The following is a 57671-nucleotide window of genomic DNA, read 5'->3' as shown; positions in this document are numbered from 1 at the left end:
CTTTTCTGGTCAGGTATATCAGCGTCCGCTTCGCTTGAGCACCGTCAGAATGGTTTGTCCGATTATCGACAAGTCCAAAAACAGGGACATTCGCCGCACGTACAATGCGTCAAGGCGAATGCGCCTGCTGTAGTCGATGTCATTCCGTCCCGACACTTGCCATAAACCGGTAACACCGGGTTTCACCGAAAAGACCTTTGTCGCTCGCCTACCGTACAGGCTGATTTCGTCACTGACGATCGGACGGGGGCCGACAACAGACATGTCTCCCCGGAGCACGTTCCAAAACTGCGGAAGCTCGTCCACGCTCGATTTCCGCAGGAAGTGCCCGCGGCTGGTGATACGTGGGTCGTTGTCCAATTTGAAATCTCGCTCCCACTGGGCGCGCGCAGCCTCATCGGTGTCCAGCAATGTCTGCAAACGTGCTTCGGCATCAGGAACCATTGTCCTGATTTTCCAGCATTTGAAAGGCTTGCCGTTTGCGCCTATCCGGGTGTGCCCGAAGAAGGCCGGCCCACCCTCGATCTTGTTGAGTACAGCGAAGACCATAATGATCGGCGCAACCAGCACGAGGGCGAGGGACGCAAAAATAACGTCGAACAGGCGCTTGCCAAATCTGCGATAAACACCGACGGCACCTTGGTCCGCCCGCGATGGCGTGCCGTCCAGGTGTGAGGGTCCGCTACGGTCGGCAATGACCAAATCTGTATCAACCATGGTTAATGTTTCCAATGTGTGTGACTAAATGCGTTGCGAGGCTCGACGTGCAAGGCACGCCACACCCGTTTGGACGGTCCCAGAACTTCAGTGGCGAAGCAAGCAAAATTTCTGCAGCTGCGAAGGCGGCTCCACAGCTTGGCTGGAAAGCTGCAACTGATCGTTTCGAAGGCCGCAGGACGGGTCTCATGCGCGTCTCATGCGCGTTAGCGCGGCGTAGGCCGGTCCGTCCCGCGTTTATGGCTGTTGAGAACCGGCCGAACGTGACTGGGTCCGCTAAGCCCCCGTGAGAGTCTTGGACAAATCTCATGACCACCGAGTCAAAATTTCAACCATGGATGCCCTCAAATTAATCTGTTGATAAAAGACTTACCGCAACAGCATGATTCGTTGAAGTCATTGTATGTCTCGATCTGCAAAACACAGCAGCGCCGTTCCATGGCGCCACAGTGGACAGGCTCTGTCAGTAATACGCCAGAACCTCGTCCGGCCGACCGCTCGCGTCATGCGATGGCTTGATCGACGATGGTAAGATGCGTCGGCAAGCACCTCGCGCGCAATGGCCCGAAGACAACTACCAGCTGGAACCCAAGGGGCATCGGGTGGAAAATTCGTTACGCCAAGTAGATCGACTGCCTGTCCACCGTCCAATACTGCCGACCCCGAGACACCCCCGCTCGTGCAACAAGGTCGTCTATGCTGTCGACTTGTAAACGCGCGGGGTCGTAAGGCTATTCACACAAACTCATTCAAGACATTCATGTCTGGACGATGAGATACCACCCAGGCTTGGAAAAGCGGAGTCGCGGCTATTCAGGCGTTGGAGTGCTGATTGCAGCACGACCGGTTGGCAGACCTGGTACCCACCAGTATATCTGCCTTCTCGCTCCAAGCCATTCTTAGGCCGTTGGCGGTTCTGTCAGGCGGCCGCGACGAAAGCCCATAAAGCGCCTTCAGGGGCGATCACGGACGTAATCGCCCCTACGGTAAGTAGGCGAGTGACCTTAGGCCGGGCTGGCGGGCGGGAGCGGCACAGTATCGACATCATCCGCTCCGCCGGCCTCGACGACGTCGGCGACCTGCAGCACGGCCTGACCCTGGTCCTCGTCGCGAGCGGCCGCGGCGACGTCACGCAAAGCGGCAGCAGCGACCGAAGCCGAAGCCGGTGAGTTCCGGGCCGCCTGAACAACAGAGGCCGACAAACGGGCGAGTGCCGCTCCATATTCAGCGTCGGACAGCTCGGAGGCTTGAAGCTCCGCGATCGCCTGTTGGACCAGCAGCTGGCAATCGGCGCTTTGGACTTCACATGCGGCAGTGATAGCCGCAGTCGAAACCTGGGCGTGCGCAGGCGCGCTGATCGACATGAACGGAATGGCGCCCAGAACCAGCGCTCTCGTGGCAGTTGTAATCATGGCTGTTACACCCTCTCAATCGAGTACAAATGATATTGCGTTTTGCACCCGGCCCACTGCGAGGCCGACCGGAGCGCTTACCACGGCTTTCATATCAGGACCTCCAAGCCTGTCAATACACCTTGGCGCCGCCTGAAACGACTTGCACAAGCGGGGCGCGCCATCTAACGAAAGGCGAGATAACGGGATGTTGGGGGTCATGCCGCGGTTTATTATATCTGTTTTGGGGCTGATCCTGGCTTTGGCGGCCGGGCATGCGGCCGTGCAGGAGTACCGGTTCTTCCGTGTTGATACTCTTCCCACTGCACAACAAATTCAGCGCGCTGCTCAACCCGGTGGCAGACTTGCTCAAACAGTAAGCATCCGTTCGATCGTCGCGCAGATGTCCTTTTGCGTCTCAGCACCGCAGTCTTTGATATTTGACTTATATCCGACGGATGCCCGACGCCGGTTTTCTCAAGCATGCCAGGCGCGTGCTGAACATATTCTGGACCGCAATCCGACCCTTTCCATCGCCCATCTGGCGCGCGCCGTCTCCAACCATCAAATTGACGACCTGCAGGCGGCGATGCGCGACCTGAGACGCGCGCGAGCGAGCGCCCCGAATGAGGGCTGGATCGCACGCGAGCGTGTACAGCTTGCCCTGACCCTTGCAAAGGTCGGTGCCCCCGAGGCGCGCGACATTGCAAGAGCCGATATCCTGATGATGATGAGCGAGCGGCCCCTACGTCGGAGTTTGGCAGGTATTTACAGCCAAGCCGAAGATCAGCAAGACTTTATCGTGTCTGTTATTGATGATGCACCGAATGCCGACCAACGCGCCTTTCTCAGAGCGGTGAGGCGCAGACGATGACCGATCACAGCCGACCCGATTTCAGCACGATTCCTCCCCCGATGGCGCCCCGGACCGAGACAACGCCAGCCGCCAGCGGGTTCGAATTCAGCGAGATCCGGATAGATCACAAGGTCGAACGATCCCCCAGTCCGGAGGCTGCGAGAAAACTCAACACCCGCCTTGGGGCCTGTCTTGCAGTCATTGTTGTGCTCGCACCGATCCCCGTGGGTTCGAACCGTCCGATCTTCTGGATGATCTGGGCAGCGATCCTCGGGTTGCTGGCGGCGGGTTATTTCCTGAGCATGGCAGTGGCCGACCCCCATCGACCTTTGCAGATCAAGAAGTTCAAGCTGATCATTTCACTTGGCATTCTGCTGCCGTTTGCGGGCCTGTTGCAGCTGCTTCCGGTGACCGGCCCGCCGATCGCCACTCTGCCCGACGAGATCGGGCCTTTAGGGCTTACGCTTTCAGTCGATGCGACGCGGCTCGGCGTCCTGCGGCTGTCGTCCTACGCGATACTGTTTTTCTTGACGCTTGAAATCGCGACAAACGCCTCTCGGGTTAAGGCCCTGGCATGGGCGATTTTTATAGGGGTTGTCGCGCACGCGCTTTGGGGCCTGTTCGCCCTCACCGTGTTAGGCGACATCGCGCTTTGGGGGCCGAAGGTTGCCTACGATGGCGTCGCCACAGGATCCTTCATAAATCGAAATTCCTTCGCAACCTTCCTGGGCATGGGTATCAGCCTTGGTATCGCGCTCGTCATGAGCCGTGGCCGCACGCGCCGTGTAACTAGGAAAGCGGCCACCGTGTTCAGTGAAGACGGGCTCATTACGCTCGCCGGGTGGATCGGGGTCCTCGTCATCGCGGTTGCCATCGCGACGACTCAGTCGCGCATGGGGCTCGCCGCCAGCGCGGCCGGCGGTCTGGTGGTCTATACCGTTATGTATACCAAGCTTCACGGTCGGTTAGGTGTCGCCCTCTTGCGCAGCGGACTCTTGGCGGTCGGCCTCACGGGCGCCATACTTGTCTTGTCTGGCGCGGGAACGGTTGAACGCAGCCTGTTCCTGATCAGCAACTCCGAAAACCGTATCGATATTTATGCCCAGGTGATCGGGATGATCGCGGAACGGCCGTTGCTCGGATACGGCCTCGACACCTTCCGCATCGCGTACGAACTTTTTCACGAGCCGCCTGTATCCACTGCCCTTATCTGGGAAAACGCCCACAGCACTTACCTGACGCTCTGGGTCGAGGCGGGCCTTGTCGCCGGCACCCTTCCAATGCTTGCCGTGGTCCTGACGGTGATCCGGCTGTTCGGTATCATACGCCGCCGAAAGTCAGGCTTTGCGGTTCCCGTCGCGGCACTCGGAGCCATCACCGTTGGGGCGCTTCATTCGCTGGCCGATTTCAGCCTTGAAATCGAAGCTAATGCGCTCTTGCTGATCTTTGTTGCCGGGTTGGGCCTTGGTCAGCTCCGACGCCGGCAGAGCGACACGTGAAGTCCGTTCTCAAGGTATTCGGCCGTGGTCAAAAGCGCCGGCCCAACCGGGGTAGCACGGGGCCGGATCGGCCGCGCATCCTGTCATTGCCCGGAATGCCGGCTGCAATCTACGCTGTCGGAGATGTGCATGGCTGCCTCGACCTCTATCGGGACCTCGAAGAGAGAATATTTAGTGACGGCGGGGAGTTCCCCGGGAAAAAGCTGATCGTCCTGCTCGGGGATATTGTTGACCGCGGCCCTTCGACAGCCGCAATGATCGACCATCTTCTGGCGCCACCACCGGACGGTTTCGACCGTTTGGTCCTGCGCGGCAACCACGAGGACATGTTTACACACTTCCTGCGGGATCCCGCAGGCAACATGACTTGGCTGGATTTCGGTGGCCTGGAAACCCTGCGATCTTATGGAATTGCGACCGACCACGATACATTGCGCCGGTCTTCGACAGACCACGTTCGTTCTATTGTCGATGCGCATGTCCCTCAAACGCACATGACATTCCTGAACGAACTGGCCTACGGGCTCTGGGTCGGGGATGTATTCCTGTGTCACGCAGGCATCGACCCCGAAAAACCGTTGACAGCGCAAACTCCGGAAGACCTGATTTGGGGCAATCCCGAACGCATCGATACCGTCTCTCAGAACACGCTGATCGTGCATGGGCATGTTGCCCTGGACGAACCGCTGCTCAGCCCGCGCCGGATAAATGTCGATACTGGTGCCTATGCCACCGGTCGGTTGACAGCCGTGCGACTTGGCGACTGTAACCAACCTCAGTTATTAACGGCAGCAGTGCATTGACGGACGTGCTGGACACCTTCAGGACACCGGGCTATCCAGTGAAAAATCGTAATCGGATTTCAGGGGCAGGCTTTTAAATGGATACAAGCGATCAGGGCGCAATCGACCTCCGAGACATACTGTCTCTTCTGCGCCGCAAGCTGCGCCTTATCCTCTTCACCATCGGCATCGGGCTAGGCATAGCCGCGATTTACATCACCGCTGTCGAACCGCGTTACACTGCCTCCACGCTTATCCTAGTGGACCCGTCAAACAGGAACCTGCTGGATTCGCCTGACGACACCGGGCAGAATTCCCGAAGGGCCGACGCTTTCATCGAAAGCGAGGTTGAAATTCTTCGGTCGAATGCGACTGCGCTTGCCGTGATCGAAGCCTCGAACCTGCTTTCCGATCCGGAGTTCGGACCGAGTTTGAGCACGAAAGACAAGATCCTGCAGGCCATCGGGATCGGCGCCGGGGAAGAGCGTAGTGGTCAGGCGCTTGTGAATGCTACGCTCGGTCGCCTCAAGGAAGCCACAAGTGTTCGCCGACAGGGTCTTACCTACCTGATTGAGGTTTCGGTCACGTCAGAATCCGCCGAGCGTGCTGCTGAGCTGGCGAATACGATGGCCGAGGTCTATATTGAAGAGCAGGTAGACTCCAAGGTCACCGCCTCGCTGGATGCGCGGGACGTACTCAAGGCGCAACTTGACCGAGCGCAGGCCAGCCTCGCGCAATCTGAATCCGAGCTTGCCACCTACATCGAGAACAACCTTGACAGGTTGGCCCGCGAAAGTGGATCCGACGAGATCGAGGATCTTCGCAATCAGCTTTTGCAGGCTCAGTCGAACCGAGAGAACCTCGAGGAAACATTGGTAGCCGGCCGATCCGCGCTGGAGGGGGAAGACTGGAACACACTCACCGAGTCCCTGGAATCCGAGGCGCTCGCCGCCCTCGAGTCGGAACGCCAGCAACTGGCGCGCAGGCTTGGCCAAACCGAGGCCGGAACCCAGGAAGCCATAGATCTGCGTGCCGAACTTGAAGAGCTCGAGGACAACCTCGAGCAAGAGGGACTGGCGGAAATACAGCAGTTGCGGCAAGACGTCTCTACAACCCGGCAGATCACGGAAGAAACGCGCGACAGCATTCGACGACAGCTGCTTTCCTCGGACTTGTCGGCTGAAACCCTGTCCGAGATCTATGCGCTGCAACAGGAGGCATCCATTGCGCGGGATCAATACGACACCCTGCTGGCACGGATGCGCGGGCTTGAAACCCAATCCCTCGTGGAGGTGGCAAACAGCCGGGTGGTTTCGCAGGCGCTTCCACCGAACGGGCCCTCCTTTCCGCAGACGAGCCTCATCATCGCCATGGCTTTGATCGGATCTGCCGGTCTCGGTGTCGGCTTGGCCTTTCTGAATGAATACTATGTTGGCGGTATCACGTCGGAGCATCAACTGGCGTCGCTGATCCCTGCAACGGTCGCTGCCGTCATTCCCGGCGTCACTGCAGTATCGAAACAAGTGTCGGTCGCGGACATGACCCTCGATCGGCCAATGTCCGGCTTCGCGGAGAGTTTCCGTCGGTTGCGGGCGAGTCTCGACAAGCGCCTGCCGGAACGCGAGGACGGTAATGTCATCATGGTGACATCGGCCGCACCGAGCGAGGGCAAGTCAACGATCGCATTGTCGCTTGCACGAACTTATGCCGCATCTGGCAAGCGCGTCCTCTTGATCGATGCGGACATGCGAAAACCCACGTTGCACAAGTATCTGGGGGCCGAGCCCCAGACCGGGCTTCTCAATTACCTGATTGGTGATGAAGATGCACAGACGGTCGAAGGTTTCTATGTCGGCGATCGTATCAGCCGCCTTGGGGTCATCCTTGGCAGTCGCCGCAGCGATGTACCGACAGACCAGATCCTTCAATCCGAGCGGTTCACCAGCCTGGTATCCACCACTAAAGACTCCTTTGATATCGTTTTGATCGACACGCCACCGCTGCTGCCTGTCGTCGATGCGCGCTACGTTGCACCGCTCGTGGACTGTACAGTCATGTGTGTCCGCTTCGATGAAACCAGTCAAACGGATCTCAGACGCGCCTTTGTCCAGCTGGAAGAGGCATTGCCGGAGAACCAACCGGTCCTTTCCGTGCTGAACTTTCACCAGTCTGTCGACCGCGGTTACCGATACGGCGGCTACTATGGATACGCTTCTGACAGCTGACCGCCTCGACCGAATTCGGCGGGCAACCCTTCGGATCCATAACATGGTCAACGTGCTTCGACCGGCCAGGACAAGGTTTGGAACCCGTATCCTGGAGACGGATGCTCATATTCGCGGAGATCGCCGATGACCGCAAAAGTCTTCATAACGGGAACGAGCGGGTTCGTCGGGTTTCACTTGGCGCGGCTTCTGCTCGAAGAGGGCGCCACGGTCCATGGCTACGACGCGATGACCGAGTATTACGACATCCGGTTGAAGCAAGCGCGCCAAGACATTCTCGAAACATACGAGCGCTTTTCGTCGTGCTGCGCCAGACTGGAAGATGCATCCGCGCTTGATGCGGCAATCAAGACATGCGCGCCCGATGTGATCGTCCACCTGGCCGCACAGGCCGGCGTAAGATACTCCATCGAAGCGCCGCGATCATACCTGGATTCCAACATCCTCGGCACATTCAATCTACTCGAAACCGTACGACACCGGCCGGTTGGGCACCTCTTGCTTGCCTCCACGTCGTCTGCCTACGGGGCCAACCAAGACATGCCCTACACGGAGACCGACAAGGCGGACACACAGATGTCCTTCTACGCGGCGACCAAGAAGGCAACCGAAGCGATCGGGCATTCCTATGCCCATCTCTATGGCATTCCGACGACCATGTTCCGGTTCTTCACGGTTTACGGCCCTTGGGGCCGGCCGGACATGGCGCTGTTCAAGTTCACGCGGGCCATACTGAACGACGAATCGATCGAGGTTTACAATCACGGCCGGATGCGACGCGATTTTACCTATGTCGGCGATTTGGTGCGCGCCGTCCGGCTCTTGATCGACACCCCGCCGGATCGCCTGACAGGCAAGGTAACAGCGGAGGACTCCCTTTCACCGGTTGCACCCTTTCGTATCGTAAATATAGGAAATTCCGAGCCGGTCGACCTCATGGATTTCATAAGGGCCATAGAGACCGCGACCGACTCGAAGGCGCGCAAGACCTATCTGGACATGCAACCCGGCGATGTTCCTGCGACCTGGGCGGACAGCACGCTCTTGCACGCATTGACCGGGTATCGTCCGCAAACACCCGTTACGGAAGGTGTCGCGGAATTCGTGGCCTGGTATCGGCAATACCATGGCCTGTGACAGCTGAAACCTTGGCCAACGAGCCGTGCTTCAAGGACAGGGTTTTCATACGCGGGCAGGTGCTGGGCCGGCGGTCAAACTTCGCCAACCGCCCCAGTGCGAGGCGCATTGCCCATCCATGAACCGGATGGTGGACACCATTTCTGACCGATCCCGGGCCGGTGGGCTTTTCCCGACGTCAACATCCTCACATGGCTTGTCTGTTGGGACGAAAACCCTTTAACCTGCCCATCAGATGCGGCAACAAAGGGTCGCAAAAACACTATAACAGGGAGAAGATCATGAAATATCAGACCGGTATACTGGCCGCGGCGCTCATGGCGTCCACGGCCATCGGCGCTTCGGCCGAAACGCTGCGCTGGGCGCGCGCGGGGGATTCGCTAACGCTAGATCCGCATGCCCAGAACGAGGGGCCGACGCACACGCTGTCGCACCAGATCTACGAGCCGCTGATCATTCGTGACATGACTGGCGCGCCGCAAGCCGCGCTGGCAACGGAATGGGGCCCCAGCCCCGATGACCCCAGTGTCTGGGTCTTTGAACTGCGCGAGGGTGTGACCTACCATGACGGTGCCGACTTCACCGCCGAGGATGTGGTCTTCTCGATCAACCGCGCGAAGTCCGAAAACTCCAACATGAAGGAGCTCCTGGCCTCCATCATCGATGTGCGCGCGGTCGACGACTACACCGTCGAGATGGAAACCGACGGGCCGAACCCGATCCTGCCGGCGAACCTGACCAACCTGTTCATGATGGACAAGGGCTGGGCCGAGGCCAACGACGCCGTCGACGTGCAGGACGTGGAAGGCGGCGAGCAGACCTTCGCCGCGACCAACGCCAATGGCACCGGTGCCTTCGAGCTCGTCAGCCGCGAGCCCGACGTGCGCACGGTCCTGACTCAGAACGAAGATTACTGGGGCATGGATCAGTTCCCCATGGAAGTCACCGAAATCATCTACACCCCGATCCAGAACGCCGCGACCCGCGTCGCCGCGCTGCTGTCGGGCGAGGTGGATTTCATCCAGGACGTGCCCGTCCAGGACCTTGGCCGCGTCGCCGATACCGAGGGTCTGGTGGTCAAGACTGCGCCGCAGAACCGCGTGATCTTCTTCGGCATGAACATGGGGGCCGATGACCTTGCAAACGACGATGTCGAGGGGGCCAACCCGCTGGCCGACGTGCGCGTGCGCGAGGCGATGAACCTGGCCATCAACCGCGAGGCCATCCAGCAGGTGGTCATGCGGGGGCAATCCCAGCCGGCCGGCATGATCGCGCCACCCTTCGTCAACGGCTGGACCGAGGAGATGGACAGCATCGAGACCGATGTCGACGCCGCCAAGGCCCTGATGGCCGAGGCCGGCTACGAGGACGGATTCTCGATCCAGCTGGATTGCCCGAACGATCGCTACATCAATGACGAAGCAATCTGCCAGGCCGCAGTGGGCATGCTGGCGCAGATCGGCATCACCGTGAACCTGGATGCCAAGCCCAAGGCGCAGCACTTCCCGCTGATCACCAACGGCGAGACGGACTTCTACATGCTGGGCTGGGGCGTTCCGACCTATGATTCGGAGTATATCTTCAACTTCCTGGTCCACACCCGCGGCGACGAGCGCGGCAGCTGGAACAACACCGGCTATTCCAACCCCGAGCTTGACGAGATGATCGTGTCGCTCGCCTCGGAAACCGACCTGGAGGCCCGCAACGAGGATATCGCCTCGATCTGGGAGGTCGTGCAGGAGGAGACGCTCTACCTGCCGATCCATCACCAGGTGCTCAACTGGGGGATGACCGAGGCCGTCGGCATCGAGGTCAGCCCCGAGGACGACCCGAAGTTCAAGTTCTTCGAGATGAACTGATCCGGTCCAACAGGCGGGCGGCCCGAGACAGGCCGCCCGTTTTCGCCCTGCATCCTCTGGACTGCAGGGCTTCATTATCCTGAGGCTCCAGCACATGCTTGCCTACATCATCCGCCGCATGGCGCAGTCCATACTGGTGCTTTTCGTCGTGGGCCTCGTCGCGTTTTCCATGTTCCGCTTTGTCGGTGATCCCATCGACAACATGCTGGGACAGGAACGCACCCAGGCCGACATCGAACGTTTGCGCGAACAACTGGGCCTGGATCAGCCCTTCGTCGTGCAATACTGGCGGTTCCTGGAACAGGCGGTGCAGGGCAACTTCGGCCTGTCCTACCGCCAGGGCCGCCCGGTGGCGGACATCCTGATCGAGCGCCTTCCGGCCACGCTGGAGCTTGCCGTCGTGTCGGGGCTGATGGCGCTGGTCGGGGGCATCGCGCTGGGCATATTCACCGCGATTTGGCGCCGCGGCGTCTCGGCCAACGTGATCATGACCCTGTCGCTTGTGGGCGTGTCCCTGCCGACCTTCCTGATCGGGATTCTGCTGATCTATCTCTTCTCGGTCGAGCTTGGCTGGCTGCCCAGTTTCGGACGGGGCGAGGTGACGGACCTCGGCGGCTGGACCACGGGCTTTCTGACCGAAAGCGGGCTCAAGGCCCTTATCCTGCCCGCTTTCACGCTGGGGCTTTACCAGATGACGCTTATCATGCGGCTGGTGCGCACCGAGATGCTGGAAGTCCTGCGCATGGACTACATCCGTTTTGCGCGGGCCCGCGGTATCCGCGAGAAATCCATCAACTTCCGCCACGCGCTCAAGAACACGCTGGTGCCGGTCATCACCATTACCGGCTTGCAACTGGGCAGCATCATCGCCTTTGCCATCATCACCGAAACCGTGTTCCAGTGGCCCGGTGTCGGCCTGCTGTTCATCAACGCGATCCAGTTCGTGGATATCCCCGTCATGGCCGCCTACCTGATGCTGATCTCGGTCATGTTCGTCGGCATCAACCTTATCGTCGACATGCTCTATTTCGTGATCGACCCGCGCCTGCGCGTGGATCGCACGCAGGGAGGCCACTGACATGACCGAGGCAGCCGAAACCAGTGCCCAATCGCCAACCAGCCGCGCACGCCGTATCTGGGACAGCGATTTCATGTGGTCCTTTCGCCATGCGCCGGTGGCCGTCGTGTCGTTCTTCGTGGTCGTGGTGCTGATCCTGGGCGCGGTCCTCGCGCCGCTGATTGCGCCGCACGATCCCTTCGACCCGGCCACACTGAACCTGATGAACGGCTTCACCCCGCCGGGCGACGCCAACGCCTTTACCGGCGACCGGTTCCTTCTGGGCACCGACGACCAGGGGCGCGACGTCTTCTCGACCATCCTTTACGGGATGCGGATATCGCTTTTCGTCGGCTTCGCGGCCGTGGCCCTGGCCATGGTGATCGGCGTTACGCTGGGCCTGCTGGCCGGCTACCTGGGCGGTTGGGTGGAAACGATCATCATGCGCGTGGCCGACGTGCAGCTGACCTTTCCGGCCATCCTCGTCGCCATGCTGATCTTCGGCATCGCAAAGGGCATTACCCCGCCCGAATACCGCGACCAGATGGCGATCTGGGTACTGATCCTGGCAATCGGCCTGTCCGACTGGGTGCAATTCGCTCGCGTGGTGCGAGGGGCAACGCTGGTCGAGAAAAGCAAGGAATACGTCCAGGCCGCGCGCCTGATCGGCCGCACGCCCTTTTCCATCATGCTGCGCCACATCCTGCCTAACGTGCTCAACCCGGTGCTGGTGATCGCCACGATCTCGCTGGCGCTGGCCATCATCGCCGAGGCGACCCTGTCGTTCCTCGGCGTCGGCGCACCGCCGACTAAGCCGTCGCTGGGCACGCTGATCCGCATCGGGCAGGAGTTCATGTTCTCGGGCGAGTGGTGGATCCTCTTCTTTCCGGCGCTGGCGCTGCTGGCGCTGGCGCTGTCCATCAACCTGCTGGGCGACTGGCTGCGCGACGCCCTGAACCCGAGGCTGCGATGACCGACACCCCCGTTCTTTCCGTCCGCGACCTCGTCGTGGAAATTCCCACGCGCCACGGCGTCCTGCGCCCGGTCGATCATGTCAGCTACGACATCCGTGCGGGGGAAATCCTCGGCGTCGTGGGCGAATCCGGTGCGGGCAAGTCCATGGGCGGCAACGCGGTGATCGGCCTTCTGGACCGGCCGGCGCGCATCGTCGCGGGCGAGGTGCTGCTGTCCGGCCAGCCGATCCATGACCTGACCGGTGACGCCATCCGCCGCCTGCGCGGCAAGAAGATGGGCATGATCTTCCAGGACCCGCTGACATCGCTCAACCCGCTGCTGACGATCGGCGAGCAACTGACCGAGACCATCCTGGAACACCTGGACGTGGGCCAGACCGAGGCCCGCAAGCGCGCCATCGCCGCCCTCGAGGAAGTGGGCATCCCGGCCGCGGCCCAGCGCATCAACAGCTACCCGCACGAGTTTTCCGGCGGCATGCGGCAACGTGTGGTCATCGCGCTGGCGCTCTGTGCCGAACCGGACCTTGTGATCGCCGACGAGCCGACGACGGCCCTCGACGTCAGTGTCCAGGCCCAGATCGTCGCGCTGCTGAAACGGCTCTGCCGGGATCGCGGGGTCGCCGTCATGCTGGTCACCCACGACATGGGCGTGATCGCCGAAGCGGCAGATCGGGTGGCGGTGATGTATGCCGGGCGCCTGGCCGAGCTTGGCCCGGTGCGCGAGGTTCTGACCAATGCGCGCCACCCCTACACTGCCGGGCTCATGGCCTCGACCCCGCTGGCCAGCCAGGGGCGCAAGCGCCTGCGCCAAATCCCCGGCGCGATGCCGCGGCTGGGCGCGCTGCCCAGCGGCTGCGCCTTTCACCCGCGCTGCGAGTTCGCGCAGGATCAGTGCCGCGCCGAACCCGGCCCGACGCTGGACCGCTGCGACGGCCGGGCCGCCTGCTGGTTCCCCCTGACCACCGATCAGAAAGTATCCGCATGAGCGCGCTGATCTCCGTCCGCGACCTGACGCGGATTTTCGATGTCTCCAAGCCTTGGCTCAACCGCGTGATCGAACGCCTGCCCCGGGCCCTGCTGACGGCGGTGTCCGAGGTCAGCTTCGACGTGCCCGAAAACAGCGTCTATGCGCTTGTCGGCGAAAGCGGGTCGGGCAAGTCCACCATCGGCAAGATCATGGTCGGGCTGGTCCCGCCTAGCGCCGGCTCGGTCGAGATCAACGGCGTCGATCTGGCCACCGAGACCGATACGAAAAAGATCGAGGCGGTGCGCGACGACATCCAGATGATCTTTCAGGATCCCTTCGCCTCGCTCAACCCGCGCTGGCGGGTACGCGACATCATCGAGGAGCCGGTCACGGCCAAGAGTGGCAAGGCCGAGGGACTGGCCGAGAGGCTGCTCGAACAGGTGGGCCTGTCGGCCGCGGATTCGGGCAAGTACCCGCACGAGTTTTCCGGCGGCCAGCGCCAGCGGATCTGCATCGCCCGGGCGCTCGCCTCGGAGCCGCGGATCATCGTCTGCGACGAGCCGACCTCGGCGCTGGACGTCTCGGTTCAAAGCCAGGTGCTCAACCTCATGTCCGACCTGCGCGAGGACCTGGGCCTGACCTACCTGTTCATCAGTCATGACCTGACCGTTGTGCAGCACATGGCCGACGTGATCGGCGTTCTCTACCTCGGGCGGCTGGTCGAGGAAGCGCCGCGCGACCGGTTGTTCAACCATCCCAAGCACCCCTATACGCAGATGTTGTTCGACGCGGCCCCGCGCATGGATGCCTTCGGCCGCGAGATCGACCCGCCCAAGGGCGAGATTCCCGATGCTATCAACCCGCCGCCGGGCTGTGCCTTTCACCCGCGCTGTCCGCTGGCGACCGAGATATGCCGGACGGAACGACCCAAAATGCGCCGGATCGAAGACACGCGCGTGGCCTGCCACCACGCCACGTAACGGGGCGGGGTTGCAACCACCGCCCGTTTCGCGATCCTGCCGCCCGACCCAACCACAGCCGGCACGCACCAAAAGGGGGGCCCATGTTCAATGCGCTGATCATCCGCAAGGACGCGGAAAGCGGCACAACCACTGCCGCGGTCGAGGAAATCGCCGATACCGACCTGCCCGCGGGCGAGGTGACCGTCTCCGTCGAATATTCGACGCTGAACTACAAGGATGGCCTGTGCATCGGGCCGGGGGGCGGGCTCGTGCGCAATTACCCCCACGTCCCCGGGATCGACTTCGCCGGAACGGTCGAGGCCTCCAGCGACGATCGCTACGCCCCCGGCGACAAGGTCGTCCTGACCGGCTGGCGCGTGGGCGAGGCGCACTGGGGCGGTCATGCGCAAAAGGCCCGGGTCAAGGCCGACTGGCTGGTCCCGCTGCCCGAGGGCCTCGACACGCGGCAGGCCATGGCCGTCGGCACGGCGGGCCTTACGGCGATGCTGGCCGTGATGGCGCTGGAAGCTCAGGGGATCAAGGAGGGTCCGATCCTGGTCACCGGCGCGGCAGGCGGCGTCGGCTCGATCGCAACGGCCCTTCTCGCCCGGCTGGGCCACGAGGTGGCCGCAGTCACCGGGCGGCCGGAACAGGCCGAGTACCTGACAGGGCTTGGCGCCACCGAGATCATCGCCCGGGATGATCTGGCCGAGGCGACACGCAAACCGCTTGAGGGCGAGCGCTGGGGCGGGGCGGTCGATGCCGTGGCCGGGGCGATGCTCGGGCGCGTGCTCAAGCAGATGCGCTACGGCGCATCGGTGGCGGCCATCGGCCTGGCCGGGGGCGCTGAAATCGAGGGGGCGCTGATTACCCCCTTCATCCTGCGCGGCGTGAACCTTCTGGGCATCGACAGTGTGATGCAGCCCTTCGAGGCCCGTCAGCGGGCCTGGGAACGGATCGCCCGCGACCTGCCGATGGACCGCCTCGAAGAGATGGTGCAGCCCGCCACTCTGGCGGACCTGCCGCAGCTTGGGGCGGATATCCTGGCAGGCCGCGTCAAGGGGCGCGTGGTGGTGGATGTGAACGCTTGAAAGCGTCACGACCGCGTGATGTCACGCGGCGGTGATTTGTCCGGGGGGGCCATGCGCCGCATCGTCTTTCCAAAAGGAGGTGCGCCATGCCACGCCAGACCCGGACCCTGAAAACCGCTGTCCTCGCTGTCGCGATCGCGGTGGGGTTCATCATACAATCCACGGCGGCGCAGGCCCGGGACATGCAGGTCCTGACGGTCGCCGGCGGCTGCTTCTGGTGCGTCGAGGCCGATTTCGAGAAGGTCACCGGCGTCGAGGAGGTCGTCTCGGGATACACCGGCGGCACGGTCGAGAACCCGACCTACAAGCAGGTGACTCGCGGCGGCACCGGCCACTACGAGGCCGTTGAAATCCGCTTTGATGCCGATCAGATTTCGGCCCGGCAGCTGTTTAACCTGTTCTTCCGCTCGATCGACCCGACGGATGCCGGTGGCCAGTTCTGCGACCGTGGCGAGAGCTATCGCACCGCGATTTTCGTTTCTGACCCTGCGGAACGGCAACAGGCCCGGGCGGCCAAGGCTGCCGCCGAACGCGAACTTGGCCAATCAATTGTCACCCCGATCCTGGACGCGGGGCCATTCTACGAGGCCGAGGCCTATCACCAAGACTACTACAAGGGGCAGGACAGGATCCTGACGCGGCGCGGTATCAAGACGCAGGCCGCGGCCTACGAATTCTACCGCGACGCCTGCGGCCGGGACGAACGCATCCGCGAACTCTGGGGCGATAACGCGCCTTTCGTGGGCTAGCCGCGGAAGGCCTGCACCTCCGCCAGATCGGGGATCACATCCGCAGTACCCGCACGGGTGACCATGAGGGCCGCCGCGCGCCCGGCCTGCGCCATGGCCTGTTTCATTGGCAACCCGCGGTCCAGACCCGCCAAGACGTAACCGGTAAAGGTGTCACCCGCACCGGTGGTATCGACGGGCGTGACGGGCAGGGCGGCGACATGAGCCGGGCCGTCCGGCCCGAACCATGTCGCCCCGTCGCCGCCCCGGGTCACGATCACGTCGCGGACGGGCAGCGCTTCGGGCGCAAGGCCCGTCGCTCGGTGCAACTGGTCGGCCTCGACCGCGTTGAGGGTCAGAAAGTCGAGCCGGTCCAGCACCGCCTGAACTCGCGCGGCCTCGAACGGCGCCGCGGCATAGGCAATCCTGAGCCCCATGTCCTTGCCCAGCGCCGCCGCCTCGGCCTGCAGGCAGGTTTCGTTCTGCATGACCAGCCAGTCGCCGGTTTCAGCCTGACTCAGGGCCTGATCCAGCACATCGGGCGGAATCGCCATGTTCGCGCCCGGGTGCAGGATGATGGTGTTTTCCCCGTCCGGATCGACAAAGATCATGGCTTGGCAGGTCTCGGTCTCGACCTCGGCAATCTGGCGCGTATCGACACCGTATTCCAGCAGCCGCTGAACCGCCCAGCGCCCGTCCGCACCGACCGCCCCGACATGGCGCACATGCGCCCCGGCCCGGGCGGCGGCGACCGAGATATTCGCGCCTTTCCCACCCAGAAAGACCTGCCGGCCCGACGAGGTCAGCGTCTCGCCGTGGGCGGGAATATGCGGCACGCGATAGATGTAATCCGCGTTGATCGAGCCGAGGTTCCAAAGCGTCATCAGCCCACCTTGCAGGCCGCCAGAACGGACATGTTCAGGATGTCGTTCACCGTCGCCGTGGTCGAACAGATCTGGATTGGCCGGTCGATACCCGACAGGATCGGGCCGATCACCGTCGCCCCGGCCATTTCCTGCATCAGCTTGACCGATATCGAGGCCGAGTGCCGCGCCGGCACTACCAGGACATTGGCTGGCCCGGTCAGTCGCGAGAACGGGTATTTTTCCATCGCCCGGGGGTTGAGGGCGACATCGACGGTCATCTCGCCCTCATATTCGAAATCCACGCCGCGTGCGTCCAGTTCACGCGGGGCCATGTGCATCTTGGTGGCCCGTTCGGACACCGGATAGCCGAAGGTGGAAAACGACAGGAAGGCGACGCGCGGCTCCAGCCCCAGATCGCGCGCCACCGAGGCCCCGCGTTCGGCGATATCGGCCAGGTCGCGCTCATCGGGCCATTCATGGACCAGCGTGTCCGATATCAGCACGATCCGGCCCTTGTTCAGCACGGCCGAAACCCCGACGGCCCCGTCGTGCGGATTGGCGTCGAAAACGTGGTTGATCAGTTCCAGCACATGCGCCGATTTCCGGGTCGCCCCGGTGACCATGGCATCGGCGTGGTCATGGGCCAGCATCAGGGCCGAAAACACGTGCCGGTCGCGCGCGGCCATCCTGTGGATGTCGTGCCAGTCATGCCCCTTGCGTTGGAGCCGTTGGTAGAGGAAGGCCTTGTAGGTCTCCAGGTGGTCGGTATTGGCCGCGTTCACCACGCGCAACTCGCGCACGGCGTCGCCCAATCCCTCGGCCTCGAGCTTCTGTTTCACGTCCTGCTCACGGCCCACGACCAGCGCCCGGCCATAGCCGCCCCGCTGATAGGAGACGGCCGCCCGCAGCACACGCGGGTCGTCACCCTCGGCAAAGACCACGGTGGACTGGTTCTTGCGCGCCCGGGCATTGATGCCGCGCAGGATCGACGCGGTCGGGTCCATCCGCGTCTTGAGCGACTCCTCGTAGCCCTCCATGTCGACGATGGGCCGCCGCGCGGCGCCGGTTTCCATGCCCGCGCGGGCCACGGCCGGCGGCACTACATGGATCAGGCGCGGATCGAAGGGCGTCGGAATGATGTAGTCGCGCCCGAAGGTCAGCTTGCGGCCATAGGCCATGGCGACCTCGTCGGGCACGTCCTTGCGCGCCAGTTCGGCCAGCGCTTCGGCGCAGGCGATCTTCATCTCGTCATTGATAGCGCGGGCGTTGATGTCGAGCGCTCCGCGGAACAGGTAGGGAAAGCCCAGCACGTTATTGACCTGGTTGGGATAGTCGCTGCGCCCGGTGGCGACGATGGCATCCACGCGCACCTCGTGCGCCTCCTCGGGGGTGATTTCCGGGTCCGGATTGGCCATGGAGAAGATCACCGGGTTGTCGGCCATGCGTGCGACCATGTCGGGCGTTACCGCACCCTTTACCGAAACTCCGAGGAACACATCGGCCCCGTCCATCGCGTCTTCGAGGCTGCGCAGGTCAGTCTTGACGGCATGGGCCGATTTCCACTGGTTCATGCCCTCGGTGCGACCTTGGTAGATCACGCCCTTGGTGTCGCAGACGATGCAGTTCTCGTGTCGCGCGCCCATGGCCTTGAGCAGTTCGATACAGGCGATGCCGGCCGCCCCGGCACCGTTCAGGACGATCCGGCAATCCTCGATCTTCTTGCCCGAAAGGTGCAGCGCGTTTATCAGCCCGGCGGCGCAGATCACGGCGGTGCCGTGCTGGTCGTCATGGAAGACGGGAATGTCCATTTCTTCCTTGAGGCGCTGCTCGATCATGAAACACTCGGGCGCCTTGATATCCTCGAGGTTGATGCCTCCGAAAGTCGGCCCCATCAGCCGCACCGCGCGGCAGAACTCGTCGGGGTCCTCGGTGTCCAGCTCAATATCGATGGAATTGACGTCGGCGAACCGCTTGAAAAGGACCGACTTGCCCTCCATCACTGGCTTGGACCCAGCCGCGCCGAGGTTGCCAAGGCCGAGCACCGCCGTCCCGTTCGAGATCACGGCCACGAGGTTGCCCTTGTTGGTATAGTCGTAGACGGTCTCCGGCCTGGCCTCGATTTCCTCGCAGGGCATGGCCACGCCGGGGGAATAGGCCAAGGAAAGGTCGCGCTGCGTCGTCATCGGGACGGTCGGCTGCACTTCCCACTTTCCGGGCGTCGGCTCGATATGGAATTGCAGGGCTTCTTCGCGCGTGATGCGTTGCTTGGTCATCTTGTCCCTCCCGGCCAGCGCGAGCAGCTTTACGGGAAAGGGCCTTGGCGGGGCAACCGCTCTCTTTTCGCCTTTCATCACCAACAGCGGCTGGTTAGTCTCCGCCCACTGGCGGCCCGGGGGTATGAATGAGCGGCACATCAGCGGCTATCACTCCGATGATGGCACAATACCTTGAGATCAAGCAGGGCCACCCCGACGCCCTGCTGTTCTACCGAATGGGCGATTTCTACGAATTGTTCTTTGACGATGCCACCGCCGCGGCCGGCGCGCTCGACATTGCCCTGACCAAGCGCGGCAAACACCTGGGCGAGGATATCCCCATGTGTGGCGTGCCCGTCCATTCCGCCGAGAATTACCTTTTGTCGCTTATCCGCCAGGGGTTCCGCGTCGCGGTGTGCGAACAGACAGAAGACCCGGCGGAGGCCAAAAAGCGCGGTTCCAAGGCCGTGGTCAAACGCGAGGTCGTGCGTCTGGTCACGCCCGGAACCTTGACGGAAGAGAGCCTGCTTGACGCCCGCCGCCACAATTACCTGGCCGCCGTTGCCCGGGTGCGGGGTCAGCTTGCCCTCGCCTGGACGGACATCTCGACCGGCAGCCTTTCGGTCCTCACCTGTCCCGCGGTAGCCCTGGGGCCGGAACTGGCACGACTGGCCCCGCGCGAGGTTCTGGCGACGGCAAGCATTGAAGAGGATTTCGGCGCCGCGATCGCGGAGACCGGGGCCGCTCTGACCGTCCTCGGGAACGCGGCGTTCGACAGCACGAACGGGGTTTCACGCCTGTGCAGTCTCTATTCCGTGGAGTCGCTAGACGGATACGGCACCTTTGACCGCCACGAGATCGCGGCCCTGGCGGCGCTCGTCGAATACCTCGAGATCACCCAGAAGGGCAATCTTCCGCTGCTGCGCCCACCGGTGAAGGAACACCGCGACGCCGCCATGCAGATCGACGCGGCAACCCGTCGGTCGCTGGAGCTTACCACGTCGATGAACGGTGGGCGGGCCGGTTCCTTGCTGGGCACGATCGACCGAACGGTGACAGCGCCGGGGGCGCGACTGCTGGAGCGGCGGGTTTCCGCGCCCGCGCGCAAACAGGACACGGTCCAGTCGCGGCTCGACAGTGTCGAATGGGCGCTTGGCCACCCGGATATTGCTGCAGAACTGCGCGATATCCTCAAATCGGTCCACGACCTCGACCGGGCGCTTTCCCGGTTGGCGCTCGATAGGGGCGGCCCGCGCGACCTGGCCGCGCTGCGCGACACCATCGGCGCGGCGCACGACATTCACGCCCTGCTTCCCGACGACATGCCGGCTCTGCTATCCGCTGCGCGGGCGGATCTTGTCGGGCTGGACGAGATCGGTGCGCTCCTTGATGCGGCCCTGGTCGCCGATCCGCCCATGTTGACCCGGGACGGCGACTTCATCGCGCCCGGCCACGATTCCGAACTCGATGAATTCCGCAGGCTTCGGGACGAAGGACGGTCCGTCATCGCCGGCATGCAGGCGACCTACGCCGAGCAGACCGGCATCGCCGCGCTGAAGATCAAGCACAACAACGTCCTTGGCTATTTCATCGAGACCACCGCAACCCATGCCGACAAGATGATGCAACCACCACTGTCGGAAACCTTCATTCACCGTCAGACCACCGCCAATCAGGTCAGGTTCACGACGCTTGATCTGAACGAACTCGAAACCCGGATAATCAATGCCGGAAGCCAGGTGCTGGAGATCGAAAAGCGACTCTATTCTTATCTCAGGGAATATATCGTCGCGCATGGGGACCATGTGTCGAGGTTGGCCCGGGCGCTGTCGGAGATCGACGTCGTTTTCGCCTTGGCGCACTTGGCGCGCGAAGAGGACTGGACCCGACCGCGCGTGGACGACAGCCGGGCCTTCGAGATCTCGGGCGGTCGGCATCCGGTTGTGGAAACCGCCCTCAAGCGGAGCGGTGCCTCTTTTGTCGCGAATAACTGCGACTTGAGTCACAGGGCGATATGGCTGCTGACCGGGCCGAACATGGCTGGGAAATCGACCTTCCTGCGCCAGAATGCCCTGATCGTGGTGCTGGCACAGATCGGAGCCTTCGTGCCAGCGAAGGACGCGCATATCGGCTTGGTCAGCCAGGTCTTCAGCCGGGTCGGCGCCTCCGACGATCTCGCGCGGGGCAAGTCCACCTTCATGGTGGAGATGGTCGAGACCGCGGCGATCCTGAACCAGGCCGACGACCGGGCGCTGGTGATCCTCGACGAGATCGGGCGTGGTACCTCGACCTACGACGGGCTGTCCATAGCCTGGGCCACGCTGGAACACCTGCACGAGGTCAACAAGAGTCGCTGCCTTTTCGCGACGCATTATCACGAGATGACAGCCCTCTCTGACCGCCTGGACGGTGTCGAGAATGCCACGATCCGCGTTCGCGAATGGGAAGGCGAGGTCGTCTTCCTGCACGAGGTGACACGCGGCACCGCCGAGGGCAGCTATGGTGTTCAAGTCGCGCGGCTGGCCGGCATGCCGGCCCCGGTTCTTGATCGAGCGCGGGTCGTGCTCGATATGCTCGAAAAGGGCGAGCGCGACGGCGGGACGGCGCGCGACTGCCTGATCGACGACCTGCCCCTTTTTGCGGCCACCTCGGACGCGCCCGCCCAAAAGATCCGGGACAAGTCGCCGGTCGAACAGCGCCTTGACGCGGTGCTTCCCGACACGCTGTCGCCGCGGGAAGCACTTGACCTGGTTTACGAGCTGAAAGCGCTCATGCCTCCGGTGTCGGATCGGGGTCCGACTGGGGGGTCGAACTGACGCCGACCTGCGCGGGACGCAAGAGGCGATCGTGGAGCATGAAGCCGGTGGCAGACACTTGAATGATATCGCCCGACGTCGTGTTAGGAACGGGGGCCTCGAACATCGCCTCGTGAGCCTGCGGATCGAACTTCTCCCCTATTTGCGGCGATATCGGCGTGATGCCGTGCTTCTCGAAAACCTTCAGAAGTTCACGCATGGTCAGCTCGACGCCCTCCAGAAGGGCCTTGTCAAAAGCACTCGCTTCTTCGCCGTCCTGGCGAAGGGCGCGTTCTAGGTTGTCATAGACCGGCAGGAGGTCCCGGGCGAGGCGGGACCCGCCGTAAGTCTCGGCCTCTCGCCGGTCGCGATCCGCGCGTTTGCGCGTATTCTCGGCATCGGCCAGGGCGCGGACATAGGCATCCTTCAGCTCGGCATTCTCGGCGCGCAGCGCCTCTATCTCGTCACCCTCGGCAGCAAGTTCGTCGAGCGACAATGGCTCGTCCGCAATATCCTCGCTCGGTTCATCGGTGATCTGCTCTTCTGGTTTCGTGGTGCTCATTCTCACCTTCCTATCCGCGGTTCGAGATCAGTCGCCCGACCAGTTGCGCGGTGTAATCCACAATTGGCACGATCCGCCCGTAATTCAGGCGGGTCGGCCCGATGACGCCGACAGCGCCGACGATCTTTCGGTCAGCGTTCATATATGGAGAGACCACCAAAGATGAACCCGAAAGTGAAAAAAGCTTGTTCTCGGACCCAATAAAAATCCGCACGCCATCCCCCGTTTCGGCGAGATCGAGGAAATCCACGATGTCTTGCTTGCGTTCGAGATCGTCGAACAGCGATCGGATGCGGTCGAGGTCGGCCTCATCCTGATCCGCGATCAGATTGCCGCGCCCGCGGACGATCAATCGCTCCGATGATTCGCCCGGGTTTTCCCAGACCGCCGCACCGTTTTCGACGAGTTCGCGGGCAAGGCTGTCAATTTCCTGGCGACGGGCGTCAATTTCGAGGGCGATGGCCGTGCTGAGCTCTGAGAGGGTACGGCCCTCGGCGATCGCATTGATGAAATTCGCCGCTTCGCGCAGAGACGATGGCGTCTGGCCCGGCGGGGGGGTGAAAACGCGGTTCTCGACATGGCCATCGGCGTAGACGAGCACGACAAGCGCACGATCGGGGGCCAGGTTGACGAAGTCGATGTGCTTGATCGGGGCCTCGTGCTTGGGCGTCAGGACAAGGCTTGCCCCGTGCGTGACACCCGACAGCGCCGAACCGATCCTGTCGAGGGCCGTGCCCACGTCCTGATCATTGCCGCCAAGGGTCTGGTCGATGCGGGCCCGGTCTTCTCCGTCCAGGTCACCGACCTCGAGAAGCCCGTCAACAAACATGCGCAGGCCGAGTTCTGTCGGGATGCGCCCGGCACTGACATGCGGACTGTTGAGCAGGCCAAGATATTCCAGATCCTGCATAACATTGCGAATGGTCGCGGCGCTGACGCGTTCCGCAAGCGCGCGGGTCAGTGTGCGCGAGCCCACCGGAGCGCCGGTGTCGAGGTACCCTTCCACCACGCGGCGAAAGACCTCGCGCGAGCGGTCGTTGAGTTCCGACAAGGAGGGTGTCTGCTCTGCCATGACTGTTACCCGGTCCGGTCGGTGACATTAAATCGAGCTGTCGCCAAAGGTCAATCGGGGTTGGAATTGCAGAGCAGGGCGCGTATCCCCGATGCCAGAGTGGATGAAGGAAAAGACATGCGACCCTCCGGACGGACCCTTGACGAGATGCGCCCGGTTTCGATCGAAACCGGCGTCACCAAACACGCAGAGGGATCCTGCCTGATCCGGGTTGGAGACACGCATGTGCTCTGTACCGCCTCGATCGAGGACCGCGTGCCGCCCTTTATCAAGTGGTCCGGACTGGGCTGGGTGACAGCGGAATACGGCATGTTGCCGCGGTCGACCGGCAGCCGCATGCGGCGCGAGGCCACAGCCGGCAAGCAGGGCGGGCGCACCGTGGAAATCCAGCGCCTCATCGGGCGCAGCCTGCGGGCGGGGACCGATCGTGTCATCCTAGGCGAACGCCAGATCACGGTGGACTGTGACGTGATCCAGGCCGACGGGGGCACGCGCTGCGCCGCCATTACAGGGGGCTGGGTGGCGCTGAAACTGGCCGTTCTCAAGCTCATCAAGGCGGGCGAACTGGCCGATGACCCGCTGGAACAGCCGGTCGCGGCTGTCAGCTGCGGGATCTACGCGGGCCAGCCGGTGCTGGATCTTGACTACCCCGAGGACAGCGAGGCTGGTGTCGACGGCAACTTCGTCATGAGCGGGGAGCGGATGATCGAGGTTCAGATGTCGGCCGAGGGCGCCACCTTCTCGCGCGCGCAGATGGACGACTTGATGGGACTGGCACAGAAAGGCGTTTCGGAGCTTGGCCGGAAGCAGCGCGAGGCGCTTGGATGACGCGGAAATTCGAGGGAAGGAACCTTCTTGTCGCCACGCATAATCGCGGCAAACTGGAGGAAATCGCAGCCCTTTTGGCACCGTTCGGGGTTTCGGTGACCTCGAATGCGGACCACGGGCTTCCGGAACCGGACGAAACCGAAGCGACCTTCGTTGGCAACGCCCGGATCAAGGCGCATGCTGGTGCCCGGGAAACTGGGGTGCCGGCCCTGGCGGACGACAGTGGAATCACCGTCGACGGTCTGGATGGCGCCCCCGGTGTCCACACTGCCGACTGGGCCGAGATTGACGGCGGGCGCGACTTCGTGAAGGCGATGACCCGGACCCGAAACGAACTCGACGCCCGGAATGTGCCCGAGCCCTGGCTTGCACAGTTTCGCTGTACCCTGGTGCTGGCCTGGCCGGATGGCCATGACGAGGCCTTCGAGGGGGTCATGCCGGGCCGGGTAGTCTGGCCCATGCGGGGGGACCAGGGCCACGGCTACGACCCGATCTTTCAGCCGGACGGCCATGAAATGACTTTCGGCGAAATGGACCGATGGGAAAAGAACCGCATGAGCCACCGCGCCCGTGCGTTCGAGAAGCTGATCGAGTGTTGCTTTGCCTGATCCGGGCTTCGGGCTCTATATCCATTGGCCGTTCTGCCAGGCAAAGTGCCCCTATTGCGATTTCAACTCGCACGTCTGGACCGATGTCGATCAGGACGATTGGACCAAGGCCTACCTGCGCGAGATCGACCGGATCGCGAGCGAAACCGGGGACGGTCTCCTTCGGTCGGTGTTTTTCGGCGGCGGAACGCCCAGCCTGATGGAGGGGCGCACCGTCGAACGCATACTCGATCGGGTGCGCCGAAACTGGCGCATGACGAATGACGTCGAGATCACTCTCGAAGCAAACCCGACGTCGGTCGAAGCCGGGCGCTTCTCGGCTTATCGGCAAGCCGGTGTGAATCGGGTGTCGCTGGGTCTTCAGGCGCTGAACGACGAGGACCTGCGGCGGCTTGGCCGGCTTCATTCCGCCGCGGAAGGGTTGGCGGCGCTCGACGTGGCGAGAAATGTCTTCGATCGGGTCAGTTTTGATCTGATCTATGCCAGGCAAGATCAGAGCGTCTCAGCGTGGCAATCCGAATTGGACAGGGCGCTCTCGTTCGACCCGGACCACCTGTCGCTTTACCAACTGACGATCGAGGCTGGGACAGCTTTCGGTGATCGGCTAAATCGCGGCAAGCTCGCCGGTTTGCCGGACGAGGACCGCGGCGCGAGCCTCTGGGACGTGACCCAGGAGGCCACCGATAAGGCCGGCCTTCCGGCCTATGAGGTTTCGAACCATGCCAAGCCGGGCGAGGAAAGCCGGCACAATCTGATCTACTGGCAAGGCGGCGACTATGCCGGGATCGGTCCGGGGGCTCATGGCCGCCTCACACTCGACGGACGGCGTTGGGCGACAGTCTCCGCGTCGCACCCAAGGGTTTGGCTGCAGGCAAGCCGGAACGGGTCAGCCGAGGACCGCAGCATTCTATCGGACAGCGAGATCTTTCAGGAAAAGCTCCTCATGGGACTGCGCCTGTCTGACGGGGTCGTCCTGTCCAGCCAGGAAGAACAGCATTTATTGTCAAATATCAGTTATTTGGGAGAAATCGGCCTTGTGAGTTTAGATCAGGGCCGTCTGCATTTGACCCGGGCCGGCCGGCCACTTTTGAATGCGGTTCTTGACCGGCTGCTAAACGGTTAATCTCCGGACAAGCGTCGCAGAAGATCGTCCAGTTGGCCGAGATCACGATAGCTGAGGGTGACCTTGCCGGTTTCGCCACCGCTATCGTGGTCGATCCTGACGGACATCCCCAGGTGCGCGGCGAGCTCTCGCTCGATATTCTTCGTGTCCGCATCTTTTTCGGATGGCTTTGAGGCTTTGGTCTTCGCCTCTTTGGACTTGTTGACCAGTTTTTCAGCCTGTCGAACAGACAGGTCGCCCTTGATGATCTGCTTGGCCAGTTCGTGCGCATTTTCTTTGCCAACTAGGGTACGGGCGTGCCCCGAGGTAAGCTTGCCTTCCGAAACAAGGACCTGGACATCTTCAGGAAGGGTCAGAAGGCGCAGCAGGTTCGCGATATGGCTGCGACTCTTGCCGAGCGCCGAGGCGATGTCCTCCTGTGTGTGATCGAACCGGTCCATGAGTTGGCGATACCCGGTCGCCTCATCCACGGCGTTGAGGTCGGCACGCTGAATGTTCTCTATGATTGCGAACTGCAGGACTTCGGCGTCCGACAACTCTCGTACAAGCACGGGAAGGTCGTGCAGTCCGGCCTTCTGCGCCGCGCGCCAACGGCGCTCGCCAGCTACGATTTCGAACATGTCGTCCGCGGTTTCGCGTACGATCAAGGGCTGGATGACACCCTTGGACCTGATGGACTCCGCAAGTTCCGACAGCGCGGTGTCGTTGAAATTCCGTCGTGGCTGGTCGGGATTCGGGTGAAGTTTCTCGATTGGTATTGTCCGGTCGGCGCGACTTTCGGTCTTCGCGGACCTGTCGGACTGCGCAGGTTCCTGCGTCACCACATCGGACATGAGCGACGATAATCCGCGACCAAGGCCGCGTGTGCGTGTCGTGTTGTCGCTCATACTGCTTTCCTTTCCTGCATCGCCGTCTCGCGCCCCATGATCTCGGCCGCAAGATCCAAATAGGCCTTGCTGCCGGTCGATCCCGCATCATAGTCCATGACAGGCAGGGCAAAAGACGGGGACTCGCTGAGCCGGACGTTGCGCGGGATTACGGTGCGGAACACAAGGTCTTGCAAATTGTCACGCGCGTCACTCTCGACCTGCTGGCAGAGATTGTTGCGGCGGTCATACATGGTCAGGATCACACCTTCTATCCTGAGGCCCGGGTTGGCGGCCTCGCGCACCTCACGAACGGTGAGCATGAGCTGAGACAGGCCTTCCAGGGCGAAGAACTCGCTTTGCAGCGGGACGATAACCGAGTGCGCGGCAACCATCGCGTTTATTGTCAGAATATTCAGCGAGGGCGGGCAGTCGATCAGGATGTAGTCCAGGTGCAGGTCATCAATGGACGGCTGGCGAAGCGAATCATGCAGAACGAAGCTGCGTTTTTCATTCGAAATCAGGTTGATGTCAGCGGAACTAAGATCTGTCGTTGCAGGGATCAGCAAAAGGTTCTCCACGCTCGTGGGGCGCGCAGCCGCTTTCGGCGGGGTTTCTCCGAGGAGCAGGTCATAGGTTGTTGTCGCCCGATCATCCATGCCAAGGCCGGTGGACGCGTTTCCCTGCGGATCGAGGTCAACGAGCAGAACCCGGCGGCCGGAGCGGGCAAGGCCCGCGCCGAGGTTGATTGCGGTCGTTGTCTTTCCAACGCCGCCCTTCTGGTTGGCAATGGCGATGATCTTCGGGTCGGTCCTACGGCTGAGATCCACGTTTCCTGATCCTTGAGATTCGGAGAATTCGAGCGTCGGGGTTCGTTATACTGGGCATGGCATCGCACTCAAAGGACCAACTCTCGCGCGCCGAGAGAATTTCGGACGTATGTGTCTGGCCTTTCGGGAAAAGGGCGGTGCCACTGTCGTCAAGAATGCCTGAAGTATAGTTCAGAAGCTGGCCGAGAGGCGCCAGGGCTCGCGCCGAGACGATATCGGCCCGGGCAATCTTGGCGTTTTCTATGCGGTCGTTGACGACCTTCGCAGCTAGCCCAAGTTCTCGGATCACTGTTCGAAGGAACGTGCATTTTCGAAGGTCGCTTTCGATCAGGGTTACATCACGATCGGCGTGAGCAAGAATGGCGATCACGAGGCCGGGAAACCCACCGCCACTGCCAAGATCCACCCAATGGCGCCAGTTTACCGGCGCATGAGCAAGCAGCTGTGCGGAATCGCCGATGTGCCGATCCCAGACGGCGTCGACAGTAGACGGCGCAACGAGGTTTATCTTCTTCGTCCACGTCCTTGTCATCGTGGCGAGATGACTCAGTTTGGACGATGTTTCACGTGAAACACTTACACCTGGAACGTCATCGCCGCCCATCAGCTCGCCTTGTCCCGGGCCTCTTTCTTCCGTATCACAGCCACCAGAAGGCTGAGTGCGGCAGGCGTCATGCCCTCAATCCGTCCGGCTTGGCCTATCGTTTCCGGGCGCGCCTTTTCCAACTTCGCGGCAAGCTCGCCCGAAAGCCCTGAAAGGCTGACGTAGTCTATATCACCGGGTAGACGTAGCGCTTCATCTTTGTGCAATAGCTCGACGTCCTTCCGTTGCCGCGCAACGTAATGATGGTATAGTGCATCTATTTCCGCCTGCCGAACGATCCGGCCGTCAACATACTGATTTACCTCTGGCAGAAACGACGCAATCTGTGAAAATTCCGTCCCGCTGATCGACAAGGCGTCGAAAAGCGTGCGCTTGGGGCCGTCAACGTTCACGTTCACCCCCGCCTCGGCCAATACACGGGAACTCACCGAGGTCGTCTCCAAGCAAGTCTTTAATTGCGAAAGCTCTGCAGCCTTCTTCGCATACGATCGCCAACGTGCATCCCCGACGCATCCCCGTTCCCGGCCAAACGGCGTAAGCCGCTGATCGGCGTTGTCCGACCGCAAGGCCAGCCGGAACTCCGCCCGCGACGTGAACATCCGATAGGGCTCTGTCACGCCACGCGTCACCAGGTCGTCGACCATCACACCGATATAGGACGTCGTTCGATCAAAGTTGATCCGCTCCCTCTCCAGGGCCCGATGCGCCGCCGCGAGCCCGGCGACCAGTCCTTGTGCGGCTGCCTCTTCATAGCCGGTCGTCCCATTTATCTGCCCGGCGAGGAAGAGGCCGGCCAGATCTTTCAATTGCAACTCCCGCGTCAGACAACGTGGATCCACGTAATCGTATTCGATCGCATAGCCCGCTTGCAGAATGGTCGCGTTTTCAAGACCCGCCATTGACCGGACATACGTCTCTTGAACGATGGCTGGCAGAGAGGTCGAAATCCCGTTTGGATAAACGATGTCACTGTCCAGTCCTTCCGGCTCAATAAAGACCTGGTGCGAGTCCTTGTCCGCGAACCGGGTAATCTTGTCTTCGATGGACGGGCAGTAGCGGGGGCCAACGCCCTCGATTTGGCCCCTATGCATCGCGGATTTCGCCAGGTTGGCACGGATAATCTCGTGGGTTCGGCAATTGGTATGAGTGATCCCACATGAAATTTGCCTGGCAAATGGCTTATCATGAAGAAAGCTGAACAGCGTCGGGTCGGGATCGGCCGCCTGCCGGTCCAGCTTTCCCCAATCGATGGTTTTCCCATCCAATCGCGGTGGTGTCCCGGTCTTGAGACGCCCAAGCGCCAAACCGAGATCGTCAAGACGTTCCGCGAGCCGAACCGAAGGACGGTCACCCATTCGGCCCGCCGGGATCCGCTCGTCTCCGATGTGAATCAGGCCACGTAGAAATGTTCCCGTGGTCAGGATCACATTCGGCGCCGTAATCTCAGCCCCATCACTAAGCACGACGCCATCAATTCGGTCCTTGTTGATCCGCAGATCGACCACCTCACCCTCGACAATATCTAGCCCTTCGCGCTCTTCCGTCTCCGCAAGCATCGCGGCTTTGTAGAGCTTCCGATCCGCTTGGGTGCGTGGCCCCTGTACCGCCGGCCCTTTCCGCCTGTTCAACAGACGAAACTGGATACCCGACCGATCCGCAACACGACCCATTACGCCATCCATGGCGTCAATCTCGCGAACCAGATGGCCCTTCCCGAGGCCGCCAATTGCCGGATTGCAAGACATCACGCCGATACTATCGCGCGTAAGGGTCACAAGCGCCGTGCGCACACCCATTCTTGCGGCCGCGTGCGCAGCCTCGACACCCGCGTGCCCGCCTCCGATCACCACGACATCGTAATGCGAATGTTTCACGTGAAACACTCCTTACTTTCCTATGCAAAAGCTCGTGAATATCTCATCGAGCAGCGTTTCCACATCCACACGACCGACAAGCATATCCAGCGCCCGTATCGCAGCCCTGACATCCTCTGCCAAGATATCCACGTTGTCGATATCATTTGCCGACAAACGCTCCAACACCCCGCCTATCCACGAGACGCCGTCGCGAAGAGCGGCCGCATGTCGCGCCCGCGTCGCTGTTCCTGTTGAACGCACACGATCCGACAGCATTGTCGCAACACGGCCGACCAAATCATCCATCCCAAGGCCCGTATGCCCGGAAACAGCCGGCATTGACAGATCAACATGGCGATCCGCCTTCGAGAGGACAATGATATCGTCCGGTGAAAGCGGACTGACCGGCTCGTCAATAGATTCCAGCAGGTAGATGCGCAAATCCGCCGCGGAAGCTCGCTTCCTGCCCATATCTATCCCGATCCGCTCAACATCGTCCTTGGCATCACGCAGACCCGCTGTGTCAAGAATCGTCACGGGCAAGCCCTTGAGATCCATGCGGACCTCAATCACATCCCGCGTCGTTCCCGCGTGCTCCGAGGTGATCGCCGCGTCTCGCCCCGCCAGGCGATTCAAGAGCGTGGACTTCCCGGTGTTGGGCGCCCCGACGATCGCAACTTCGAACCCATCACGCACCCGCTCCCGAACGTCGGCCCCTTCGGCCTCACTTTCTAGTTCGCCATGTACCGACACCAACAGATTCTGCACTTCCGGAAAAACGTTCTCGGGCACATCTTCGTCGGCGAAATCGATCGTGGCTTCCAGCAATGCCGCCGCACGGACCAGCTTCGACCGCCACTCTTCAACGAGGCCGCCGAGCGCCCCGTCGAACACCCTGACAGCCTGACGCCTCTGCTCTTCGGTCTCGGCGTCGATCAAATCGGCCAGGCCTTCGACCTGGCTCAGATCCAGCTGACCTGTCTCCAGGGCGCGCCGCGTGAATTCGCCAGGTTCCGCCGGACGAAACCCCGCCTCCGACAGCCGGTTCAGGACCCGGGACACAATCACCTGCGATCCATGCGTATGAAACTCGACGACCGGCTCACCGGTAAAGCTGTGCCCTGCTTTGAACGACAGGAGGAACGCGATGTCGATCAGCGCGCCATCCCCGTCCAAAAGCCGCGAAACCTTCCTGTCAATAGGATCCAGCCGAACACCAAAAGCAAGGCCACTCGAGAGTGCATCAGGTCCCGAAACCCGGATGACGGAGATCCCGGCTTTGCCCGCAGCCGTCGCCTGGGCAAATATGGTGTCCATCCCGTCTCCTCCAGTGGTCTCAGGTATTCATCGATTCGAAGAAATCCGCATTTGTCTTCGTCTGCTTGAGTTTCGAGATAAGGAACTCGATCGCATCCGTCGTGCCCATGGGATTCAGGATACGCCGGAGCACGAAGGTCTTCTGAAGGTCCGCTTTCTCGATCAGGAGGTCCTCTTTCCGCGTCCCCGACTTCAGGATATCCATCGCCGGGAAGACTCGTTTGTCAGCAACCTTCCGGTCAAGAACGATCTCACTGTTCCCGGTGCCCTTGAACTCCTCAAAAATAACCTCGTCCATGCGGCTGCCCGTGTCGATCAGCGCCGTCGAGATGATCGTCAGGGACCCCCCTTCCTCGATGTTCCGCGCGGCACCGAAGAACCGCTTGGGCCGCTGCAGGGCGTTCGCATCGACACCACCGGTGAGCACCTTGCCCGAGCTTGGCACGGTCGTGTTGTAGGCGCGGCCAAGGCGAGTGATCGAGTCCAGCAAGATCACAACGTCCCGCTTGTGTTCGACGAGCCGCTTGGCTTTTTCGATCACCATCTCGGAAACCCCGACATGCCGGGTCGCGGGTTCATCGAAGGTCGAGGAAATCACCTCGCCCTTCACCGATCGCTGCATGTCCGTCACCTCTTCCGGACGCTCGTCGATCAGCAGAACGATGAGGTAGCATTCGGGGTGATTATGTTCGATCGAATGCGCTATATTCTGCAACAGAACGGTCTTGCCGGTGCGCGGCGGTGCGACGATCAAAGATCGCTGCCCTTTCCCGATCGGCGCCACGAGGTCGATGATCCGTGCCGACCGGTCCTTGACTGTCGGGTCGTCTTCGATCTCCATGTTGAGGCGCTCGTCGGGGTAGAGCGGAGTCAGGTTGTCGAACGCAACCTTGTGCCGGGCCTTGTCCGGATCCGAAAAGTTGATCGACTCAACCGTGATCAAGCCGAAATAGCGTTCGGTATCGTTTGGCTCCTTGATCACGCCGGCAACTGTATCGCCCGTCCGCAAGGAGAATTTCTTGATCATCTCGGGGCTCACGTAGATGTCGTCGGGGCCGGGCAGGTAATTCGCCTCGGGCGAGCGCAGAAAACCGAACCCGTCCTGCAAGACTTCCAGGACACCATCGCCACCGATGATCCAGTCATCGTCCGCCCGTTCCCGCAGGATCGAGAACATCATCTCGCCCTTGCGCATGGTCGAAGCGTTCTCGATTTCAAGCTCCTCGGCCATGGAAAGAAGGTCCTTGGGGCTTTGCGCCTTCAAGTCAGACAGGTTCAGGCGTTGGTCGGACAAGGGTCGTCTCCTGTTGAAACAAACAGCAATGCTTCAATGTCATGGGATGTCGATATTCCGGACGGAACTTTATCCGACTATGTGCATCCTGACAGCAAGTCAAGCACCGTCCGTATTGGCAGCTTGGCGTGTTGAGCCCCCTTCATCACAGAAAAAATATAAAGGTGCTGTAATTGTTGTAGGGGAGTGGAAAACTCCGTGTCGGGTTGTTTTCCTCGCTTTCATCCCCACCTGACCAGCGACTTGATAATGTGACAGAGGAAACAGAAAATATTTTAAGGCATTGTTTTTAAGAAATTATTTTTTCTAATACCTGAGAGTATCCCTCTTGCCTTTCCGAGATTGGCCATGTCTGGCCTAAGTTATACACAGCCTGGATTCCTCCCTGTCCCCCGTGGACAAATGCTCTGAAGTCACGGACAAGACCCGGACTTTCCACCAGCCCCCGCTGGCCGGAAGTTTCAACGGGATCGCTCCGCCGCTTCCGCACCGATAAGCACACTGGGATATCCACATGAAAGACACGCTTGTCCTCGCCTCTGCATCCGAAATCCGGTCACAGATGCTGCATGCGGCCGGGGTAGACCACCAACCGATTCCGGCGCGCGTCGACGAAGACGCGCTCAAGGCATCCATGGTGCAGGCGGACGCCATGCCGCGGGACATCGCCGATGCTTTGGCTGAGATGAAAGCCCGCAAGGTATCGCAAAAAGTCCCCGACGCTTTGGTTCTCGGGTGCGATCAGGTCCTCGCCCACGGCGGGTCCGTGTTGTCGAAACCGCAAAGCCCCGAGGAGGCGTGTGACCAACTCGCCCGGCTGCGGCGCGCAACACATCAACTACTCTCCGCCGCGGTTTTGTACGAAGACTCCGAGCCGGTCTGGCGCCATGTTGGCGTAGCGCGTCTGACCATGCGCGCCTTTTCCGATGCTTACCGAGATGATTATGTCGCCCGAAACTGGGAAAGCATCCGCTGGTCTGTCGGCTGTTACAAGATCGAAGAGGAAGGAATCAGGCTGTTCAGCAACATCACGGGCGACCACTTCACCGTGCAGGGTTTGCCGCTTCTTGAACTCTTGTCTTATCTGGCACTTCGCGGAACAGTGCAGTCATGACCGACACCCATATTCCCTTGGCCGGGGTGCTGGGCAACCCCGTCGCACATTCCAGATCTCCGCGCCTGTTCCACCACTGGCTCACGAGGTATGAACGTGCGGGCCATTATGTTCCCCTCCATGTTGCCGAGGCGGACCTCTGCCAGGTAATCCGCACGTTACCATCCATGGGATTTGCCGGCGTCAACGTCACGATCCCGCACAAGGAAGCCGTGCTCGACATTGCCGATCTGGTCACGGACCGTGCCGCGCTAATCGGAGCTGCGAACACGATCATATTCCGTCGCGATGGAAAAATTCACGCGGACAATACGGATGGCTACGGGTTCGTGGCAAACCTTCGACAAAAAGCGCCCGGCTGGAAGCCGGCCATCGGCCCGGCTGCTGTCCTCGGCGCGGGCGGTGCAGCGCGTGCTGTTCTTACATCGCTCATCGAGGCTGGCGTTACGGAAATCCTGCTCAGCAACCGGACGCGCGCGCGCGCTGATGCCTTGCGTTCCGAATTCGGCTCCCGGATCACCGTTGTGGAGTGGGTCCAGGCCGGAAACATGCTTGAGGACGCCACCACCGTCGTGAACACGAGCTCGCTCGGCATGACTGGACAACCGGACCTGCGCGTACCGCTCGACGGATTGCGGCGTGATGCCGTTGTGACTGACCTTGTTTATTCCCCCCTGCAAACCCGCCTTCTGCGAGAGGCGGAAGCGATGGGCTGCACGACCGTCGATGGCCTCGGCATGTTGCTGCACCAGGCTGTTCCTGGGTTCGAGCGTTGGTTCGGCGTCCGGCCGGTCGTCGATGATGAGACGCGCGCCGCGGTTCTGGGATGACATGCCTGGTCGGACTCACCGGTTCCATCGGCATGGGCAAGAGCACCACCGCCCGTATGTTCGCCGAGGAGGGCGTCCCTGTCTGGGACGCGGATGCCGCCGTCCATCGGCTCTATGCGCGCGGGGGCATGGCTGTTCCCGATATCGAGCGGGCCTTTCCCGACGCTGTTGTCGATGGGGCGGTCTCGCGCGACCGACTCAAGGCAATGCTTGAGGAGTCACCGGAAAACTACGCGCTGCTGGAATCCATCGTTCACCCCCTGGTGGCCGCCGACCGGCAGGCCTTCCTGGACCGACATTGCCAAGCCCAGATCCTTGTTTTCGATATCCCGCTTTTGTTCGAGACGGGCGCCGAGACCTGGCTTGACGTCACGCTCTGCGTTTCGGCCCCGGCCGATGTACAAAAGGCCCGTGTCCTGTCTCGCCCCGGCATGACCGAGGCCCAGTTCAACGATCTCGTGTCGCGCCAGATGCCCGATGCCGAGAAACGGGTGCGCGCCGACCACGTGATCGAAACGCTGACGCTTGACGACACCCGGGCGAAGGTCCGATCACTGCTGGCAAGGCTGAGAGGGGATCATGCGTGAAATCGTCCTTGATACAGAAACCACGGGCTTTGACCCCGAGCAGGGCGACCGCCTTGTCGAGATCGGTGCGATCGAACTCGTCAATCACATGCCGACCGGCCGAACGTATCACCAATACGTGAACCCGGGCCGGGACATGCCGCAATCCGCTTTCGAGGTGCACGGCATCGGGCCCGATCTTTTGGATCCGCCGCGCGGCGCCACCCCGGGCGAGGTCACGTTGCGCGACAAGCCGGTGTTCGCGTCCGTGGGGCAGGCGTTCCTCGATTTCATCGGGGATGCCAAGCTCGTCATCCACAATGCCGCCTTCGACATGAAGTTTCTCAACGCGGAACTGGGCTGGGCCAGTCTGGGGCAAATTTCCTGGGGCCAGGCCATCGACACGCTCGATATGGCCCGGCGAAAGTATCCCGGATCACCGGCCTCGCTCGATGCGCTCTGCCGACGTTTCAACATCGACAACACCGCCCGCACATTGCACGGGGCGCTTCTGGACAGTGAAATCCTGGCCGAGGTTTACCTCGAACTGATCGGGGGTCGGCAGCCGGGACTGGTTCTTTCCAATGCCGCGGCGGATCAGACGACGGTCGCGGACCAGACTTGGCGCCCGAAGCCCCGGCAACGACCCCTCCGGCCGCGTCTGACGCCCGCCGAAAAGGACGCCCACACCGCCTTTGTCGAAACGCTGGGTGCGGACGCCCTATGGAAAACACTGGGTGCCTGAGGATCAGGCGTCGGCCTGCTGCTGTTGCTGCTGGCGCTGGGCTATTTGCTGGCGGTAGAGCGCCAGGAAATCGATCTGTTCCAGGTTCAGCGGCGGGAACCCACCGTCGCGGGTCACGTCGCTGACGATCCGGCGCACGAAAGGGAAGGTCTGACGCGGGCACTCGATCAGAAGGAAGGGATGAAGCTGGTCATCCGGCACGCCCTCGACTTGGAAAATCCCGGCATACTCCAGTTCCAGCAGGAACAACGTGTTGTCCGTGCCCTGATTGGTCGAGGTCACCTTCATCTTGGTGATGACCTCGTACTGATTCTCGGTGCTGCGCTTGCGTCCGTCGAGACTGACCTCGACCTTGATCTCGGGCTTCACCTCGCCGTCGACACCGTTTTGCGCCATGACGTTCTCGAACGAAATGTCACGGGTATACTGTGCGAGGATCTTGTTCTTGATCTGCGGCGCTTGCTGCTGCGTGGCGGCGGTGCCGTCGGAAGCACCATTCTCGTTCTCGGCCATCGGGACGCTCCTGGTTCATGCGATTGCGCGCCTCGTAGCAGCCTACCGCACCGGCCTCAATGGCCAGAGGATCAGTGACGCGTCCATCCTGATCCGTCTTGGCGCGGCGGCTGCTCCGGCGGTATGTCCTCGAAATCGGCATCGACAACCCTGTCCTCAGGTGGTCGGCTGCCGGGGCGTGCGCCGTCCGCGGCTCCACCACGGCCCATCTGGAAGGAGTGCATCCGCACGCGTTTGCGTGCCCAGGTGAACAGCGTCTGACGGACACCCGGGATCAGCAGGGCAAAGCCCACGGCGTCGGTAAAGAAGCCCGGCGTCAGAAGCAGCGCTCCGGAAAACAGGATCATCGCGCCATGCGCTAGCGGCTCCGAGGGGTCGTCGAGATCGGCCATCGCGCGCCGCAGCCGGTCCATCGCCATGGCCCCCTGACTGCGGACCATGGCCGCCCCGAGGATCGCGGTGGCGACGACGATGAACAGCGTCCAGCCCAAGCCGATCAGCCCGCCCAGCTGAATGAACAGCGTGATCTCCAGCAGCGGAATCGCGACGAACAAAAGAAAAAGCGGCATTCAGATCCCCTCAGTGGCAGGTGTTGGCAGGTCCCGAGGTGGACTTGGACCTGTCTCGCCCTTACATAGGGTCGGCAGGCCAAGGTTGCTACATCCGCAAGAGAGAGATCCATGAATTCGCCCATTCTACAACTCCTGGTTCTCGCCGGGATCGCCATTTTCCTGATCCTCCGGTTGCGGAGTGTTCTGGGGACCCGTGAGGGTTTCGAGAAGCCGCCGGTCCCGCGCCAGCCCGACAACCAGCGCCAGGGCCCCGAGCTGGAGGTCATCGAGAGCGGGCCGGACCACGACATCATCGACAACGTCCCCGAAGACAGCGACGCCGCCAAGGCCCTCGCCAAGATGAAGCGGGTCGACAACAGTTTTTCGGTCAACGAGTTCCTGCAAGGCGCCCGCGGTGCTTATGAAATGATCCTCACGTCCTTTGAGCAGGGCGCCATGGAAGATATCAAGCCGTTCCTGTCCGAAGATGTCTATGATGCCTTCGCCGAAGTCGTGGAAACCCGGCGTGAACAAGAACTGGATATCGAGTTCACTTTCGTTGGCGTCTCCGAGCTTCGGCTGGTGGACGCCGATTTCGACGAGATGACGAATGAGGCGGAGCTGAGCGTGCGCTTTCTGGGCGAGATGACCTCGGTCGTCCGCGACAATGCCGGCGAAGTCATCGAGGGGTCGCCCAGCGATATCAAGCGTCAGCGTGATGTCTGGACCTTTGCCCGGAAGATGGGCACCTCGGACCCGAACTGGACGCTTGTCGCAACGGGCGGATGACCGGCAAAGCGAAAGGATGGCGTGTCGCCCCGGCTCTCCTTGCGCTTGGCCTTTCAGGCGGGCCCGTCATGGCTGATGAGACCTATACCTTGCTGGATTTTTCCGATCTGCGCGGCTGGACCGAGGATGATCATCAGGCGGGCCTTGACGTCTTCCTGATCACCTGCGCGGACATGCAAGCCGCGGATTGGGTCACTCTCTGCGATTTGGCCCGGCAGGGGCAGGAGGCGCGGGGTTTCTTCGAGACGCTCTTTGCCCCCGTGCTGATCGAGGATGGCCGGGATACCTTGTTCACCGGCTATTACGAACCCGAACTGCACGGCGCGCGACGTCGGGGCGGCCCTTATCAATATCCGCTTTACCGGAAGCCCGACGGGATCAACGAGCCCTGGCTGACCCGCCGCGAGATCGAGCAAGGCGCGGCGCTGGATGCCAAAGGGCTGGAAATCGCGTGGATTGACGATCCGGTGGACGTGTTCTTCCTACAGGTCCAGGGGTCGGGGCGCGTCCGGCTGGACGACGGCTCCGTGATCCGCGTCGGTTATGGCGGCACGAACGGACACGACTATTCCTCGGTCGGATCGGAGCTGGTGCGGCGCGGTGTCTATGAGACCCACCAGGTTTCGGCCGACGTGATCCGGTCCTGGGTCCGGCGCAATCCCGAAGCCGGCCGGGAATTGCTCTGGACCAACGACAGCTTTGTCTTCTTCCGCGAAATCGAGGACGTTCCTCCCGATCAGGGCCCCATCGGTGCCATGGGCAGGCCCGTCACACCGGGCCGCACCATCGCCGTTGACCCGGACATGGCTCCCCTCGGCAGCCCTGTCTGGATCGAGACGACAGGCGACGCCCCGCTGGCCCGGCTGATGGTCGCGCAAGATACCGGCTCGGCCATAAAGGGGGCGCAGCGAGCCGATATCTTCATCGGCACCGGCGACGCCGCGGGGCGGCGCGCCGGGCGTATCCGCGATGGCGGCCGGATGATCGTGCTGATGCCGATTCAACGTGCCCTGGCCCTGGCGCCCCGAACCGTGCAATGAAACGGCCACGCCATCTCTCACCCGAGGAGCGGGATCTCTGGGACCGGGTGGCGCGCACGGCCAAACCCCTGGAGGAGCGATCCGGTTCGCGCCTGACAGATCGGCCCCCTCCGGGTGGCAAATCGGAACCGGACACGACTACCCCGGTTTCCCCCTTCCGCGTCGGTGAAAAAATCGACCATTCCGGCGATCATGACCTTCTGCCGTCTCTAAGCGACCAGCTGGGCCAAGCCCCCTTGGCGATGGATCGCAAGACTCACGGCAAGCTCAAGCGCGGCAAGCTCCGGCCCGAGGCGCGCCTTGACCTGCACGGTATGACCCTCGCGCAGGCGCATCCCGAACTGATGTCCTTCATCCTGTCCTCGCAGGCGGCCGGGCGGCGTCTGGTGCTGGTCATCACCGGCAAGGGCAAGCACCGCGACACCGGCGATCCGATCCCGACCCGCTTGGGCGTTCTGCGCCACCAGGTCCCGCAATGGCTGCGGATGCCGCCCCTTGGCCCGGTTGTCCTGCAGGTCAGCGAGGCGCACGCCCGCCACGGCGGGTACGGGGCCTTCTACGTCTATCTACGCCGCCGAGGCTGAGGCGCGGACGCTTGCGATGCCGATCCCGGCGGCGGTGCAAGTCAGGACGAAATACCCGGCAATCCAGAGCATCTGCGCCTCGATCCCCACACCGGCCGTGATAAGGCTGCCGGTCAGCCCCGGCCCGATGGCCGAACCCAGCACCATGATTGCCGCACCCATCGCCTTGATCGCACCGATGTTGCGGGTGCCGTAAAACTCGGCCCAGAAGGCCGAGGTCAGCGGATTGTTCGCCCCCGCACCCACCGCCATCAGTGTCAGCCCCAGCGCCGCGCCCCAAGGTGTTTGCGCCAGGGCAAAGGCGACGAACCCCAGCGCCATGGGAAACTGGTACAGCGGCATCAGCCGCCGGGTGCCGACGCGGTCGATGATGAAACCCGTGCCGAAGGCCGCCGCGACGCTGACAATGGTGTAAAGCGGAAACAGGGCGACCAGTTCCAGGTGAGTCCAGCCCTTCGTTTCTGCATAATGCACCTGTTGGAAGAAAAACGCGGTATTGAAGGCCGGCGGCCCCAGCAGCGCCGGGATAATGAACCAGAACAGGCGGTGCCGAAGGACCTCCGCCCGGGACCAGTGCCGCGCCTCCAGCCCCAGCGACTGCGTGCTTTTCGAATCGTCCTGCGGCGTGCGTTCGAGCCGCAAGAGCCGTTGCAAGATCGGCAGCAGGAGAAGCGCGAAAACCGCGCAGCCGACCCAGATCAGCCGCCAGTCGAACCAGACCAGCAAGGCCACGATCAGGACAGGAAGCGCGGCCTCGGCCACCGAAAAGCCGAGGCTCGCGACCGATAGCGCCTTGCCGCGGCTGGCCACGAACCAGCGCGCCATGGCGACCTGGCCCATGTGGCTCATCATGCCCTGCCCGACGAAGCGCAGGAAAAAGATAGCCGGGATCAGCGTCCACCAGACGGGCGCGGCGGCCATGACCAAACAGGCCCCCGCCGTGCCGATCAGGATCATGGCCCCCAACGCGCGGATGCGGAAAACATCCGTCAGAGCCCCCGACCAGACCATGACAAGCGCGCTCGCCAGCGTCCCGACGGCGTAGATCTGCCCCCAGAGCGCATGGCTCAGGCCGAAGTCCGCCCGGATTTCCCCGGCGAACAGCGAGATGAAGAAGGTCTGCCCGAAGGCGGACCCGAAGGTCAGCAGGAACCCGGCGGACAGGAAGGCCGCATTTTGCTTGATGAAGTCTAACAGGCGCATGCGCCCCTGATGCGCCGATTTGCGCCGGATTGAAAGGCTCAGAGCACGTAGCGGCTCAGGTCGGCGGAGCGGCTGAGTTCGCCGAGGTGATCCTCGACGAAATCGGCATTCACGATGACCTCTTCGCCGGCCTTGTCCGGCGCGGTGAAGGACAGGTCCTCGAAGACGCGCTCCATCACCGTGTAGAGCCGCCGCGCGCCGATGTTCTCGACGCTCTCGTTCACCTCAGCGGCGATCCGGGCCAGCGCCGCGATGCCCTCCTCGGTGAAGGTCACGGTCACCTGTTCGGTGCCCATCAGGGCGGTATACTGCCGGGTCAGCGCATTGTCCGTCTCGGTCAGGATCCGGATGAAATCTCCCTCGGTCAGCGGGCGCAGTTCCACGCGGATCGGCAGCCGCCCCTGCAGTTCCGGCAACAGGTCCGAGGGCTTGGCGGTGTGGAACGCGCCGGAGGCGATGAACAGGATGTGGTCGGTCTTGACCGCCCCGTGCTTGGTGCTGACGGTCGTGCCCTCGATCAGCGGCAGCAGGTCGCGCTGCACGCCCTCGCGGCTGACATCCCCGCCGCGCGCATCGGCGTTGCGGCAGACCTTGTCGATCTCGTCCAGGAACACGATGCCGTTCTGTTCCACGCTCTCGACCGCCTGTTTCGTTACCAGCTCGTCGTCCAGCAGCTTGTCGGCCTCGTCGTTGATCAGAAGGTCATAGCTGTCGGCGACGGTGACGCGCTTCTTGACGGTACGTCCGCCGAAAGCCTTGCCGAAGATCGCGCCCAGGTCCGTGCCCGGGGCCATACCCGGCTGACCGGGCATCTCCATCCCGCCGAGCGGGTTGGAATTGTCCTGCAGCTCCAGCTCGATCACGGTGTCGTCCAACTCGCCCGCCTTGAGTTTCTTTCGAAACATCTCGCGCGTGGCCTCGCGCGCATCGTCCCCGGCGATGGCATTGATGACACGATCCTCGGCGGCCTGGTGGGCGCTGGATTTCACGTCCTCGCGCATGTAGTCGCGCGTTTGCGTGATCGACGCATCCACCAGATCGCGGATGATCTGTTCCACGTCGCGCCCGACATAGCCCACTTCGGTGAACTTTGTCGCCTCGACCTTGAGGAACGGCGCCCGGGCCAACTTGGCCAGGCGGCGGCTGATCTCGGTCTTGCCGACGCCGGTGGGCCCGATCATCAGGATGTTCTTGGGATAGACCTCGTCGCGCAGGTCGTCGCCAAGCTGCTTGCGCCGCCAGCGGTTGCGCAGGGCCACCGAGACCGCGCGCTTGGCGTCCTTCTGGCCGATAATGAAACGGTCAAGCTCCGATACGATCTCGCGGGGGGTCAGGTCGGTCATGGGTGTCCTTTGCAGGGTCGGATCAGGTCGAGGGTGGCAGCCTGTCATGCGGCAGAAACGGCATGGCGCGCAGCAACCGGGCGCGGATCGCCTCCCAGAAGGCGCCCAGCAACAGAAGGACGGCACCAAGTGCAACGATGGTCGTCGCGGCGCTGTCCTCGCCAAGCACGGTGAACGACAGGGTGACGACATAGCCGATCGCGGCGATCAGGAACGACCGTCGGTCGATCACGATGGCCACCAGCGCGAAGAAGGCCAGCACGATCAGTAAAAGCGGGGTCGATCCATCCGTTTCCAGAAGGCTCAGCGCCAGGGTGTTGACCAGCGCGGGCGCGGCGACGAGGTGCAGCCAGAAGCCGTTGGCGGACCGGCGGGTCACGCGGTGCGGGTCGCTCGTGTCGAACCACATCGCGGCGACGAAGACCAGCAGGCCAAGCGCCAGGGTGATCCAGGCGAAGGGGCCGCCCGCCGACAACAGGAACAGGTCGTCGAAACTCTCCGGTGATCCGGCCGACGTTGCCGCCAGCAGCATCGCCACCACGAACAGCCCCACCGCGATCATCGCCATGGCGAAGGGCACCCGAAACCGCAGCCAGAACAGCGCCAGCGCCAGGGTGGTCAGGACGACGGGCCAGGGCAGGCTCGAGAAATCCTCTTGCGCGACCATGAAGGGCTGCGCGAAGCCGCCGATAAACCCGGCACCGGCATTTCCCGCAAACAGGACCGACAGCGCGATGGCCGGGGCCACCATGCGACGGCGGCGGACGAAGTATTCCGACAGCAGCCACAGGACGACGGCCGCGACACCGGCCATGGTGATGACCTGCGTGCGGTAATTCACCACCTCGGTGGCCATGGTGACGGCATTCATACCGATCCAGCCCGCGGCCAGGATCAGCAGGCCGATCACGATGAAGATCTCGTTGAAGCCCTTGAACAGCTCGAAGGGCTCGTCCCCCGGCGACAGCCCCTCGCGCGCGCCGCGGCGGCTGTCGGCCAGTGCGGCCAGCGCGGCGGCTTGCCGTTCGGTCACGATCCCGGCGGCAACACCCGCGCGAAGGTCGTCGCGCTCGATCATCCTTCGGCGGTTTCCACTGTCAGGCTACCATTGGTATAAACACAGATATCCGCGGCGATCGCCATGGCCCGGCGGGCGATGTCCTCGGCCTCCATGTCGCTGTCCATCAGGGCGCGACCGGCGGCCAGCGCGTAGTTGCCGCCCGATCCGATGGCGGTGACGTCATGTTCGGGTTCCAGCACGTCGCCCGCGCCGGTGATGACGTAAAGATCCTTGCCGTCGCTGACGATCAGGAAGGCTTCGAGCTTTTGCAGGTACTTGTCAGTGCGCCAGTCCTTGGCCAGGTCCACCGCGGCGCGCTGCAACTGGCCGGGGGTGGACTCCAGTTTCTTTTCCAGCCGTTCGAGCAGGGTGAAGGCATCGGCTGTGGACCCGGCAAAGCCGCAGATCACCTCGTGCCCGCCCGGACTGATGCGGCGCACCTTGCGCGCCGTGCCCTTGATCACGGTCTGGCCCAGCGTGACCTGCCCGTCGCCCGCGATCACCACCTTGCCGCCCTTGCGCACCGCGACGATCGTTGTGCCGTGCCAGCCGGGAAAATCCTGTTGCGCCATGCAGTGTCCTTTCAGTCGCCACCCCGATATGGCTCCCGGGGCTGTGGGACTCAAGCCCGCAACGCAAAAGGGCGCCCAATGGGGCGCCCCTTGTCGGCCACGGGTGGCGCGGGATCAGATGCTTTCCTCGATCCAGCTCTGCAGGGCGGCCTTGGGCGCCGCGCCGGCCTTATTTGAAACCACCTGGCCATCCTTGAAGATGAACAGGGCGGGAATACCGCGCACGCCCATTTGGCCGGGCGACATCGGGTTCTGGTCCACGTCGACCTTGGCGACCTTGATCTTGCCGGCCATCTCCTCGGACAATTCCTCCAGCGCGGGGCCGATCTGTTTGCAGGGGCCGCACCATTCGGCCCAGAAGTCCACCACGACGGGGACATCGGACTGACGGACTTCGGCATCGAACGTATCGTCGGTGACAGCAACGGTAGCCATTGGGATCTCCTGGGCTTGAGAATATTTCAGGATTGAAAAGTATGGATGCCGGTGCGGGCCGTCAAGATGTGCCCACCTCGGCCAGGGCGCGTGTCAGCATCTCGTCGGGCAATGTCATCAGGGTGGCGGTTCGGGTCCACAGCAGCGCGGTGCGCACAGGCCTGTCGGGGTAGACCTGCACCAGTGCATCACGATAGGCCGCCATCTGCCGGCGCAGGCCCACGGGCACCTGCTCGACATGATCGGGGACCGCCCGGTTCGATTTCAAATCGACCGCCAGCACCTCGGTTTCGGTGACCAGCAGCCGGTCGATCGCGCCGTGAATGCGGCGGTAGGCGAGCGCGGGAAGCGTCGCGGTGATATCCACTTCCGCCAGGCCGTCCTCGAAAATCTCGGCGAGGTCAGGATCGGACAGCAGCGCCAGCACCTCGTCGATCAGCGCGGCGGCGTCCGGCACAAGGCCCCGGTCAGCGTGGCGCGCCACCAGTGTCTGTGCGAGCGGCGCACGGTCTGCCGGGGGCAGGGTTGGGAGGGTCTCGGACAGGGTATGAATGATCCGGCCGCGCGCCTTGGCGATGTCGTTTTCGTCCTCGTCGTCATCGCCGGGCAGGGCCTTGGCCCCGCCAAGGTCCGACGGCGCGAGCGTCGTCGCGGCCGGGTCGGGCGCGGCGACGGGGCTGTCGGGCACCGCAAGCGGCGCGGTGTCCGTGTCCTGTGGGCTGTCGGTCTTGAGGGGTGCGGCATTCCAGTTGCCCACCTCGAACCGGCGGATCGGCCCGGCGGTCGGGCTGTCCATCTCGACCGCGCCGAGGTGGTCCAGCCCGTCGCGCACCATGTGATACCAGTTCTCGCCCGCCTCGGTGATCTTGCCCGCCCCCGCCACGATCAGCCAGCTTTCCGCGCGGGTCAGCGCCACGTAGAGCAGCCGCCGGAATTCGCGCGACTCGGCGGCGATAGCCTGCGCGCGCATCTCGGCCACCTCGGGGGGGTCGGCGTCCTTGCGCGGCTTCCAGACCGGCACCGGGCCGGTGGTCAGGATTTCCTGCCGCGGGCCGGGGATGCGGTCGCTGGTGTCGGGCAACAAGACGATCGGCGCTTCCAGCCCCTTGGCCCCGTGCACCGTCATGACACGAATGCGGTCCCCGGCGGAATCCATCTGCCGCTTGATCTCGATGTCCTCGGCGTCGAACCAGGCAAGAAACCCCGTCAGGCTGGGCACGGCCGAACGCTCGTAAGCAAGGGACTGCGCCAAGAGCGCATCGATCCCGTCCTCGGCCTGCTGGCCCAGCCGCGCGATCATCCGTCGGCGGCTGTCATGGGCCAGCAGTATCCGGTTGATCAGGTCGTAGGGGCGCAGGAACTCCGCCCGATCGCGCAGGTCGTGCAGCACGGCGAGCGTGTCGGGGAAATCGGCCTCGCGCTGGCGCAGCGCCTCCCACAGGGACTGGCCGCGCGGCCGGCCCTGCGCGACTGCGTAAAGATCCGCCTCGCCCCAGCCGAAGATCGGTGACTTGAGCGTCTCGGCCAGAGAAAGGTCATCCTCGGGCAGGGCCAGGAACCGCAGACACGACAGGATGTCGCGCACGCCCAGGTCATCGCCCAGGCGCATCCGGTCCGCCCCTGCAATCGCCAACCCCGCGGCCTTGCAGGCGGCGATGATCTCGGTGAAAAGGCGGCTGCGCCGTCGCACGAGGATCAGAAAGTCCCCGGGCGTGATCGGCCGCCGGACCCAGGTGCCGTTATCACGCACGGTCAGGGTTTCTTCTCGGATCATGCGGCCGATCTCGGCGGCGATGCGGCGGGCAAGGGCGATCTCGTGATCGCTCGCGGCGGGATGGTCGGTGGGGTCGTCCCAGTCGGGCTGCGGCTGCTCGGCCTTTTCCAGCGCCGGCCAGAGATCCACGCGCCCGGGCTGGTCGGGGTGAAAGGGCAGGTGGGTCAAGCCGCTGTCCACCCCGTCGGCGGTGTCGCTGACGAAAACGCTGTCCACCAGCGACAGGATCGCCGCCGAGGACCGGAAGGAATACAATAGCTCGCGCGGGCGCAAATTCTGGCCGATATCGGCCAGAGCGGTGCCGAATTCTTCGCGCTTGGTGCCGAAATGCTCCGGGTCGGCCCCCTGGAAGGAATAGATCGACTGCTTGCGGTCACCCACGACGAAGATCGTGCGGTCCCTGTCGGCGCTGGCGCCCTGGCCGCTGGTGAATTCCTGGGTCAGCAGGTCGATGACCGCCCATTGCGCGGGCGAGGTATCCTGCGCCTCGTCCACGAGGATATGATCGACCCCGCCATCGAGCCGGAACAGCACCCATTGCGCCACCGCCGGATCGGTCAGCAGTGCGCGGGTCCTGTGGATAAGGTCGTCGAAATCCAGCACCCCGCGGCGCTGTTTTTCGGCGGTATAGCGTCGCACGAAGGCCCCGGCGAAGCGGTGCAGGATCATGGTCCTGTCGCGCGCGCCGCATTGCAGCCGCGCGGCGCGCGTGTCCTCGACCCGCTGCATCAGGTCGTTCAGCGCGTCGCAGAGCTCGGGATGGGCCGCGCGCGTCGGTTTGTTGGGAAAGGCATCGATCCTGGCCGTCTGCGCCTTGGCGCCCGACGCGTAGAGAAAAACGCTTTCCATGATGTCGAGGTCGGCCGGATCGAACATGTCACCGGGACTGATCTCGGCCAGGCGCACCGCAGCCTTGGCCTCGGTCGATGCGCCGTGTTTGAGTATCTCGACCGATCGGGCCAGAAGCGTCTTGTCGGCGCTGGTAAAGCGCGTTGCGATCAGATCGTCGACAGAAATATCGGCGGAAACCCCAAAGGCTGTACCGAATTTATCAGGGTCCGTTGAGGCTGGAAACGCATGGAACTGACCCGTGATTTCCTTGAGCAGCTTGGCGATCTCGGCGCCGGTGAACTGCCGTGCCAGAGCATCGACCAGCGGCGTGTCGTGGTCCTCGGCCATGGCCTCGAGGATGTCGTTGCGCAGCAGATCGGTCTCGTGGTCCTCCATCTCTCGGAACTGGGGGCTGACCCCGGCCTCCAGCGGGAAACGGCGCAGAATGCCCGCGCAGAAGGAATGGATCGTCTGTATCTTCAGGCCGCCCGGGGTCTCGATGGCCGCCGCGAAGAGCCGCCGCGCGCGCCCCAGATAGTCCGCGTCGATCCGCTCCGCGATGCCAAGCCGCGTCAGGGCGTCGCGCAACTCGCCTCCGGGCATCATGGCCCATGCGCCCAGCCGTCGGAACAGCCTGTTCTGCATCTCCGAGGCCGCGGCCTTGGTGTAGGTCAGGCACAGGATGTTCTGCGGATCGGTGCCCGCCAGAAGAAGCCGCGCCACCCGGTCGGTCAGAACGCGGGTCTTGCCCGACCCGGCATTGGCCGCCAGCCAGGTCGAGGCATGGGGATCGGCCGCGTCGACCTGCGCGCGCGTCGCCTCGTCCATGGTCATGGCAGGTCCTGCGGGGTGGCGTCATGCGTCTCGTCCCACTCGCCATAGCGCGCGAGGTGGTCGTAGGTGCCCGCCTCGCCGGCCGCCATGTTCGAGCGGCGCGCGGTATAGCCGAGGTCGTCGGCGGCCCAGCGCCGCATCAGCGTGGTGAAGCGCGCCCAGACGTCGCCATCGTTGGCATCGAGCAGGGCGGGCACGGATTTCACATCCGACGACAGTTGCAGGTATTCCGCCCCGGCGACCGGGGCGGGCCCGAGGGCCTCGAATCCGCCGCGTTCGACCATCGCGGACTCGAGGATCAACTGCTTGTCGTAAAGCTCCTGTGCCTTTTTCGACGGCGCCGCACCCGACTTGTAGTCATAGATCCAGACCGCGCCATCGCTCGTCAGGTCCAGCCGGTCGGCCTTGGCCGTCAGCGTGAAATCGACATCGTCGAGCGTAACCCTGCCTGTCTTTTCCAGTGCGCCGGGTTCGGCCCGGTCTTGCCGCGCGACTTCATCCGCCAGGAAGGCGCGGGCGAAGCGGTCCACCCGGGCCAGCCAGAGCCGCTGTACCGACGGCCAGGGGCAGTCGCGGGCCAGCACGTTCTCGGCGACCTCCAGCAACAGGCGGCGCGCCGCCGGATCAGCCGGATCGGGGCACCGTGGCAGGAAAGCCTCGAGGATGTCGTGTATGATATTGCCGCGCAGGGCCGCATCGGGGGATTTGACCAAGGGATCGAGCGGGTTCAGGCTCAGAATGTGCCGGGCATAAATGGCGTAGGGATCGCGGATCAGGGTCTTGATCTGGGTGACGGACAGCTGCCAGGGCCGCGCCGCGACCGGGGGTCGCGGCGAGGGGCGCGCCGCCGGGGCGACCCCATCGGCGGGTGTTTCGAGCGCGGCCGCGGCCCGCAGCAGGGCCTCGCCGCGGGCGCGCATGGCGGCGATGGCCTCGGGGCCGCCGGTGTCGGTCAGCCCGCCAAGGAGGTTCAACAGCCGGTTGACCCAGCGGCTTGCCACCGTTTCGGCCTCGGTGTCGCGGATGGCCCGGCTGACCACGACCTCGGGCGCGGTGATGGCGATCTGGAAGTCATGCGCCGACAGTCCGATGCGGCGTTCGGGGGCGAGCAGTCCGGCTTGGCGCCGCATCGTGCGGTTGAGCCAGGGGTCGGGCGCCGGGGGTTCGGGCCAGGTGCCCTCGTTCAGACCACCCAGGATGACCACGTCGGCGCTCTGGACCCGGGCCTCCAGCGTCCCCCAGATCAGGACTCTCGGGTGGCTTGTTTCTCGGTCGCGGACTTCGCCACCTGACAGATATTGCCCGATCAGGGCCTCGTAATCCGTTGCGGTCATCGGCCCCGCGACAGGGGCATGGTCGGCCAGGTCGGTCATCATGCGCAGGGCCTCGCGCCCGGCGGCCTTTTGCCAAAGCTCACCCGTCCCGGCCCCTTCGGCGCCGGCGGCAAGCCCCTCGGTCAGCGCGCGATGGCGCGTCACCCAGTCGCTCAGTGGGCGGCTTTCATTCGACCAAAGCGCGGGCAGGTTTTTGGCAAGCCAGTCCGCCCAGCGGTGGCGATCGGGGTCGTGGGTCTCGCCCGTATCGGCCCAGGCCCGCAGCGTGTCACCCGTCGGGAAGGCCGGACCGTAGCGCCGCAGATGCAGTTCCAGCGCGGTCGTGCAAAGCCCGTGGCGGCCCCGCGCGCCCGAATGGCACAGCGGATGCTTGAGCAGCGTCAAGAGCGCCTCCGGCGTCAGCCGCCGCGCCAGCACGCCGGCGGTATGGCGCAGAAAGCGCCCGGGCGGGGTCAGGTGCAGCGGCGTTCCGGCGCTGTCATCCGGCAGGATGCCCCACCGCTCCATGGCTGAGGTGACCTGCCGCGCGAGGACCCGGTCAGGGGTGACAAGCGCGACGGTGCGGTCCTCGGCGGCCACCTGGCGCATCCGCAGGGCGATGGCCGCGGCTTCGGTACGCTGGCTGGGGGCCTCCAGCAGGGTGAGGCCGGCCGTAGCGGCCGCGAGGTCTGGCAGGGCGGGCCCGTCGGTGATCCACTGGTCGGTGACCGGCGCGGGGCGCAACGCCAGCGAGACCATTGCGCATCGGCCGGCCTCGGGCGCATCCGTGTCGATCCAGCGCGGAATATCGGCCGGGTGTATCCCCAGCATTTCGCCAAGCGCCTTGAAGCGAAATTGCGGATGGTCCTCGCCGCCGGCCTCGGCGGTCATTCGGTCCCAGACCGACCGGGGCATGTCCCGATCGACACCGGGCAGAACGACATATCCCCGGGGCAACCCGGCCACGGCCCGAATCAGTTCTGCGGTTGTTCCGCGCGACCCTGTCGATCCGGCCACAATGACCGGATGCTCGGGCGGGGCCTCCTGCCAGCGCTGGCCCAGCCGTTCAACCACCAGCCGTTGCCGGGCCTCGGGGTCGGGGTCCGGGTTGGTTTGCTCGAAATAATGCCGGACCAGGGTCATGAACCGCAGGGCCCGGTGCCAGTGGCCCGATTCGTCCGCGATATCCAGGTTTTCGATCCGCGCGGGGTCGATACCCTCGCCGTGCATCTCGGAAAAGAGCGCGGCCAGGCTCTCGGCCAGGGCGAAGCGGCTTTCGCGCGGGGCAAGCGTCGGGTCCTGTTCGAGAAGTTTGCCGACAAGGTTCGTCAGGTCGAGCTGGCGGCGCAGCGGGGAAACCGGCGGCGGCAGGTCGTTAAAGCTCGGATCCTGCCCTAGGTCCGTAATCAGCCTCAGCCTCGGCAAGAGGCGGGCCGGTCCGCTGTCGAAAAGCGTGCGGAGTCGACGCTGGGTGCGGCGCGTGTTCACCAAGATCTCGATCCGGGCAAAGTCCTCTGGCGCGAGGTGGCCTAACCGCTGGTCCAGCCCGTCCAGGAAGCAGCGACCGAAGTCGCATCCGGTCGGGATGGCGAAAAGCCTTGAGTCACGCATGTAGCACCTCTCGCGGCGGATGACGCCACCGGTGTAGAGCGTCATCGGAAACGGGACAATCCGGCCCGAGGGGCCATGCCCGCTTCACGGGGCGCTTGCGAGGGCACCGGCCAGCCGGTCGGCCCAAGCCGGGGTGAGGGACAGCCGGGCGCTGTGGCCGTCGGGCGTGGCCGCCAGGTGAATTTGCAGCGCGTCACCGGGCATGTCGGGGCCCAACCTGTCGGGCCATTCGACCAGGCATATCGCCGTCTCGAAAGCATCGATCAGGCCCAGCTCCAGCGCCTCCTCGGCATCGCCCAGGCGATAGAGATCGCTGTGCCATATGTCACCGGCCGGCGCGGGGTAGGTCTGCACAAGGGTGTAGGTCGGTGAGGGCACTTCGGTGTCCGCGCCGCAGAGTGCGCGGATGATGCTGCGGGCGAGGGCGGACTTGCCCGCGCCGATCTCGCCCCAAAGCAACAGCTTATCACCGGGTCGAAACAGCGGCGCGAGCGCCTTGCCGAGGCGATCGGTCTCGGCCTCGGAGCGAAGGAACAGGCAATGGTCGGTCGCGGTCATTCGGCCAGACTATGGGTCTGGCAGCCGGCGACAACCCTTATCCGGTCCGCGCAACCGGTGCCTGCGCGGCCGCGTCAACCGGCGTGAACCGGATCAGCCGATGCCCCGTCGAAAGCGTGGAACAGTCCAGCGTGAAATGGCGGCCGTCCTGCATCGTGAAGGTCTCTTCACGCGGAGCGGACGACGTCCCGAGCTCGTGCCAGAGTGGTGAGGGCGCGGTCTTTTCACGCCATACCGCGAGTTCGTCCGAGAACGAACAGGCCCGAAGGCCCAGATGCCCCTCGCTGCCCCAAAGCCGGCGATAGGCCCGGTTCGACATGACCATCTCGCCGTTGGCGCCGAAGGCCACGGCGGCCTCTTCCATGGAATCGAGGATTTCCTGTCCCATCTCGATCTGGGCTCGAAACCGGCGGGTAAGGGACAGTTCCTCGGAGATGTCCTCGAACAGGAAGGCCAGCGCACCGTCCGGATGCGGGCGGCCGGTGACGCGATAGGTCTGGCCGTTCGGCAGGTCCCAGATCTCCTGGTAGCGGTCGTCCGCGGCTGCAGCCTCGATCGCCTCGACCTCGGTCCGCCAGGCAGCATAGTCCTTGGGTTCGGGAACCATCCGGGCCTCGCGCAGGCGGTCGAGGAACGGGCCGATCTGCGGGCGCGAGATCAGGAAGTCTGTCGGCAGCCCGAGCAGATCCAGCAGCGCCGGGTTGAACAGTTTCAGGCGCCGATCCCTGTCGAAAATCGCGAGGCCGACGGAAAGCTGCGCAAAGGTCTTGGTCAGGGTCTGGACGAACTTCTGCTGGTCTTCCCGTGCCTCGATAACTTCGGTGATGTCCACGGCATAGTGCATCGTGCCAAGATCGCGGCGCACGCTGGTGATCTCGTAGCACCGGGGGGCAAGATGGCCGGCCGAGGACACCCATTTCTGCTCGACCACCGGCCCAGCGACGTCGGGACGGGCCAGATCGTGAAACAGGTCGTGCGGCGGCCAGGGCAGAGGGTCGTCGCCTGTGGGCGGAGAGGCACGCTCGACCAGGTCCAGATAGGCGCGGTTGGCCCAGGCCAACTCACCCGCCGGACTGCATTGCCAGATCAGTTGAGGGGCAGTGTCGCCGATGCTCCGCAACAGGGTCAGTTCCTGTTCCATCGCCGCGACGATCAGGCGTTCGGCCGGGTCAACGCCATCCGCCTCGCAAGTCATTTCCAGCCGCACGATTCCGTCAAGATAGGTGGCGTCCACCACCGTGTCGGAATTGTCGGCGGCGGGAATCGTCTTGCGGCCCAGATCGGCGAGGTCGGCGCATTGGGCCCGCAGGTCGGGAAAGCGCGGGCCCAGTGCCGACACGAGCCTGTCCCAGTCCGTTTCGCCGTCGCGGGCCTGTTGCAAGAGCTTGCGTGCCTCGGGCGTGGCATCCACCAGCACATGATCGTCGAAGACCAGCGCGGTGCTGCCGCGGCTGTCAGTCAGCAGACGCCGCGCGGCAAGGGCCCGGGCGGAATTCACCCGCGTCCACCAGAGAAACAGCAGCGTCGCCGCAGTGAGGCCGAGCCCGGCGGCCAGCAACGCTTGGGCAGTTTCGGGCAGGATCATGGCGCACTCCTCTGGCAGGTGTCGGCCCAAAGGTCGGTGCGATTGGTTAATTCGCGGTTAAGTTGTGCGACCGGTCAGGCGAGCCGTTCGTTTTCTCCCAGCGGTCGGGTCGTCCCCTGTGCCGTGCCGATGGCATCGGTGGGCCAAGTGACACTCACCACGGCCCCGCCGGACCGGTTGGCCAGCGCCCGGGCGCCGCCATTGGCGAAGGTCAGGCTGGCGCCCGACCGCTCCAGCAGTGTCTTGGCGATGAAAAGCCCAAGGCCCATGCCCTCGTAACCCGGGCGGCGGTCGTCCAGAAGCTGCCAGCGCCGCCGCCGCATAAAGGGGTCGCCGATCCGGCCCAGTACCGACGAGGAAAACCCCTGCCCGTCGTCGATGATCCGCACGCCGAGGGTCTGCTCGGACCAGCTCAGTTCGATCCGCACGGTCGAGGCACTGAAATCCACCGCGTTCTGAACAAGGTTGCGGATGCCGTGAATGATCTCGGGCTGACGGCGGACGACGGGTTGCCGAGATGGGTCCGAGTCGTTCGCGATCCGGATTTCTACGGTCTTTCCGCGCCCGGTGTGCGGTTCGGCCGCCTCGCGGATCACGGTCTCGAACGGGGCGGTTTGGAGGTGCTTGTCATCCTTGCCGGCCCGGCCCATCGAGCGCAGGATGTCGCGGCAGCGATCCGCCTGGTCACGGATGAGGACCGCGTCGTCGCGCAGCTCCGACCCCTCGTCAAGCTCATCGATCAACTCGCTGCTGACCAGCTTGATCGTGGCCAGCGGCGTGCCAAGCTCGTGCGCTGCAGCCGCGACAACGCCGCCGAGGTCGGTCAGTTTCTGTTCGCGCGCCAGCGCCATCTGGGTCGCGGCCAGCGCTTCGCTCATCGACATGATCTCTTGCGTGACCTGCCGCGCATAGAGCCCGATGAATACGATCCCGGTGACAAGGGCAACCCAGAACCCGAAGACGAAGAGCTGCGGCAGCTCGAGCGGAAAGCCCGTGGCCGTCAGCAATGGCACGTGCCATTGGGTCAGCGCGCTGATGATACCGATCGCGACCACCCCCAACAGGATCGTGCTGCGCGCCGGCAGGACATTGGCGGCGATCGTCACCGGCGCGAGGATAAGCAGAGAAAAGGGATTGCTCAGACCGCCGCTCAGATAGAGCAGCACACCCAGTTGCAGCAGGTCGAACCCCATCATCATCACGCCTTCGTCCTCGTTCAGGCGGCGGTTCTCGGGAAAGAGGAAGGTCGACAGGATATTGGCCAGCACGGCGGTGCCGATGGTCATGGCGATCAAGCCCGTCTCCAGCCGCAGGTTGAAGATATACAGCGCGACAAGCACCGCTGCCGTCTGCCCGGTTACGGCGACCCAGCGCAGGATCACCAGGGTCCTGAGCCGCACCCAGTTGCTGCGCTGGTGGGTGGCGAAAGTTTCCGCGTCGGGCTGCGCCATTGTGCCACGATGTCCCTGTGCAGGTTGATGGTGGATAACGGATGCCTAAATACTGATAAATCAAGTGCAGAGTAAAAGATCATGCAGAAAACGATTCTTGCTGGTTCGGCAGCGGTCGCCGCCGCCGCGGGCCTCCTTGGTGCCTATCTGGTCTATTCCGACGAACCGTTCGCACAGGATGATCAGTTCGCCCAGTGCCGCGAGACCACAGTCGGAGGCGCAGATATCGGCGGGCCCTTCGAGCTGGTCGACGAGGAAGGGCGCACCGTCACGGAAGACGACGTGATAACCGGCCCGACGCTGCTCTATTTCGGCTACACTTTCTGCCCCGATATCTGCCCGACAGATAACATGCGAAACGCCATGGCGGTTGAGACTCTCGACGAACGCGGCCTTCACGTAAAGCCGGTCTTCGTCTCGATCGACCCCGAGCGCGACACGCCCGAGCGGCTGGCGGATTTCACCGATGCATTTCACGAGCGGATGCTGGGCCTTACGGGCACGCCCGAGCAGGTTCGCGCGGCGTCGCAGGCCTATAAGACCTACTTCCAGAAGGAAGACACCGAGGATGACTATTACCTCGTGGATCATACCACGATGTCTTACCTAGTGTTGCCCGACGCGGGTTTCGTCGAGTTCTATCGCCGCGACGCCACACCCGATGAGATGGCCGACAGCATCGCCTGTTTTGCCGACGCGGCGACAGGCTAGAGTTTTAACCAGCGCATGCTAGGTTGTGGCACATGAAATAGATTTCACCGGAGACCGCAATCATGGACCCAGCGCAGATCGGCGACGACCCGTCACTCCTGATCGTGGATGACGACGAGGCATTCCTCAGGCGCCTTGCCAAGGCGATGGAGAAGCGCGGCTTTTCCGTGGAAACAGCCGAGAGCGTTGCCGGGGGCACCGCCATCGCCAAGGCCCGCCCGCCGGCCTATGCCGTCGTCGACCTCCGGCTGGAAGACGGCAACGGGCTGGACGTGGTCGAGCTTCTGCGCGAGCAGCGCCCCGACAGCCGCATCGTGGTTCTCACCGGCTACGGGGCCATTGCCACCGCCGTTGCCGCGGTCAAGATGGGGGCGACCGATTACATGTCCAAACCGGCCGACGCCCGGGATGTGACCAACGCCCTGCTGTCCACCTCGGACGAATTGCCGCCGCCGCCCGACAACCCCATGAGCGCGGATCGTGTGCGCTGGGAACATATCCAGCGGGTCTACGAACTCTGCGATCGCAACGTCAGTGAAACCGCCCGGCGGCTCAACATGCACCGCCGCACGCTGCAACGCATCCTCGCCAAGCGCAGCCCGCACTGACTATACGGCCCTTGCCTGCCGCGTGATCCAGCGCACGAAGGACTCGCGCGGGGCCGAGATGATGCCCGGCCGCGTCAGGACGTGATACGCGACTTCGCTGTCCGTTTCCCGGAACAGGGCCCGCAGCCGCCCGGCCCTCACCTCGTCTTCGACCAGCGGCGCGGGAAGGATCGCAACCCCCAGCCCGGCGCGCGCCGCTTCCCTTGACAGCTGCGCCGTGGCGAAGATCTTGATCTTCTCCTGTTCCGGTTCGATGCCATGGGTCGCCACCCAGAGCCGCTCTTCCGAGGTCTGACCATCCATCAGCCAGGTCACGCCCCGCAACTGCGACAGCTCCGCCACGGCATCTCCCGGCACGTGGCCCGGCGCGGCCACCGCGACGTGGCCCGCCGGGATCAGCGCCAGTGACTCGACCCCTGTCCAGCCGCCGCGCCCGTACCGGATCGCCACGTCAATCCCGTCGGCGCGCAGGTCCACCAGGCCGACACCGGGGATGATCTCGACGTCCAGATCGGGATGCTCGGCCCAGAACCCGCCGATCCGCGGCATCAGCCAGTTGGCCGCGAAGGACGGGGTGACGGCAATGCGCAGCGGCCGTTGCGCCGCCTTGTCCAGCAGGTCGTCCGTGGCCGACCCGATCAGCCCGAAGGCCTCGGCCAGCGCCATGGCCAGGCGATGCCCGTCGGCCGTGGTCACCATGCTGCGGCCCTGCCGCTGCATCAGGAGCGTGTCGAAATGTGTCTCCAGCGCGCGCACGTGTTGGGCCACGGCGGCATGGGTCACGTTCAGGTCCCGCGCGGCGGCGGAAAAACTGCCCAGCCGCGCCGATGCCTCGAAGGCCCGCAATGCCGTGAGTGAGGGAACGTCACGCCAGTCCATATGAAATATCAACTAACATCTGAAAAATGTTCCTGACTTTCCAAGAGCGCTATTCGCTCATATATCAGGCTTACCAGGTCAGCGAAAGGAGTGCCACATGTTCAATATTCTTGCAGAAAGCCTGTTCACCGCGAGCCGCCGGACCGTCGGCCACAAGCCGCGCCCCGCCGAAAAGCGGATCTTTGGCCCGGGCGGCCGCACGACGGCACCGACAGCGATCCACCGCACGGCCCCGAGCAGCGGAAATCGCTGAAGCGCGGCGCGCGGGCCGCCGGTCTCCGTGGCGGTCCGCGCACTCAGAGGTGCGACATCAACGCGGCATGCCGGGCGGTGAAATCGGCACGAACGCGGGTCGGTGGTCGCAGGCGGATCGCGAACGTGTCGGCCAACGCCGGATCGATCCGCCCGAAATGGGTGGTCGCCTCCCGCTGCGAGAACCCGGCGATCCGCGTGGCTTCCAGCCAGGCGCTGATCCGGTCGGCCTTCTTGATTTTCTTCTTCACGGTCGCCGGCAAAACGGCCGGAAGCCCGAACCGGATGTGGATCGCGGCTTGCAACCGCGCGTCCAGATCGCCGTAGCCCTGCCCGATCGCCGCCTTGACCGGCGATATCATGTCGCCGATCACGTATTCCGGGGCATCGTGCAGCAGCGCGGCCAAGTGCCATTTCACCGGGGCCCGCGGGTCCAACCGGCCGAATATCTCTTCCACCAAAAGGGAATGCTCGGCCACCGAATAGGCGAAGTCGCCCTCGGTCTGGCCATTCCAGCGCGCAACGAAGGCCAGCCCGTGGGCGATGTCCTCGATCTCTATATCCATCGGCGTCGGGTCGAGCAGGTCGAGCCTGCGACCTGAAAGCATGCGTTGCCAGGCGCGCGGTTGTCTCAAGGCCACCTCCGGAGTATGTCGAACACTTGCCCGCGTCGCCGCGGTTTTGCAAGACGGCCGCGCGGTCCGCGTTGCCGATCCCGCGGCCCAGTGCTAAAGGCCCTGTAAAGCATACCAGCAGGGAGCACCGCCATGGCCGCGGATTATATCGTGAAGGACATTT

52 protein-coding genes are annotated in these 57671 nt (G+C 63.4%); 26 read left to right on the top strand and 26 right to left on the bottom strand.

Translation table 11 applies throughout. The features are described from left to right. Window positions 1-18: 18 nt before the first annotated feature. Together BU124_RS01755 and BU124_RS01750 are read right to left on the bottom strand one after the other, a co-directional pair. Window positions 19-717: a sugar transferase gene (locus BU124_RS01755; protein WP_084860737.1), complete on the bottom strand. Its 699-nt coding sequence runs from the start codon at window positions 715-717 to the stop codon at window positions 19-21. Between the two features lie 1004 nt (window positions 718-1721). Next, the gene (locus tag BU124_RS01750; RefSeq protein ID WP_084860736.1) at window positions 1722-2129 is read right to left on the bottom strand and encodes a hypothetical protein; all 408 of its coding nucleotides are present in this window, start codon (window positions 2127-2129) and stop codon (window positions 1722-1724) included. 187 nt (window positions 2130-2316) lie between these two features. Between BU124_RS01750 and BU124_RS01745 the strand changes: the two genes are divergently transcribed. The 12 genes from BU124_RS01745 (at window position 2317) to msrA (ending at window position 16266) form a co-directional block, all read left to right on the top strand. Further along, entirely contained in the window at window positions 2317-2982 is a 666-nt protein-coding gene (locus tag BU124_RS01745) for a hypothetical protein (protein ID WP_084860735.1), read from the top strand. Continuing rightward, window positions 2979-4463 (top strand): O-antigen ligase family protein, encoded by a 1485-nt coding sequence (locus BU124_RS01740; RefSeq protein WP_084860734.1) that lies wholly within the window; start codon window positions 2979-2981, stop codon window positions 4461-4463. Before BU124_RS01745 ends, BU124_RS01740 begins: the two co-directional genes overlap by 4 nt. Then, a complete protein-coding gene (locus tag BU124_RS01735) occupies window positions 4460-5266 on the top strand; it encodes a metallophosphoesterase (protein WP_143529847.1) in 807 nt (268 codons plus the stop codon). Before BU124_RS01740 ends, BU124_RS01735 begins: the two co-directional genes overlap by 4 nt. Before the next feature lie 77 nt (window positions 5267-5343). Beyond that, window positions 5344-7470, top strand: coding sequence for a GumC family protein (locus BU124_RS01730; protein WP_084860732.1), 2127 nt, complete (start codon window positions 5344-5346; stop codon window positions 7468-7470). Between the two features lie 126 nt (window positions 7471-7596). Then, window positions 7597-8607, top strand: a complete 1011-nt coding sequence (locus BU124_RS01725; RefSeq protein WP_084860731.1) for a GDP-mannose 4,6-dehydratase — start codon at window positions 7597-7599, stop codon at window positions 8605-8607. 281 nt (window positions 8608-8888) lie between these two features. Continuing rightward, complete coding sequence (locus BU124_RS01720) at window positions 8889-10466, top strand: ABC transporter substrate-binding protein (protein ID WP_084860730.1); 1578 nt, start codon at window positions 8889-8891, stop codon at window positions 10464-10466. Window positions 10467-10560: 94 nt separating this feature from the next. Next, window positions 10561-11544 carry an ABC transporter permease gene (locus BU124_RS01715; RefSeq protein ID WP_084860729.1) on the top strand — a complete coding sequence of 328 codons (984 nt, stop codon included), beginning with the start codon at window positions 10561-10563 and terminating at the stop codon, window positions 11542-11544. Between the two features lies 1 nt (window position 11545). Continuing rightward, window positions 11546-12496, top strand: coding sequence for an ABC transporter permease (locus BU124_RS01710; protein ID WP_084860728.1), 951 nt, complete (start codon window positions 11546-11548; stop codon window positions 12494-12496). Beyond that, on the top strand, window positions 12493-13482 hold the full coding sequence (locus BU124_RS01705; protein ID WP_084860727.1) for an ABC transporter ATP-binding protein: 990 nt from the start codon (window positions 12493-12495) through the stop codon (window positions 13480-13482). Before BU124_RS01710 ends, BU124_RS01705 begins: the two co-directional genes overlap by 4 nt. Then, entirely contained in the window at window positions 13479-14444 is a 966-nt protein-coding gene (locus tag BU124_RS01700; protein ID WP_084860726.1) for an ABC transporter ATP-binding protein, read from the top strand. The genes BU124_RS01705 and BU124_RS01700 overlap by 4 nt, the downstream gene beginning before the upstream one ends. 83 nt (window positions 14445-14527) lie before the next feature. Next, entirely contained in the window at window positions 14528-15517 is a 990-nt protein-coding gene (locus tag BU124_RS01695; RefSeq protein ID WP_084860725.1) for an MDR family oxidoreductase, read from the top strand. A gap of 86 nt (window positions 15518-15603) precedes the next feature. After that, window positions 15604-16266: a peptide-methionine (S)-S-oxide reductase MsrA gene (gene msrA, locus BU124_RS01690; protein WP_084860724.1), complete on the top strand. Its 663-nt coding sequence runs from the start codon at window positions 15604-15606 to the stop codon at window positions 16264-16266. Here the strand turns inward: msrA and BU124_RS01685 are convergent. Together BU124_RS01685 and BU124_RS01680 are read right to left on the bottom strand one after the other, a co-directional pair. Beyond that, window positions 16263-17129, bottom strand: coding sequence for a ribokinase (locus tag BU124_RS01685; protein WP_084860723.1), 867 nt, complete (start codon window positions 17127-17129; stop codon window positions 16263-16265). The two genes, msrA and BU124_RS01685, sit on opposite strands and share 4 nt — an antisense overlap. After that, a complete protein-coding gene (locus BU124_RS01680) occupies window positions 17129-19384 on the bottom strand; it encodes an NADP-dependent malic enzyme (protein WP_084860722.1) in 2256 nt (751 codons plus the stop codon). The genes BU124_RS01685 and BU124_RS01680 overlap by 1 nt, the downstream gene beginning before the upstream one ends. A gap of 158 nt (window positions 19385-19542) precedes the next feature. Between BU124_RS01680 and mutS the strand changes: the two genes are divergently transcribed. Then, window positions 19543-22182: a DNA mismatch repair protein MutS gene (mutS, locus tag BU124_RS01675; RefSeq protein WP_245831591.1), complete on the top strand. Its 2640-nt coding sequence runs from the start codon at window positions 19543-19545 to the stop codon at window positions 22180-22182. Here mutS and BU124_RS01670 read toward each other — a convergent pair. Together BU124_RS01670 and hrcA are read right to left on the bottom strand one after the other, a co-directional pair. Continuing rightward, on the bottom strand, window positions 22136-22723 hold the full coding sequence (locus BU124_RS01670; protein ID WP_084860720.1) for a nucleotide exchange factor GrpE: 588 nt from the start codon (window positions 22721-22723) through the stop codon (window positions 22136-22138). The two genes, mutS and BU124_RS01670, sit on opposite strands and share 47 nt — an antisense overlap. A 10-nt stretch (window positions 22724-22733) precedes the next feature. Then, complete coding sequence (hrcA, locus tag BU124_RS01665) at window positions 22734-23795, bottom strand: heat-inducible transcriptional repressor HrcA (protein ID WP_084860719.1); 1062 nt, start codon at window positions 23793-23795, stop codon at window positions 22734-22736. Between the two features lie 117 nt (window positions 23796-23912). Between hrcA and rph the strand changes: the two genes are divergently transcribed. From rph to hemW, 3 genes are read left to right on the top strand one after another with little or no spacing between them, the layout of a single operon-like run. Beyond that, entirely contained in the window at window positions 23913-24623 is a 711-nt protein-coding gene (rph, locus tag BU124_RS01660) for a ribonuclease PH (RefSeq protein WP_084860718.1), read from the top strand. Beyond that, window positions 24620-25231: a non-canonical purine NTP pyrophosphatase gene (locus tag BU124_RS01655; RefSeq protein ID WP_084860717.1), complete on the top strand. Its 612-nt coding sequence runs from the start codon at window positions 24620-24622 to the stop codon at window positions 25229-25231. The genes rph and BU124_RS01655 overlap by 4 nt, the downstream gene beginning before the upstream one ends. Continuing rightward, on the top strand, window positions 25224-26354 hold the full coding sequence (gene hemW / locus BU124_RS01650; protein WP_084860716.1) for a radical SAM family heme chaperone HemW: 1131 nt from the start codon (window positions 25224-25226) through the stop codon (window positions 26352-26354). Before BU124_RS01655 ends, hemW begins: the two co-directional genes overlap by 8 nt. Here hemW and BU124_RS01645 read toward each other — a convergent pair. Genes BU124_RS01645 through rho form a run of 6 tightly spaced genes read right to left on the bottom strand, consistent with a single transcriptional unit; the run spans window position 26351 to window position 33121 of the window. Further along, window positions 26351-27241, bottom strand: a complete 891-nt coding sequence (locus tag BU124_RS01645; RefSeq protein WP_084860715.1) for a ParB/RepB/Spo0J family partition protein — start codon at window positions 27239-27241, stop codon at window positions 26351-26353. The two genes, hemW and BU124_RS01645, sit on opposite strands and share 4 nt — an antisense overlap. Further along, on the bottom strand, window positions 27238-28050 hold the full coding sequence (locus tag BU124_RS01640; protein ID WP_084860714.1) for a ParA family protein: 813 nt from the start codon (window positions 28048-28050) through the stop codon (window positions 27238-27240). The genes BU124_RS01645 and BU124_RS01640 overlap by 4 nt, the downstream gene beginning before the upstream one ends. Beyond that, complete coding sequence (gene rsmG / locus BU124_RS01635; RefSeq protein WP_084860713.1) at window positions 28034-28654, bottom strand: 16S rRNA (guanine(527)-N(7))-methyltransferase RsmG; 621 nt, start codon at window positions 28652-28654, stop codon at window positions 28034-28036. The genes BU124_RS01640 and rsmG overlap by 17 nt, the downstream gene beginning before the upstream one ends. Further along, window positions 28654-30537, bottom strand: coding sequence for a tRNA uridine-5-carboxymethylaminomethyl(34) synthesis enzyme MnmG (mnmG, locus tag BU124_RS01630; protein WP_179141840.1), 1884 nt, complete (start codon window positions 30535-30537; stop codon window positions 28654-28656). The genes rsmG and mnmG overlap by 1 nt, the downstream gene beginning before the upstream one ends. A gap of 3 nt (window positions 30538-30540) precedes the next feature. Continuing rightward, the gene (mnmE, locus tag BU124_RS01625; RefSeq protein ID WP_084860711.1) at window positions 30541-31827 is read right to left on the bottom strand and encodes a tRNA uridine-5-carboxymethylaminomethyl(34) synthesis GTPase MnmE; all 1287 of its coding nucleotides are present in this window, start codon (window positions 31825-31827) and stop codon (window positions 30541-30543) included. 19 nt (window positions 31828-31846) lie between these two features. Then, entirely contained in the window at window positions 31847-33121 is a 1275-nt protein-coding gene (gene rho / locus BU124_RS01620; protein ID WP_084860710.1) for a transcription termination factor Rho, read from the bottom strand. Between the two features lie 514 nt (window positions 33122-33635). Here rho and BU124_RS01615 point away from each other — a divergent pair. Genes BU124_RS01615 through dnaQ form a run of 4 tightly spaced genes read left to right on the top strand, consistent with a single transcriptional unit; the run spans window position 33636 to window position 36376 of the window. Next, window positions 33636-34235 (top strand): Maf family protein, encoded by a 600-nt coding sequence (locus BU124_RS01615; RefSeq protein WP_084860709.1) that lies wholly within the window; start codon window positions 33636-33638, stop codon window positions 34233-34235. Beyond that, the gene (locus BU124_RS01610; RefSeq protein WP_084860708.1) at window positions 34232-35065 is read left to right on the top strand and encodes a shikimate dehydrogenase; all 834 of its coding nucleotides are present in this window, start codon (window positions 34232-34234) and stop codon (window positions 35063-35065) included. Before BU124_RS01615 ends, BU124_RS01610 begins: the two co-directional genes overlap by 4 nt. Beyond that, window positions 35062-35652 (top strand): dephospho-CoA kinase, encoded by a 591-nt coding sequence (coaE, locus tag BU124_RS01605; protein ID WP_084860707.1) that lies wholly within the window; start codon window positions 35062-35064, stop codon window positions 35650-35652. Before BU124_RS01610 ends, coaE begins: the two co-directional genes overlap by 4 nt. Next, window positions 35645-36376, top strand: a complete 732-nt coding sequence (gene dnaQ, locus BU124_RS01600; protein WP_084860706.1) for a DNA polymerase III subunit epsilon — start codon at window positions 35645-35647, stop codon at window positions 36374-36376. The genes coaE and dnaQ overlap by 8 nt, the downstream gene beginning before the upstream one ends. A gap of 3 nt (window positions 36377-36379) precedes the next feature. Here dnaQ and secB read toward each other — a convergent pair whose 3' ends face one another. After that, the gene (gene secB / locus BU124_RS01595) at window positions 36380-36889 is read right to left on the bottom strand and encodes a protein-export chaperone SecB (RefSeq protein WP_084860705.1); all 510 of its coding nucleotides are present in this window, start codon (window positions 36887-36889) and stop codon (window positions 36380-36382) included. A gap of 71 nt (window positions 36890-36960) precedes the next feature. Beyond that, the gene (locus BU124_RS01590; protein WP_084860704.1) at window positions 36961-37458 is read right to left on the bottom strand and encodes an FxsA family protein; all 498 of its coding nucleotides are present in this window, start codon (window positions 37456-37458) and stop codon (window positions 36961-36963) included. Between the two features lie 111 nt (window positions 37459-37569). On the opposite strand from BU124_RS01590, the gene BU124_RS01585 reads away from it, so the two are divergent. The 3 genes from BU124_RS01585 (at window position 37570) to BU124_RS01575 (ending at window position 39853) form a co-directional block, all read left to right on the top strand. Beyond that, on the top strand, window positions 37570-38229 hold the full coding sequence (locus BU124_RS01585) for a Tim44/TimA family putative adaptor protein (protein WP_084860703.1): 660 nt from the start codon (window positions 37570-37572) through the stop codon (window positions 38227-38229). Window positions 38230-38297: 68 nt separating this feature from the next. Then, window positions 38298-39269: a murein transglycosylase A gene (gene mltA / locus BU124_RS01580; RefSeq protein WP_143529846.1), complete on the top strand. Its 972-nt coding sequence runs from the start codon at window positions 38298-38300 to the stop codon at window positions 39267-39269. Further along, window positions 39266-39853, top strand: coding sequence for a Smr/MutS family protein (locus BU124_RS01575; protein ID WP_084860701.1), 588 nt, complete (start codon window positions 39266-39268; stop codon window positions 39851-39853). Before mltA ends, BU124_RS01575 begins: the two co-directional genes overlap by 4 nt. On the opposite strand, the gene BU124_RS01570 is transcribed toward BU124_RS01575, so the two are convergent. From BU124_RS01570 to regB, 10 genes are all read right to left on the bottom strand, one after another. Further along, entirely contained in the window at window positions 39836-41056 is a 1221-nt protein-coding gene (locus BU124_RS01570; protein ID WP_084860700.1) for an MFS transporter, read from the bottom strand. The two genes, BU124_RS01575 and BU124_RS01570, sit on opposite strands and share 18 nt — an antisense overlap. A 38-nt stretch (window positions 41057-41094) precedes the next feature. Further along, the gene (hslU, locus tag BU124_RS01565) at window positions 41095-42399 is read right to left on the bottom strand and encodes an ATP-dependent protease ATPase subunit HslU (protein WP_084860699.1); all 1305 of its coding nucleotides are present in this window, start codon (window positions 42397-42399) and stop codon (window positions 41095-41097) included. Window positions 42400-42421: 22 nt separating this feature from the next. Beyond that, window positions 42422-43477 (bottom strand): hypothetical protein, encoded by a 1056-nt coding sequence (locus BU124_RS01560; protein ID WP_084860698.1) that lies wholly within the window; start codon window positions 43475-43477, stop codon window positions 42422-42424. After that, on the bottom strand, window positions 43474-44031 hold the full coding sequence (hslV, locus tag BU124_RS01555; protein WP_084860697.1) for an ATP-dependent protease subunit HslV: 558 nt from the start codon (window positions 44029-44031) through the stop codon (window positions 43474-43476). The genes BU124_RS01560 and hslV overlap by 4 nt, the downstream gene beginning before the upstream one ends. A gap of 114 nt (window positions 44032-44145) precedes the next feature. Then, window positions 44146-44466, bottom strand: coding sequence for a thioredoxin (gene trxA / locus BU124_RS01550; RefSeq protein WP_084860696.1), 321 nt, complete (start codon window positions 44464-44466; stop codon window positions 44146-44148). Between the two features lie 61 nt (window positions 44467-44527). Continuing rightward, complete coding sequence (gene addA / locus BU124_RS01545; protein ID WP_084860695.1) at window positions 44528-47905, bottom strand: double-strand break repair helicase AddA; 3378 nt, start codon at window positions 47903-47905, stop codon at window positions 44528-44530. Next, window positions 47902-50874: a double-strand break repair protein AddB gene (gene addB, locus BU124_RS01540; RefSeq protein WP_245831582.1), complete on the bottom strand. Its 2973-nt coding sequence runs from the start codon at window positions 50872-50874 to the stop codon at window positions 47902-47904. The genes addA and addB overlap by 4 nt, the downstream gene beginning before the upstream one ends. Window positions 50875-50913: 39 nt before the next feature. Further along, complete coding sequence (gene tsaE, locus BU124_RS01535) at window positions 50914-51387, bottom strand: tRNA (adenosine(37)-N6)-threonylcarbamoyltransferase complex ATPase subunit type 1 TsaE (protein WP_084860694.1); 474 nt, start codon at window positions 51385-51387, stop codon at window positions 50914-50916. A gap of 37 nt (window positions 51388-51424) precedes the next feature. Further along, window positions 51425-52972: a PAS-domain containing protein gene (locus tag BU124_RS01530; protein ID WP_084860693.1), complete on the bottom strand. Its 1548-nt coding sequence runs from the start codon at window positions 52970-52972 to the stop codon at window positions 51425-51427. Window positions 52973-53046: 74 nt separating this feature from the next. After that, complete coding sequence (gene regB / locus BU124_RS01525) at window positions 53047-54423, bottom strand: sensor histidine kinase RegB (RefSeq protein ID WP_084860692.1); 1377 nt, start codon at window positions 54421-54423, stop codon at window positions 53047-53049. Between the two features lie 81 nt (window positions 54424-54504). Between regB and BU124_RS01520 the strand changes: the two genes are divergently transcribed. After that, entirely contained in the window at window positions 54505-55134 is a 630-nt protein-coding gene (locus BU124_RS01520) for an SCO family protein (RefSeq protein ID WP_084860691.1), read from the top strand. Window positions 55135-55196: 62 nt separating this feature from the next. Then, window positions 55197-55742, top strand: a complete 546-nt coding sequence (locus BU124_RS01515; protein WP_084860690.1) for an ActR/PrrA/RegA family redox response regulator transcription factor — start codon at window positions 55197-55199, stop codon at window positions 55740-55742. Here BU124_RS01515 and BU124_RS01510 read toward each other — a convergent pair whose 3' ends face one another. Continuing rightward, window positions 55743-56621 (bottom strand): LysR family transcriptional regulator, encoded by an 879-nt coding sequence (locus BU124_RS01510; protein WP_084860689.1) that lies wholly within the window; start codon window positions 56619-56621, stop codon window positions 55743-55745. 97 nt (window positions 56622-56718) lie between these two features. On the opposite strand from BU124_RS01510, the gene BU124_RS14700 reads away from it, so the two are divergent. Beyond that, entirely contained in the window at window positions 56719-56874 is a 156-nt protein-coding gene (locus BU124_RS14700) for a hypothetical protein (protein WP_179141839.1), read from the top strand. A gap of 43 nt (window positions 56875-56917) precedes the next feature. Here the strand turns inward: BU124_RS14700 and BU124_RS01505 are convergent, their stop codons facing one another. Beyond that, entirely contained in the window at window positions 56918-57481 is a 564-nt protein-coding gene (locus BU124_RS01505; protein WP_084860688.1) for an HD domain-containing protein, read from the bottom strand. Between the last annotated feature and the right edge of the window lie 190 nt (window positions 57482-57671).

It is taken from the genome of Salibaculum halophilum, from assembly GCF_002094885.1.
Classification (GTDB): domain Bacteria; phylum Pseudomonadota; class Alphaproteobacteria; order Rhodobacterales; family Rhodobacteraceae; genus Salibaculum; species Salibaculum halophilum.
Note: the sequence above shows the minus strand (reverse complement) of the source record. Positions and strands in the feature narration are given on the sequence as shown.

Excerpts from the sequence above, each read along its gene's own strand:
- BU124_RS01755 (WP_084860737.1), bottom strand. The coding sequence starts at position 717 with ATGGTTGATACAGATTTGGTCATTGCCGACCGTAGCGGACCCTCACAC.
- BU124_RS01750 (WP_084860736.1), bottom strand. The coding sequence starts at position 2,129 with ATGATTACAACTGCCACGAGAGCGCTGGTTCTGGGCGCCATTCCGTTC.
- BU124_RS01745 (WP_084860735.1), top strand. The coding sequence starts at position 2,317 with ATGTTGGGGGTCATGCCGCGGTTTATTATATCTGTTTTGGGGCTGATC.
- BU124_RS01740 (WP_084860734.1), top strand. The coding sequence starts at position 2,979 with ATGACCGATCACAGCCGACCCGATTTCAGCACGATTCCTCCCCCGATG.
- BU124_RS01730 (WP_084860732.1), top strand. The coding sequence starts at position 5,344 with ATGGATACAAGCGATCAGGGCGCAATCGACCTCCGAGACATACTGTCT.
- BU124_RS01725 (WP_084860731.1), top strand. The coding sequence starts at position 7,597 with ATGACCGCAAAAGTCTTCATAACGGGAACGAGCGGGTTCGTCGGGTTT.
- BU124_RS01720 (WP_084860730.1), top strand. The coding sequence starts at position 8,889 with ATGAAATATCAGACCGGTATACTGGCCGCGGCGCTCATGGCGTCCACG.
- BU124_RS01715 (WP_084860729.1), top strand. The coding sequence starts at position 10,561 with ATGCTTGCCTACATCATCCGCCGCATGGCGCAGTCCATACTGGTGCTT.
- BU124_RS01710 (WP_084860728.1), top strand. The coding sequence starts at position 11,546 with ATGACCGAGGCAGCCGAAACCAGTGCCCAATCGCCAACCAGCCGCGCA.
- BU124_RS01705 (WP_084860727.1), top strand. The coding sequence starts at position 12,493 with ATGACCGACACCCCCGTTCTTTCCGTCCGCGACCTCGTCGTGGAAATT.
- BU124_RS01700 (WP_084860726.1), top strand. The coding sequence starts at position 13,479 with ATGAGCGCGCTGATCTCCGTCCGCGACCTGACGCGGATTTTCGATGTC.
- BU124_RS01695 (WP_084860725.1), top strand. The coding sequence starts at position 14,528 with ATGTTCAATGCGCTGATCATCCGCAAGGACGCGGAAAGCGGCACAACC.
- msrA (WP_084860724.1), top strand. The coding sequence starts at position 15,604 with ATGCCACGCCAGACCCGGACCCTGAAAACCGCTGTCCTCGCTGTCGCG.
- BU124_RS01685 (WP_084860723.1), bottom strand. The coding sequence starts at position 17,129 with ATGACGCTTTGGAACCTCGGCTCGATCAACGCGGATTACATCTATCGC.
- BU124_RS01680 (WP_084860722.1), bottom strand. The coding sequence starts at position 19,384 with ATGACCAAGCAACGCATCACGCGCGAAGAAGCCCTGCAATTCCATATC.
- mutS (WP_245831591.1), top strand. The coding sequence starts at position 19,543 with ATGATGGCACAATACCTTGAGATCAAGCAGGGCCACCCCGACGCCCTG.
- BU124_RS01670 (WP_084860720.1), bottom strand. The coding sequence starts at position 22,723 with ATGAGCACCACGAAACCAGAAGAGCAGATCACCGATGAACCGAGCGAG.
- hrcA (WP_084860719.1), bottom strand. The coding sequence starts at position 23,795 with ATGGCAGAGCAGACACCCTCCTTGTCGGAACTCAACGACCGCTCGCGC.
- rph (WP_084860718.1), top strand. The coding sequence starts at position 23,913 with ATGCGACCCTCCGGACGGACCCTTGACGAGATGCGCCCGGTTTCGATC.
- BU124_RS01655 (WP_084860717.1), top strand. The coding sequence starts at position 24,620 with ATGACGCGGAAATTCGAGGGAAGGAACCTTCTTGTCGCCACGCATAAT.
- BU124_RS01645 (WP_084860715.1), bottom strand. The coding sequence starts at position 27,241 with ATGAGCGACAACACGACACGCACACGCGGCCTTGGTCGCGGATTATCG.
- rsmG (WP_084860713.1), bottom strand. The coding sequence starts at position 28,654 with ATGGGCGGCGATGACGTTCCAGGTGTAAGTGTTTCACGTGAAACATCG.
- mnmE (WP_084860711.1), bottom strand. The coding sequence starts at position 31,827 with ATGGACACCATATTTGCCCAGGCGACGGCTGCGGGCAAAGCCGGGATC.
- BU124_RS01615 (WP_084860709.1), top strand. The coding sequence starts at position 33,636 with ATGAAAGACACGCTTGTCCTCGCCTCTGCATCCGAAATCCGGTCACAG.
- BU124_RS01610 (WP_084860708.1), top strand. The coding sequence starts at position 34,232 with ATGACCGACACCCATATTCCCTTGGCCGGGGTGCTGGGCAACCCCGTC.
- coaE (WP_084860707.1), top strand. The coding sequence starts at position 35,062 with ATGACATGCCTGGTCGGACTCACCGGTTCCATCGGCATGGGCAAGAGC.
- dnaQ (WP_084860706.1), top strand. The coding sequence starts at position 35,645 with ATGCGTGAAATCGTCCTTGATACAGAAACCACGGGCTTTGACCCCGAG.
- secB (WP_084860705.1), bottom strand. The coding sequence starts at position 36,889 with ATGGCCGAGAACGAGAATGGTGCTTCCGACGGCACCGCCGCCACGCAG.
- BU124_RS01590 (WP_084860704.1), bottom strand. The coding sequence starts at position 37,458 with ATGCCGCTTTTTCTTTTGTTCGTCGCGATTCCGCTGCTGGAGATCACG.
- BU124_RS01585 (WP_084860703.1), top strand. The coding sequence starts at position 37,570 with ATGAATTCGCCCATTCTACAACTCCTGGTTCTCGCCGGGATCGCCATT.
- mltA (WP_143529846.1), top strand. The coding sequence starts at position 38,298 with ATGGCTGATGAGACCTATACCTTGCTGGATTTTTCCGATCTGCGCGGC.
- BU124_RS01575 (WP_084860701.1), top strand. The coding sequence starts at position 39,266 with ATGAAACGGCCACGCCATCTCTCACCCGAGGAGCGGGATCTCTGGGAC.
- BU124_RS01570 (WP_084860700.1), bottom strand. The coding sequence starts at position 41,056 with ATGCGCCTGTTAGACTTCATCAAGCAAAATGCGGCCTTCCTGTCCGCC.
- hslU (WP_084860699.1), bottom strand. The coding sequence starts at position 42,399 with ATGACCGACCTGACCCCCCGCGAGATCGTATCGGAGCTTGACCGTTTC.
- BU124_RS01560 (WP_084860698.1), bottom strand. The coding sequence starts at position 43,477 with ATGATCGAGCGCGACGACCTTCGCGCGGGTGTTGCCGCCGGGATCGTG.
- hslV (WP_084860697.1), bottom strand. The coding sequence starts at position 44,031 with ATGGCGCAACAGGATTTTCCCGGCTGGCACGGCACAACGATCGTCGCG.
- trxA (WP_084860696.1), bottom strand. The coding sequence starts at position 44,466 with ATGGCTACCGTTGCTGTCACCGACGATACGTTCGATGCCGAAGTCCGT.
- addA (WP_084860695.1), bottom strand. The coding sequence starts at position 47,905 with ATGACCATGGACGAGGCGACGCGCGCGCAGGTCGACGCGGCCGATCCC.
- addB (WP_245831582.1), bottom strand. The coding sequence starts at position 50,874 with ATGACGCTCTACACCGGTGGCGTCATCCGCCGCGAGAGGTGCTACATG.
- tsaE (WP_084860694.1), bottom strand. The coding sequence starts at position 51,387 with ATGACCGCGACCGACCATTGCCTGTTCCTTCGCTCCGAGGCCGAGACC.
- BU124_RS01530 (WP_084860693.1), bottom strand. The coding sequence starts at position 52,972 with ATGATCCTGCCCGAAACTGCCCAAGCGTTGCTGGCCGCCGGGCTCGGC.
- regB (WP_084860692.1), bottom strand. The coding sequence starts at position 54,423 with ATGGCGCAGCCCGACGCGGAAACTTTCGCCACCCACCAGCGCAGCAAC.
- BU124_RS01520 (WP_084860691.1), top strand. The coding sequence starts at position 54,505 with ATGCAGAAAACGATTCTTGCTGGTTCGGCAGCGGTCGCCGCCGCCGCG.
- BU124_RS01515 (WP_084860690.1), top strand. The coding sequence starts at position 55,197 with ATGGACCCAGCGCAGATCGGCGACGACCCGTCACTCCTGATCGTGGAT.
- BU124_RS01510 (WP_084860689.1), bottom strand. The coding sequence starts at position 56,621 with ATGGACTGGCGTGACGTTCCCTCACTCACGGCATTGCGGGCCTTCGAG.
- BU124_RS14700 (WP_179141839.1), top strand. The coding sequence starts at position 56,719 with ATGTTCAATATTCTTGCAGAAAGCCTGTTCACCGCGAGCCGCCGGACC.
- BU124_RS01505 (WP_084860688.1), bottom strand. The coding sequence starts at position 57,481 with ATGCTTTCAGGTCGCAGGCTCGACCTGCTCGACCCGACGCCGATGGAT.